The following is a 57,671-nucleotide window of genomic DNA, read 5'->3' on the forward strand; positions in this document are numbered from 1 at the left end:
CACAGCATCACACCCAACGCAAACACCCCTCACCCGACCGAAGCCAGGTCAACATCAGACCCGATGTCCAGAAGATGTAGCGTCGGAGCGTCTCGCCGTCCCGAGGGACAACGTCGCCGCGAACGAGGCGGGATGTACCCCCTCTCCCCGGGGGACGCAACCCCCTTCGTGCAGATTTTTTTCGACCGGACGGTCAGATCAGGAACAAGTCGCTGATTTCTCATGGCGAATTTCTTCCACAACCGGCATTTGGACGGAGCCTGCCATCGTCACCCCCCCGTTCGCCCCAGGTCCCAGAGCTCCGCGAGCCAACTCTGACGCGTCTCGGCGGAGGCCTGCTCGACGCCTCCGAAGAGGCTGTCGCTGATCGGCCCGAGCCCGGACAGGGCAAGGATCTCGCGCTTCAGGCTGCGCAAGCCGTGCGCTCCGAACCACCAGCGATAGGCGAGCACCGGCATTCCCATGGTGATCACGATCCGTACGGACCGCCCCGCGAGGAGCTTCTCGGGCATGCCGGAACCCCGTGTCCGCGCGGCGAAGCCGGGTCGCAGCGTCTGCTCGAGGAAGGCCTTCACGAGGGCGGGCGCCCCACCCATCCACAGCGGAAACAACAGGACGACGTGCTCGGCCCAGCGGATGTCCTCCTGGGCCCGCGCGATGTCGGCGGGCGGCGCCATCGTCTCGAACTCGGCCTTCGAGCGCAGCAGCGGGATATCGGCCGACGCCAGTTCGAGCGTGCGGATCTCGTGCCCGGCCGCCCGTGCACTGGCTTCGTAGGCGCCCGCCATCGCGTGGATCAAGCGACCGCGATCGGGGTCGGGGTGGCCGTCGATGATGAGAATGCGCCGTGCCATGGCCTGCCTTTCTCGCATTCGATCGTGACGATGCTTGAGGAACGCTGCCGTGAGGCAGATCAACGGGATGTCGGAGCCGCTCGCACCTCGGGCGCCTCCGTGTCAGGATGCGCTGCTCCTGCAGAAGCCATCGAGACCCGCATGCCCGAGGCCACGTCCGCCGCCCATCCCGCGTCCCCCCGGCACCGTCCGGTGCGCAAGGGAGACCATGTCTTCCTTGTGGACGGCTCATCCTACATCTTTCGCGCCTACCACGCGCTTCCGCCGCTGACCCGCAAGTCGGACGGGCTCCCGGTGGGCGCGGTCGCCGGCTTCTGCAACATGCTGTGGCGGCTCCTGCGCGACAGCGTTGCCGGCGAGCGGCCCAGCCATCTCGCCGTCGTGTTCGACCACTCCGCCACGACCTTCCGCAACGCCCTCTACGACGGCTACAAGGCGCACCGGCCCGAGCCGCCGGAGGACCTCAGGCCCCAGTTCCGGCTGATCCGCGAGGCGGTTCGGGCCTTCGACCTGCCCTGCGTGGAACAGAAGGGCTATGAGGCCGACGACATCATCGCGACCTACAGCCGGCTCGCCTGCGAGGCCGGAGCGACGACGACCATCGTGGCCTCCGACAAGGACCTGATGCAGCTCGTCGGCAACGGCGTCAGCCTCTACGACTCGATGAAGGAACGGCGCATCGGTCGGGACGAGGTGATCGAGAAGTTCGGCGTGCCGCCGGAGAAGGTCGTCGACGTGCAGGCGCTGATCGGCGACAGCGTCGACAACGTTCCCGGTGTGCCGGGCATCGGCGTGAAGACTGCCGCGCAGCTGATCCTCGAATACGGCGACCTGGAGACGCTGCTGGCGCGTGCCGGCGAGATCAAGCAGCCCAAGCGGCGCGAGACGCTGCTCGCCAACATGGACCAGGCGCGGCTCTCCCGCACGCTGGTCACGCTGGACAGGAACGTCCCGCTGGACGAGCCGATCGATACGATCGGCGTGCACGATCCCGATCCGCGACGGCTCGTCGCCTTCCTCAAGGCCATGGAGTTCAACTCGGTGACGCGGCGCGTGTGCGAGGCGTATGGCCTCGACGCCGCGACGGTCGATCCGGACGCGGCACTGGCCGCGCCCGGTGCCGGCACGGGCTGGGGCGGCGATCCGGCGGCCGCGCCGGTTCACGGCCCGGACATGCGGACGGCCGATCCGGCGCCGGCGCCCACCGGCAGCGTCGCGGCCGCGGCCTCGAACGGCGCCACCGCTTCCGCCACCTCGGCCCGCAACGGCGAGGCGACGCCCGCCCACCTCAGCGGCGCGATGGCCGTCGCCATGCGGGCCATTCCCTTCGACGTCAGCCGGTACGAGGCTGTCCGCAGCGCCGACCGGCTGGCAGCGTGGATCGCCGAGGCGAAGTCCGTGGGCGTCGTCGCCTTCGACACCGAGACGACCTCGCTGGACGCCATGCGCGCCGACCTCGTCGGCTTCTCGCTCGCCACCGCTCCCGGCCGCGCGTGCTACGTGCCGCTGACCCACCGGGGCGAGGGTTCAGGCGACCTCTTCGGCGGCAACGACCTCGTGGAGGGGCAGATCCCGATCCGCGAGGCGCTCGCCATGGTCAAGCCGCTGCTGGAGGACCCCGGCGTCCTGAAGGTGGCGCAGAACCTGAAGTACGACTGGCTCGTCATGCAGCGGCACGGGATCACCGTGGCGCCGGCCGACGACACGATGCTGCTGTCCTACGTGCTCGACGCCGGGCGCAACGGGCACGGCATGGACGAGCTTTCGGAGAACCTCCTGGGGCACAAGCCGATCCAGTTCGGCGAGGTGGCCGGCACGGGCAAGAGCTTCATCGGCTTCGCCCGCGTCTCGATCGAGCGGGCCACGGAGTACGCCGCCGAGGACGCCGACGTGACGCTGCGACTGTGGCACGTGCTCAAGCCGCGGCTCGCCGCGGAAGGCATGACGAGCGCCTACGAGCGCCTGGAACGCCCGCTGGTGCCGGTGCTCGGCCGCATGGAGGAGCGCGGCATCGCCATCGACCGGCAGATCCTTTCACGCCTGTCCGGCGAGTTCGCGCAGGGCATGGCGCGCCTGGAGGCCGAGATCCACGGGCTCGCGGGCGAGCCTTTCAACCTCGGCTCGCCGAAGCAGCTCGGCGACATCCTGTTCGGCAAGATGGGGCTGCCCGGCGCGACGAAGACCGCCACGGGCGCCTGGTCCACCGGCGCCAAGGTGCTCGAGGACCTCGCAGAACAGGGGCACGAGTTGCCCGCCCGCATCCTCGAGTGGCGCCAGCTCTCCAAGCTGAAGTCGACCTACACGGACGCGCTGCCGGGCTACGTGCATCCGCAGACGCACCGCGTGCACACGTGCTTCTCGCTGGCATCGACGACGACGGGCCGCCTTTCGTCCTCCGAGCCGAACCTGCAGAACATCCCGGTGCGGACAGAGGAAGGGCGGCGCATCCGCACCGCCTTCGTCGCGACGCCTGGCCACAAGCTCGTCTCGGCCGACTACTCGCAGATCGAGTTGCGCGTGCTGGCCCACATCGCGGACATCCCCCAGTTGCGGCAGGCCTTCGCCGACGGCATCGACATCCATGCCATGACGGCCTCCGAGATGTTCGGCGTGCCGGTGAAGGGCATGGATCCGCAGGTCCGGCGCCGGGCCAAGGCGATCAACTTCGGCATCATCTACGGCATCTCGGCCTTCGGGCTGGCGAACCAGCTCGGCATCCCGCGCGAGGAGGCCGGGGCCTACATCAAGAAGTACTTCGAGCGTTTTCCCGGCATCCGCGACTACATGGAATCGACCAAGCGTTTCGCCCGGTCCAACGGCTACGTAACGACGATCTTCGGGCGGAGGGCCCATTATCCGCAGATCAACGCCCGCAACCCGTCGGAGCGCGCCTTCATGGAGCGCGCCGCGATCAACGCGCCGATCCAGGGTTCCGCGGCCGACATCATCCGACGGGCCATGGTGCGCATGGAGCCGGCGCTCGCGGCGGCTGGATTGTCGGCACGCATGCTGCTGCAGGTGCACGACGAACTGGTCTTCGAGGTCGCCGAGGACGAGGTGGAGGCGACGCTGCCGGTCGTGCGGTCGGTCATGATCGACGCGCCGCATCCGGCGGTGACGCTCTCCGTGCCTCTCCAGGTCGATGCGAGAGCGGCCCACAACTGGGAGGAGGCGCACTAGCCTTCCTCTCCTCGCGACTGTCGGTCAGACCGGCAGCCGGTAGAACTGGGTCGCGTTGGCGCCGAAGATGGCGATCTTCTCGCCGGCCGAGCAGCTGCCCACGAGCTCCTCGGCCGCATCGACCCACTGCAGGTAGGTTGCGGCGAGCGTGCACACCGGCCAGTCGGACCCGAAGATCAGGCGACCCGCGCCGAACGTGCCGAGCAGGTGGTCGGCATAGGGACGCAGGTCGTCCACCGTCCAGCCCGTCGCCGCTTCCGTCACGAGCCCGGAGAACTTGCACCAGGCCCCCGTGTCGGCGGCGAGCGCGGCCATGTCGGCGGCCCATCCGTCGAAGGCGCGGTTGCGGATGGCCGGCTTCGACGCGTGGTCGATCACCACGCGAAGGTCGGGCCAGCGCGCGAGGAGCCGCCGCAGGTTCGACAGGTGACGGGGATGGGTGAGCGCGTCGAAGGTCAGGTCGAGATCGATCAGGGCACGGAACGCCCACTCGATATCGGGGCGGAGCATCCAGTCCACGTCGGCGATGTCCTGGATCATCGGGCGTACGCCGCGGAACTTCGGGTGGCGTGCGAGGCGCTCGAGGTGGGCCCGGTGCGCCGGATCGGTGAAGTCGACCCAGCCGACGACCGCGCGCACGCTGTCGGTCGCGTCGGCGATGCCGAGCATGTACTCCGTTTCCTCGACCGTCGGCGCGGCCTGCACGAGGACCGTCCCCTGGAAACCCGCCTCCGCCAGCAGAGGCTCCATGTCCGCAGGGCCGAAGGGCCGGTTGAGCACGGAGTCGGGACTCAACCAGAAGTAATCTCCCCGGCCGGGATGCCAGTAATGCTGGTGTGCGTCGATGCGCTCGGTCATCGGATGGGCTCCCCTGCAGGTGGCCGCGTGTCGCCCGCGACCGGCGTCAATCCGGCCGGACGATGCCCTTCTTGAGGATGACGTTGCCGTAAAGCCGGCGCTCGCCGCTGACGACGACGGCGAAGGCGCCGCGGGCCTTCTCGTAGAAGGCGAAACGTTCCAGCGCGGCGAGGTGGAACCGGGGCCCCTCGCGGCGCGCGATGATCTCGCGGAACTCGTCGAAGATCGGCATCTCCGCCGCGGGGTCGCCGACGACCTGCATGCGCCATGCAGCCTCGGGCACGAAGTCGTCGAGCGGGAACACCGAAAGCACGGCGTCGAGGATGCGGGGCGACGGGATTCCGTCGAGGCGGATCACCGGACGACCCGAGGCGGTCGCGGGATAGTTGGCATCGACGATGGCGAGATCGTCGCCATGCCCCATGGCGCGCAGGGTGGAGAGCAGCTCGGGTCCGAGAAGCGGGTCGATCGACTTGAGCATGGGAGCCTCAGGTGGGAACGGGAGCGTCGGCGCGCAGCAGGCCCTCGGTCTTGAGGTCGGCCCACAGCGTGGCGGGAATAACGGCGGCGAGGCCGGCGGCGTTGCGGCGCACCTCTTCCGGACGCTGGCCGCCTGGGATCACGCTGACCACCGCCGGGTGGGCCAGAGGGAAATTGATGGCCGCGTCCGCCAGCGTCACGCCATGGGCCTCGCAGACGCGCTGGATTCGGCCCACGCGCTCGAGGATCGCGGGCGGCGCGGGGTCGTAGTTGTAGAATGCGCCGGGGCGCGGGCCCGTGGCGAGAATGCCGGAGTTGTACGGCCCGCCGAGGGCGATCCCGATGCCGCGCTCGACGCAGAGCGGGAGGAAGCTGTCCAGCGCCTCCTGTTCGAGCAGCGTGTAGCGCCCGGCGAGCAGGAAGAGGTCGAAATCCCCCTGCCGGGCCATGGCCTCGGCGACCTGCCACTCGTTGATGCCGGCGCCAATCGCCTTTACGGCGCCGCTCTCGCGCAGCTTCAGGACGGCCTTGTAGCCCCCCTCCATGAACTCGCGGATGCGCTGGTCCGACGCCGCCTTGGACCCGTGCGTGAAGATGTCGACGTCGTGGCAGTAGAGGATGTCGACGGCATCGACGCCGAGCCGCTCGAAGGACTGCTCCAGGGACCGCATGACGCCGTCGTAGGAGTAGTCGTAGACCTCGCGGCGGCTGGGTACGTCGATGAACTTCGGAGCCGAGCGTTCCGTCGGCGGGCAGGCGGTCAGGTAGCGCCCCACCTTGGTGGACAGCACGAAGGGCGCCTCGCGGTGCTCGCGGAGGAAGCCGTTCAGCCGCGTCTCGGAGAGGCCGAGCCCGTAAAGCGGGGCGGTGTCGAAATAGCGGCACCCCACGTCCCACGCCGCATCGAGCGTGGCGCGGGCCTCGGTCTCGGAGAGCGGCCGATAGAGGTTGCCGAGGGGCGCAGTGCCGAACCCCATGGCGCTAAAGGTGATGTCCGCGCCCGACCGCGAGCGGAAGACCCGCGTCGGCATCGTCTGCTGCACCATGGAGCCTGCTCTCCTCGCCTCCCGGCCGGCAAACCGACGGGGCGGTTCCGGCTCGTTGGCGCGCATGATAGGAAGCAACCGGTCCGGCGGCAAAGCCTGATCGCGGCCTGTGGGAGATGGCGATGGTTTCGAAGCTCGAGCAACTGAAGGCGATGACGGTGGTGGTCGCGGACACCGGTGACATCGACTCGATCCGTTCGTACCAGCCGACGGACTGCACGACGAATCCCACGCTGATCCTCAAGGCGGCCCAGATGCCGGCCTATGCCGCGATCGTCGAGGAAGCGATCGCGTGGGGACGCCGCCAGACCGGCACGAAGGACGCCGTGGCCGAGGCGGTGGCCGACCGGCTGGCCGTCAGCTTCGGTGCCGAACTTGCCGCGCTCGTTCCGGGCCGCGTCTCGACGGAAGTCGACGCGGACCTCTCCTTCGACACCGCCGCCACCGTCGCCAAGGCCCGGCAGGTCATCGCCGCCTACCAGGCACGCGGCATCGGACGCGAGAAGATCCTGATCAAGATCGCCTCCACATGGGAGGGGATCGAGGCCGCACGCGTCCTGCAGGCCGAGGGGATCGACTGCAACCTGACGCTTCTGTTCTCGCTGGTGCAGGCGGCGGCGGCTGCCGAGGCCAAGGCCTTCCTCATTTCGCCGTTCGTGGGCCGCATTCTCGACTGGCACGTGAAGGCAGAGGGCCGCAGCTTCGGTCCGGAGGAGGACCCCGGCGTCCTCTCCGTCCGGCGCATCTACGCCTACTACAAGCGCCACGGCTATCCGACGGTGGTCATGGGGGCATCGTTCCGCTCCGTGGGCGAGATCGAGGCCCTGGCCGGCTGTGACCGCCTGACGATCGCACCCGCCCTTCTCGAAGCGCTGAAGGGTGACGAGGGGCGGCTCGAGCGCCGGCTCGACCCGGCGCGCGATGCCGCCGCCGGTCTCGACAAGGTGGACACGCGGGAGTCGGCCTTCCGGTTCGCTCTCAACGAAGACGCGATGGCGACCGAGAAGCTGGCCGAAGGCATCCGCCTTTTCGCCAAGGACCTCCGTGCCCTGCGGGCGATGGTGACCGAACGGCTCGCTGCCGCGGCCTGAGCCCTCGCTGCGCCGCAAAGCGGCTCAGCGGTTCCCCGTTCCGTCGGACCGCACGCTGGGATCCACCGTCTGGCGGGTGCTCCAGTGCACAGGCCAGGAGCAGCTTGGCACCCGGATCCCGGGCGGTGCGCCTGCAACCGGGGGCTCCGCGATGCAAAGGGTCCCCACCGTGCGGGCGAGCGGCCACGCGGGCTCGCTGGCGATGGCCGGAGCGATCGTCACGGCGGCGACGAGGGCGCTCGACCAGTCACGCAGGCCGGACGCGGTGCGCAGGATGCCCCCGACGCCGGCCATCCGGACGCCGTCGCCCACAGGCTCCGCAGGACGCCGCTGCGCAGTGGCGACCTCGTTGCCTGATCCGGCCGCGGCGGAGGGTCCACCGCCCAGTTGCGGCTGCTCGGGAAGGACGGCGTCAGGCATGCGCACGGGCGCCCGGCTGTCGGGAGCCGGAGCGAGCGTCACCACGGTCGCCGGAACAGCGGGCTCGGGAGCGCCGACGACCATGTCCGGCGTGACCGTCGCGGCAAGGGCCGCAGCCGGAACGAGTGCGGGTCGGGCGGCCGCCCGGGCATCTGCGAACGTCTTCGCCGCGGCCGCAGCGCGCTGGCCCTTGTCCGAGCCGAACGTCCAGTCACCCGCCCCGAGCGTGCGGACGCCGCCGACGCCCGTCCGGGAGGCGTCCACGATCTGGCCCGGCACCATGGAACGGCACTGGCCCGCCGCGCAGACGTCGACGGCACCCTCATGCAGAACGACCGTGGTACCCGTCTCGCCCACGCGAACATCGAAGGTCGTGCCACGAACGGCGATGGTCGCGTGCGGCGTGCGCACCTGGTAATCGTGGCCGCCAGGCCCGGTGCCGGAAATGAAGCGGAAGAACCCTTTCACCGCCTCGACGGTGCGGGGGCCGGTGCCGCCGCGGAACACGAACTCGTCGAGGCGCACCTCGGACTGCGGCCCGATGGACATCAGGGACTTGTCGAGAAACGACAGCACCGCCGAGCTCTCGGCGAAGGTGCGGACGATCTGGTCGCGGTAGACCGAGTCGCCCATGCTGATCGGATAGAGCCGGCCCGCTGCAATGCCGCGCACGTCCCGCTGGATGAACTGGGCGTCGCCGATGACCTGGGCCAGCACGGGCCCCGTCAGGAGGACCGAAACCGCCAGTGCGATGAAGCCGCGGAGAAACACGTCGTCTGTCCAATCAACATAAACAATGCTGATTTTCTACAACTTCTCCTCATTCCCTGCAAGCGGCAATTGTCGTGATTGGAAAGTAACGCTCTGTAATCGTATCCGTTTACGGGAAATTTAGCCTTATGCAACCTTGAGTTGTATCGCTTCGTCCATGCACCTCATCTCGACGGGCCGCCCGGCCCTTGCGACGAGCGCGCAGGATCCCGGCAGGGCCTGCCAGCCCTCCTGGGCGCGGTCGAGCGGTTCCGACACGATCAGGAGGTCCTCGTCACGCTCGCGGTGATAGAGCGTCGCCGGCCGACCGTCGGACGCCCAGCGGAAGGCGAAGACGTCGCATCCGTCAGTGAGCGCCGCCGTGAACCGGAGCGCTTCACGGATGCCGGCCGCCTGCATGAACGTGCAGACCTTGCGCAACGTCCGCGCCATGGCGCCCACAGGGTCCTCGTCGAGCCCGTCTGCGAGCGCCGCGAGGAACAGGGCCTCGCTGTCGGTGGTTCCGACCCGGTGCTGGTAGAGGTCGTCGGGGATGAGGTGCTCGAGCCGGCGGCGGACCTCGGCGTACCCGCCGATCTGGCCGTTGTGCATGAACATCCAGCGCCCGCGCACGAAGGGGTGGCAGTTGACGCGCGAGGTCGCGGTGCCGGTGGCCGCGCGGACATGGGCGAAGAAGAGCCCGGAGGAGACCTGCGCGCAGATGGACCTGAGGTTCTCGTCCGACCAGGCCGGCCGGACCTCGCGGTAGAGGCCCGGTTCCGTCCGGGAGCCGTACCAGCCGACGCCGAAGCCGTCGCCGTTCGTCCCCGTCTTCGTCTCCTCGGCATGAAGGGACTGGTGCACGAGCGAGTGGCAGGGGGCGCAGACGAGCGTCTCGAGAAAGACCGGGCGCCCCCTGTAGGCGAGAAACCGGCACATGGTTCGAACTCTCCAGTCGAAGCGCCGCGTTTAGCCGAAGTCAGCTTGCGCCGCCACGATGAAGGCGGGCTTAACGTCCCTTTCCGGGACCGGCCACATTCGTCAGCCGCTCAGCTACCATTTTCGGGCGACATGAATATATCGGTGACGACGTGCCGCTGTGACATTGGGGGAAGCCCATCTTGACGACTCGCCTCGCCATCTTGGGCCACCTCGCTGCGCCGCTCGTCCTCGCCATCCTCGCCACGCCGGCATCCGCCGCCGAACTCGACGGCCGCACCCTCGGCTACGTCTGGGCCATCCCCTTCATGGGGATTCTCCTGTCGATTGCTCTGGGGCCCCTGCTCTTTCCCAAGCTCTGGCACCACCGCTACGGCACCATTGCCGCCTTCTGGGCGGCGCTTGTCGTGGTTCCCCTGTTGATCGCGCTGGGACCGACGGGGGCGCTGGGGGCGATCCTCCACGCCATCCTGCTGGAGTACGTCCCCTTCATCCTGCTGCTCTTCGCGTTGTTCACGGCGGCGGGCGGCATCGTGGTCGCCGGCAACATCCACGGCACGCCGGCGGCCAACACCGCGCTGCTGGCCGTGGGCACGGGCCTCGCCAGCATCATCGGCACGACGGGCGCGTCGATGATCCTCATCCGCCCGCTCCTGCGCGCCAACGACAACCGGCGGCACAACGTGCATGTCGTCGTGTTCTTCATCTTCCTCGTGTCGAACATCGGCGGCTCGCTGACGCCGCTCGGCGACCCGCCGCTCTTCCTGGGCTTCCTGCGCGGCGTCGACTTCTTCTGGACGACGACGGCGCTGTTCCTGCCGATGCTGCTGGCATCGGTCATCCTGCTCGCCCTGTTCTACGCGCTGGACAGCTTCCTCTACCGCAAGGAGGGCGCCGCGGCGCCGATGCGGGACCCGACCCCCGACAAGCGCATCCGGGTCGTGGGCACCGTCAACTTCCTGCTGATCGGGGTCGTGGTGCTCGCCATCCTGCTCAGCGGCTTCTGGAAGCCGGGCATCGTCTTCACCGTCGTCGGCGTCGAGGTGCCGCTGCAGAACATCGTGCGCGACGTCACGATGGTGCTGGTGGGTCTCGCCTCGCTGGCGCTGAGCAAGGCGGAGCACAGGGAGGCGAACGCCTTCGACTGGGAGCCCATCCGCGAGGTGGCCAAGCTCTTCGCAGCCATCTTCGTCTGCATCATCCCGGTGCTGGCGATGCTGAACGCCGGCGCCGAGGGCCCCTTCAAGGGCCTTGTGGGGCTCGTGACGCGCCCCGACGGCTCGCCGTCGCCGGCCGCCTATTTCTGGCTCACCGGCATCCTGTCGTCGTTCCTCGACAACGCCCCGACCTACCTCGTCTTCTTCGAGCTGGCGGGTGGCGATCCGGCGACGCTCATGGGTCCGATGGCGCCGGTACTGACGGCCATCTCGCTGGGCGCCGTGTTCATGGGCGCCAACACCTACATCGGCAACGCCCCGAACTTCATGGTGTACGCCATCGCCCGTTCCGGGGGCGTTGCGATGCCGAGCTTCTTCGGCTTCATGCTCTGGTCCGGTGCGGTCCTGCTGCCGCTCTTCGCACTGCTGACCTTCGTGTTCCTGCGCTGAGCGGCCTCAGGCCGGCTCGGCGCGGAACCCGGCGGGCAGCAGGGGCACGACCGTCACCTCGGAATGGCGGAACACGCGCTTGCCGATGCGCGTGATCCGGAAGCGTGCGCCGCAGAAGGGATCCGGGCAGGCGACCTCGGCGTCCGTCGTCATCCAGTCGTTGGGGTGCGTCGGCCGCTGCTTGGCCGGCAGCAGCGGCAGCAGCGCGGCGAGCGGATAGATCGGGAAGGTCTGCCCCGGCGGCAGCGAGAGGTTCTCCCCGGAGAGCTCGAAGAAATCCCCCTCCTTGTGGTTGCAGACCATCGGGCGATCTCCCTTCACCACCTCGACGCGCAGGTCGTAGAGCACGAAGGCGTCGTCGGGCTCGGCATCGGCTGCGGACATGGCACTCACCGGAAGAAGACGAAGGTGACGAGGATGAAGGTCGGGATCAGGACGGCGCCCGACCAGACCATGTAGCCGAAGAAGCTCGGCATGCGGACACCGGCGGACCGGGCGATCGCATAGACCATGAAGTTGGGTGCGTTGCCGATGTAGCTGTTGGCGCCCATGAACACCGCGCCGCAGGAGATGGCCGCCAGCGTCAGCGCGCCTTTCGTCATCAGCGTCGCGGCATCGCCGCCCGCCAGTTCGAAGAACACGACGTAGGTCGGGGCGTTGTCGAGGAAGGACGAGAGCGCGCCGGTGAGCCAGAAGTAGGCGACATTGTTGGGCGTGCCGTCGGGGTTCGACACGAGCGCCACGAGCGGTGCGAAGGCGCCGTCCGCTCCCGCGCGCAACATCGCCAGCACGGGCACCATGGCGATGAAGATGCCCGCGAAGAGCTTGGCGACTTCGACGATCGGCCCCCAGGAGAAGCCGTTCGCCTCGCGATAGTCCTTGCGTGTGAGCACCATCGAAGCGACCGCGACGGCCACGAAGATCGCGTCACGCAGGATGTTCTGCCACTCGGCCTCGACCCCCGCCACCCGGAACGCCACGCCCGGCTTCCAGGTCGCGCTCATGAGGATCGCGGCGATGATGACGCCAATCAGCGCCACGTTGACGAGGCCGTGGATCCGGATGCCTTCCACCGTCTCGGGCGTCGGATCGGGCTTGAACGTCTCCCGGCGGTAGAGCCAGCTGTCGACGAAAAAGAACACGGCCAGCACGATGCCGCTGGCGAACAGCGCCTCGCCGAAGAGGTGCGTCGTCGTCCAGAAGAAGTCGACTCCGCGGAGGAAGCCGAGGAAGAGGGGCGGGTCGCCCAGCGGCGTGAGCGAGCCACCGAGGTTCGACACGAGGAAGATGAAGAAGACCACCACGTGCACGTTGCGCTTGCGGTTGTCGTTGGCCCGCAGGATTGGCCGGATCAGGACCATCGAGGCGCCCGTGGTGCCGATCACGCTGGCGAGCGCCGTCCCCGCCGCCAGGAGGCCCGTGTTGACGAGCGGCGTCCCGCGCAGGTTGCCGGAGACGAAGATGCCGCCCGCAGCCGTAAACAACGCCAGCAGCAGCAGGATGAAGGGCACGTATTCGAGGAGGATGGTGTGGGCGACCGCGCTCGCAGTCACGTCGACGCCGCGGAACAGGACCAGCGGCACTGCGACGAGCAGCGCCCAGAGCGCGGCGATCTTGCCCTGGTGATGCTCCCACAGATGCGGGGCGAAGAGCGGGAACAGGGCGATCGACAGCAGGATGCCGAGGAACGGTATCGCCCAGGCGATGCCGAAACTGGCTCCGTTCAAGTCGGCCGCCGACGCCCCGGTCGGGGCCGCCGCCATGACGGCGGCCAGAAACACGGCTGAACGCATGAAGATCCCCCCTTGCCCGGGTCAGACTTAGGGGATGGCCCCGGCCTCGGCAACGCCCGCCTGTGCCTCAGGCTTGCGCTCGGCGCCTCGCGACCCGACACTGGCCGTGATCCTTGGGGGGCCCGGCGGGCCGGGAGGAAACGATGGCGGCTTGGATTCTGCTCGGACTGATCGTCGTGGCCGGCCTCTGGCTGATCGCGACCTACAACGGCCTCGTCGGCTTGCGGCAGCGCGTGAGCCAGGCCTTCGCCGACATCGACGTGCAGCTGAAGCAGCGGCACGACCTCATTCCAAACCTCGTCGAGACCGTGAAGGGCTACGCCACCCACGAGAAGTCGACGCTCGAGGCGGTGATCCAGGCGCGCAATGCGGCCCTGGCGGCGCAGGGCCCCGGAGCCCAGGCGGCCGCGGAGAACCAGCTGACGGGGGCGCTGGGGCGGCTCATCGCGCTTTCCGAGGCCTACCCGGACCTCAAGGCCAACGCCAACTTCCAGCAGTTGCAGGGCGAACTGTCGGACATCGAGAACAAGCTCGCGGCGGCCCGGCGGTTCTTCAACAACGCGGTGAGCGAGTACAACGCGTCGATCCAGGCCTTCCCGGCGGTCTTCTTCGCGAAGAACTTCGGCTTCACGGAGCGCGAGTTCTTCGACGTCGGCACGGACGCGCGGGTTGCCCTCGACAAGCCGCCCAGCGTGAGCTTCTGACCCGCAGGCACGGCGATGCTGCCGGCCTACGGCCTCTACACGCACATCCGCGCCAACCGCGTCCGGTCCGTGCTGCTGCTGGCGGGCCTCTTCGTGCTCGTCTTCCTGCTGACCTACGCCGCCCTCCTGTGGCTGGCAGCGATGGGGAGCGGGCGCGCACCGCTGCAGGCCCTCGCAAACCAGGCGTGGAGCACGTTCGTGCCCGTCACCCCGTGGATCAGCCTGCTGACCGCGGGCTGGGTCTTCACGGCGTGGCACTTCAACCGGGCCATGATCGACGCGGTCAGCGGCTCGCGCGCGGTGACCCGCGCCGAGCAGCCTCGTCTCTACAACAGCCTCGAGAACCTCTGCATCTCGCGTGGCATCCCCATGCCGAAGCTCGAGATCATCGACACGGACGTGCTCAACGCGTTCGCCAGCGGCCTCAACGCTCGCCAGTACACCATCACCGTCACCTCCGGCCTCGTCGCCGCGCTCACCGACGAGGAACTGGAGGCAGTGCTCGCGCACGAACTGACCCACATCCGCAACGAGGACGTGAAGCTGATGGTGATCGCCGGCATCATCGCCGGGGTGATCTCCTTCTTCGGCGAGATGCTGTTCCGGAGCATGACCCGGGTCCGCTGGTCGAGTGGCTCGTCCTCGTCGTCCGAGAGAAAGGGCGGTGCCGGGCTCGCGATCGTCATCGCGGTGGCCCTTATTCTCGTCGCCTGGGTGCTGTCCCTCGTCATCCGGTTCAGCCTGTCCCGGTCCAGGGAATTCCTCGCCGACGCGGGAGCGGTCGAGCTGACCAAGAACCCGGACGCCATGATCAGCGCGCTGATGAAGGTAGCCGGCCGGGGCGAAATCCCCGGCGCGCCCTCCGCGGTGATGGAGATGTGCCTCGACAACCCCCGCTCGGGCTTCGCCGACCTCTTTGCGACGCACCCTCCGATGGAGGAGCGGATCGACGCTCTCGTCCGGCTGGCGGGCGGCCGGCTCCCGGCCGAAATCCCTGATGCACCGCCGCCATTGACCGGCGGTCTCGACCCGCAGCGGCGCGGACCCTGGGGCTGAGAGGCAAGAACCGCCCGTTGTGTGGCAGAGAGCCCACAGTTTTCCCGCGCCGCATGTGGCTAGAGTCGCGGTCGCTGTCATCGACGACGGATGCCCATGGACCGGAGCGTCACCCACACCGCGGATCTGGCGAAGGATGCCGCCGGCCTCCTCAGGCGTTTCGGCTTCGCCGTGCTGGTGATCGTGGTGCCGCTGGCCGCCATGGTTTCGCGGCGCGGGCTCGTGATCCTTCTGCCGATCGGCATGGCCCTGATCGTGGTGGCGACCTTCCTCGAAAGCGACGGTCGTGAACCCCTCGGCACGGTGCGGCGCGCCGCCATCGGCCCGGCCGGAGCCCTGGCTGCGTTCCTCGCCTTCTGGGCCGGCCTGTCGCTGGTGTGGACCCCGTTCCCCGACGAAGCGGCCGAACGCCTGCTCAATCTCGTCGGCGCCGGGCTCCTCGCCTTCGTCGCAGCGGCGGCGCTGCCGCAGCGGATGCGCGTCAGCAATCTCTATCTGATGCCCATCGGCGCCGGGCTCGCGGCCCTCTCCGCCATCTGGCTCGCCTGGCGGCTCGGCCGCGGGCTCGAATGGCTCGACCGGTCGATCCTCGATCGTGGACTGCTCCTGCTCGTGCTCGTGACACCGGCCGCCGTCAGCTGGCTCGCCTCGAAGGACCGCTTCATCTCGTGCTTCCTGCTGGTGGCCGCGGTCACGGCTGCGCTGATCATGGGCGAGGCGTGGCCCGCGCTCGTCGCACTCGCGGTCGGGGCGGTGATCTTCGGCATCGCGACGGTCGACACGGCCATCGGGCGCTGGACCTGCATGGTCCTCATCCCGGGCCTCGTCGTGGCGGCCCCGGCGATGCCCTTCCTCCTGCGCCCGCTGTCGAAGCTCGTGTTCGGGGCGACCCATCCCCGCGTCGAGATGGTGCGGACGTGGGGTCGGATCGTCTACGACGACCCCGCGCGCCTCTTCACCGGGCACGGGCTCGACACGGCCCTTCGGGCCAAGCTCGCCGGCCTCGTCCCGCAGGGTGCCCCGACGGGCCTTCTCTTCGAGGTATGGTTCGAGCTCGGGTTCCTCGGCGCCGTCGCGCTCGCCCTGCTTCTGGCGCGCACGATCGACAGCGCCTCGCGCCTGCAGGGGGGCGCCGCCGCCGGGGCGCTGATGACGCTCAGCGTCGCCTTCGTGCTTGCGGTCGCCGGGCAAGGCGCCGCGCAGGCGTGGTGGCTCTTCGGCCTCTCGCTCGCGGCGCTGACGGCGGTGGCCGTGGACCGCGGGCAGTACCGGACGACCCGTCCCCGCACGACGGCCCGGCCCTGATCCGGCCTCAGCCGGCCGACCGGGCCCCGGCGCTCTCCCGCGCAACGGCATGGCAGGCCACGCCGTCGATCGTGGGCGGCGCCTCGCGACGGCACAGGTCGAACGCGAGCCCGCAGCGGGGGTGGAAGGTGCAGCCCGAGGGCGGCGAGATCGGGTTCGGGATCTCGCCCTGGACCGGCGTGCGCGGCCGGCCGCTCATCGCGAGGTCCGGCACTGCATCGAGCAACATCCGCGTGTAGGGATGGCGCGGAGCAGCGAAGAGCTGCCGGGCGGGCGCCACCTCGACGAGGCGGCCGAGATACATCACGCCGATCGTCGTCGCCATGTGACGCACCACGGCGAGGTTGTGGCTGATGAAGAGGTAGGTCAGCCCGAGGCGGTCCTGCAGGTCGCGCATCAGGTTGAGGATCTGCGCCTGCACCGACACGTCGAGCGCCGACGTGGGCTCGTCGCAGACGATGAAGTCGGACTCGGCCGCCAGCGCGCGGGCGATGGCGATGCGCTGGCGCTGGCCGCCCGAGAACTCGTGGGGAAACTTGCTCGCGTCGGCCGGATCGAGACCGACGAGCCGCAGGAGCTCGGCGACGCGGTCCGTCACGTCCCGCCGGTTCTCGGCGATCCCGAAGGCGCGGATCGGCTCGCCGATGATGTCCCCGACCCGCCAGCGGGGATCCAGGCTGGCGAACGGATCCTGGAAGATCATCTGGATGCGCCGGCGCAGGCGGCGGCGTTCGGCCTCGTGCCCCGCTCCGGTCATCGGCACGCCGGCGATGCGCACCTCGCCGCCCGTGGGCGGCAGCAGGCCCACGACCATCCGCGCCACGGTGGACTTGCCCGAGCCCGACTCGCCCACCAGAGCGAAGGTCTCGCCCTTGCGGATGGAGAAGCTGACCCCATCGACGGCCTTCAGCAACTGCCGGCCCTCGCGGGCCATGACCCGCTCGAGCCAGGGCTTCGACACGTCGAACGTGCGGCGCAGGCCGGACACCTGGACGAGCGGGTGGTCGGTCATGGGGCCGCTCCGTGGCCGCTTGCAACCGGTTGCATCACGTCCCCGTCATAGAGGTGGCAGGCCACCGCGTGCTCCCCGACGCGGCTCGGCTCGGGCCGGTCGACGTGGCAGCGCGCAAAGGCACGGGCGCACCGCGGCCGGAAGGCGCAGCCCTTCGGGATCGCGGCGAGGCGGGGCATCGAGCCCGGGATCTGGACGAGCCGGTCGGCCTCGCCTTCGAGCGTCGGGATCGAGCCCATCAGGCCCTTGGCGTAGGGGTGCAGGGGATCCTTGACCACCGCCCGCACGGGGCCGATCTCGGCGACGCGGCCCGCATACATCACCGCCACGCGGTCTGCGGTTTCTGCGATCACGCCCATGTCGTGCGTAATCAGCATCACGGCGGTGCCGCGTTCCGTACACAGGCGGCGCAGCAGGGTGATGATCTGCGCCTGCACGGAGACGTCGAGGGCCGTCGTGGGCTCGTCGGCGATCACGAGGTCCGGCTCGGCGCACAGCGCGAGGGCGAGCACGACGCGCTGGCGCATGCCGCCGGAGAACTCGTGCGGATAGCCGTCGATCCGCCGTTCCGCCGCCGGGATGCCGACCTCCTTGAGGAGGTCGACCGCGCGCCGGCGGGCCTCCGCGGCAGACACGTCGAGATGGGCGAGGATCGTCTCGACGATCTGGTCCCCGACCCGGTAGAGCGGGTTGAGGCTCGTCAGCGGGTCCTGGAAGACCATGCCGATGCGCCGTCCGCGGATCTCGCGCATCGCCTCAGCCGGCAAGCCGTTGATGCGCTGGCCGTTGAGAAGGATCTCGCCGCCGCTGATCCGGCCGGGTGGATCGATCAGCCCGATCACGGCGGAGCCGGTCAGGGACTTGCCCGCGCCCGACTCGCCGACCACGCCGAGCACCTCGCCGCGCGCGATGTCGAACGACACGCCGTCCAGCGCCTTGAGCACGCCCCGGCGCGTCGCGAACTCGACCTTGAGGTCGCGGATGGAGAGGACCGGGGCGCTCATCGCAGCTTCGGGTTGAGGGCGTCGCGGAGCCAGTCGCCGACGAGGTTCACGGCCAGCACGAAGGCGGCGAGCGTGATCCCCGGGAAGGCGACGATCCACCACTCGCCCGAGAAGAGGAAGTCGTTGCCGATGCGGATGAGCGTGCCGAGAGAGGGCTGCGTCGGCGGCAGTCCCACGCCGAGGAAGGACAGGGTGGCCTCGGTGATGACCGCGAGCGCGATGTTGATGGTGAGGATGACGAGCACCGGCCCGATGACGTTGGGCAGCACGTGCCGCGCCAGGATCAGCGGCGTCGGGATGCCGATGAGGCGTGCAGCCTGCACGTAGTCCTTGTTCTTCTCCACCATCGTCGAGCCGCGGATGGTGCGGGCGTACTGCACCCAGAACGACAACCCGATCGCCATGATCAGCACGAGGAAGGCCGTCTCCTCGCGCTGCCCCTTGCCGACGACGCCGTGCACGACCCCGTCGAGGAGAAGCGCGATCAGGATGGAGGGGAACGTCAGCTGCACGTCGGCGAGGCGCATGACGAAGGCGTCGAACCGACCGCCCAGCCAACCGGCCATGAGGCCGAGCGTGATGCCGATGATGGCCGCGATGGCAACCCCCGCGAGCCCGATGACCAGCGACACCCGCATGCCGTAGAGGATGGCCGAGAACAGGTCGCGGCCCTGGTTGTCGGTGCCGAGCAGGAACTTCGGGTCCCCGCCCTCCACCCAGCGCGGCGGCATGAGCGAATCGAGGATGTCGACGTTGGCGGGGTCGAACGGGTTGCTCGGCGCGATCAGCGGCGCCAGCGCGGCCCCGCCGATGAGCGCGAGCGATACGATGGCCGAGACGATCGTCACCTTCGACGCGAGGAAGCTCGCGAGGATGTCGCTGTCGCGCCAGCGCGGGCGCGTGCCCGCCGCCGTTCCGCCCGTGGTTTCTGCCGCCTGGGTCATGCCTGCCTCACGCCGGCCGCAGCGTCGACCGCAGCCGCGGATCGACCACGGCATAGAGCAGGTCGACGATCATGTTGATGGTCACGAACATGAACGCGATGAGCATCAGGTACGCCGCCATGATCGGGATGTCGACGTTCTGCACGGCGCCAAGGAACAGCACGCCCATGCCCGGCCACTGGAAGACGTACTCCGTGATGAGCGCGAAGGCGATGATCGAGCCGAGTTGCAGGCCGGTGATCGTGATGACGGGCACGAGCGTGTTCTTCAGCGCGTGGCCGAAGTGGATCGAGCGCGTGCGCAGGCCGCGGGCGCGGGCGAAGCGGATGTAGTCCGTGCGCAGCACCTCGAGCATCTCGGCCCGGACGAGGCGCATGATCAGCGTCATCTGGAACAGGCCGAGCGTGACGGCAGGCAGGATCAGCGCCTTGAGGCCCGACAGGGTGAGCAGCCCGGTGGACCAGAAGCCGAACTGGACGACGTCGCCCCGCCCGAAGGAGGGCAGCCAGCCGAGTTGAACGGAGAACACGTAGCGCAGCAGGATCGCGATCAGGAACGTCGGCAGGGATACGCCGACGAGCGAAATGGTCATGAAGAACGACGCCATGACCGAGTTGCGGCGAAGGGCCGTGTAGACGCCCATGGGGATGCCGACGAGGAGCGCGAGGAGCGCCGCGGCGAAGGCGAGCTCCAGCGTCGCCGGCATGCGCTCGCCGATGAGCGAGGCGACCGGCTGGCGGAACTGGTAGGAGATGCCGAAGTCGAGCCGCGCGGCGCGCTTCATGTAGTTGAAGAACTGCACCGGGACGGGGTCGTCGAGCCCCATGTCACGGCGAATCTGCTCGCGCTGCTCCCGCGGCGTGTCGAGCGACACAACCTGGTTCACCGGATCGCCGACGAAACGGAACATGGAGAACGCGATCAGCCCGACCGTGATCATGACCACGACGGATTGCAGGAGGCGTCTCAGGATGAAGGCGATCATCGAAGGGGGCCGCACGTATCGCCGGTGACGTGTCCCCGGCAGGGAAAGGCCCGGTGCGGTTGCACCGGGCCCTTCATCGCATCATGGCGGGCTGCGCGCGGCAGCCTCACTCCTTCGTCGCCCAGTAGAAGAGGAACTGGTTGTCCGCGCGCTGGACGACCTTGACCTTCTTCGACACGCCCCAGGACAGGGCCTGCTGGTGGAGCGGGATGTAGCCGACGTCCTTGTTCTGCGCGATGTCGTAGGCTTGGTAGATCAGGTCGTCGCGCTTCTTGGGGTCGTTCTCCATGAGAACCTGGTCGGCCAGCTTGTCCACCTCGGGGTTGCAGTAGCCGCCGAGGTTCGACTCGCCGCGGCCCTTCCCCTCGTCGGTCCGGCAGCCGTACATGTTCTGCAGGATGTTCCAGCTGTCGAACGAGCCGGGCGTCCAGCCGAGCAGGTAGAACGAGGTGTCGAACTTCGGCGCCAGCACCTTGGCGAAATACTGTGCCTTGGGCTGGGCGTTGAGGTTCACCTTGATTCCGGCGCGGGCGAGCATGCCGACCACCGCCTGGCAGATCGCCTCGTCGGCGACGTAGCGGTCGTTCGGGCAGTCCATGCCGACCTCGAAACCGTTCGGGTAGCCGGCCTCGGCGAGCAGCTTCTTCGCCGCGTCGACGTCATACGGGAACCGCTTGAACTCGCCCGAGCGCGAATAGAGCAGCGGGGAGATCATCAGAGCCGACGGCGTCGCCATGCCGCGCATCACGCGGTCGCGGATCGCGTTGATGTCGATGGCCTGGTAGAAGGCCTGCCGGACCTTCGGATCCTTGAAGGGGTTCTTGCCCTTCACGTTGGAGTACTTCAGCTCCGCGTTGCGCTGGTCCATCCCGAGGAAGATCGTGCGCAGCTCGGGCCCGGTCATGACCATGGCGTTCGGGCTCGCGTTCACGCGGGCCACGTCCTGCACCGGCACCGGCTCCATCCAGTCGATCTCGCCCGACAGCAGCGCCGCGACGCGCGTGGCGTCCGAGGCGATCGGGGTGAAGATCACTTCCGTCAGGTTGTGCTCAGGCTTGCCCCACCAACCTGCGTTGGGCTTCCAGACGGTCTTCACGCCCGGCTGGTGGCTCTCGAGCTTGAAGGGGCCCGTGCCGTTGGAGTTCAGGGCGGCATAGCCGGGCGTGGTGGCGCTCGGCGGCGTGGGCGCCACGGCGTTGTTCGCCTCGGCCCACTTCTTGGACATGATGTACCACGTATCCCACTCGTAGTGCAGGATCGGGTTCGGCGACGACAGGATGACGTCGACCGTGTGGTCGTCGACCTTGACGAACTTCGCATCGCTCGGAATGCGCGTCGTCATGTTTGAGCCGGTGGCCCGCACGCGGTCGGCCGAGAACACGACGTCGTCGGCGGTGAAGTCCTCGCCGTTCTGGAACTTCACGCCCTTGCGCAGGAAGAAGCGCCAGCGCGTCGGCTCCACGATCTCCCAGCGTTCGGCGAGGCCGGGGATGATCTCGAGCTTGGGACCGCGCTTCGTCAGGCCCTCGTACACCGCGCCGTGCATGGCGAGCGTGAACGTCTCGTTCAGCGTGTACGGGTCCAGCGACTTGTAGTCACCCTGGAACGCGAATCGGAACGTCTTGGCGCTCGCCGGCACCGCGAGCAGTGCCACGGCCGCCGCGACGGCCAGGACCGTCTTCCTGATCATCATCGTCACTTCCCCTCCGACCTGCGGGTCTCGGATTTCGGCACAGCCAAAACACCCGGTCCCGGCGTTGATTTTCGACGCATTTTCAGCGTTCGACCTTACGAAAGTCTAGACACGCCGGCTGTCGCCGGTCCAGCGGGATTTGCCGCAGCGTGAATGAAGTTCAAGCGGCGAGCTCGCGAACGAGCCGGTCCATGAACCGTTCGCCGGCGACGAGCTGTTCGATCTCGATGAACTCGTCGGCCTGGTGGGCCTGTGCGATGTCCCCGGGGCCGCACACGATCGACGACCATCCGGCCCCCTGGAAGATCCCGGCCTCCGTGCCGTAGGACACGACCATGGCCCCGTTGTCGCCCGTCAGCCGGCGCACCAGGGCTTCCGCCGCGCCGTCCGGCTCGGGCAGGAGTCCGCGGACCGCCGCCCGGTGCACGATCTCGACGCCGGTCTCGGGCGCGATGGCCTGCATCCGCGGCTCGATCGTCTCGCGGACGAAGGCCTCGAATCGCCGCCGGTAGTCCCATGGGTCCTCGGTGGGGATGGCTCGGACCTCGGTGACGAAGCGGCACTCCGCGGACACGATGTTCGTGGCGGTGCCGCCCTGGATCATGCCGCAGTGGAGCGTGGTATAGGGAGGCTCGAAGCCATTCGCGGGATCCGCCGCCGCGCGATTCGCCGCCATGGCGTCGTCGAGCCATGTCACGAGGCGTGCCGCGGTCATGACCGCGCTGACGCCGAGGTCGATCCGGCTCGAGTGGACGGTATGCCCGCGCACGACGGTGAACCAAGAGACCGAGCCCTTGTGGCCGGTCACGGCCTTCATCCCGGAGGGCTCTCCCACGATCACGGCGGAAGGGGTCGGAATGGCCTGCTTCATCTCCTCCACCATGGGCGGGGCGCCCTGGCAGCCCACCTCCTCGTCGTACGAGAGAGCGAGATGCACCGGGCGCTTGAGCCCGGCCTTCAGCATCACGGGCACCGCCGCGAGCATCAGCGCGTCGAAGCCCTTCATGTCGCAGGTCCCGCGGCCGTAGAGCCGCCCGTCCCGCTCGGTCAGCGTGAAGGGGTCGCTCGACCACGCCTGGCCCTCGACCGGAACGACGTCGGTGTGGCCGGAGAGGACGACGCCGCCCTCGACCATCGGCCCGACGGTGGCGAAGAGGTTGGCCTTGCGGCCATCCGGGCTCGGCACCAACCGACTCTCGACGCCGTGCGAGGCGAGGTAGTCCCGGATGAAGGCGACGCAGTCGAGGTTCGATTCGCTCGACACGGTGGGAAACGCCACGAGCCTCGCCAGAAGCTCCCTCGTGGTCCAGGACATCGACAACTCCGATCATGCAACGACCGCCGCGAGGAGGGCGTCGTCTAGCGCCACAGTTGATGGCCCGCCGTTGATTGACAATCCCCTCACGCACGGCGGAGATGTGCGGCATTCCGCCGTTTCGGCTCCGCGTCAAGGCCATTCCCACATGTTCGACGTCACCGGCTCCCAGATCGAGGCCACCCTCCCGCGCATCCGCAGCCATGTCCGCCGCACGCCCGCGTGGCTGAGCCCGGCCCTGTCGGAACGCTTCGGCCGCCGCGTGCACGTGAAGCTCGAGTGCCTGCAGGTCGGCGGCTCGTTCAAGGCCCGGGGCGTTGCAGCCAAGCTGCTGTCGATGTCCGAGCAGGAGCGGAGGAACGGCGTCGTCGCCGTGTCGGGCGGGAACCACGCCATCGCAGTGGCGCGCGGCGCGGCGGCCTTCGGCGTCGACGCCCTGATCATGATGCCGCGGGTGACACCCGCCTTCAACGTCGACGAGACGCGCCGGCACGGAGCCACGGTCGAGCTGGCGGACAGCGCCGCCGAAGCCTTCGCGAAGGCCGAGGCCCTCGCCGGCGCCGGGCGGACGAACCTCCACGCCTATGACGACCCGGTCATCATCGCCGGCAACGGCACGGTCGGGCTCGAGTTCGTCGAGGACGTTCCGGCGCTGTCCCACGTCTTCGTGTCGATCGGCGGCGGCGGGTTCTCGACAGGGGTCGCGGCGGCGATCCGCGACCGCAACCCTTCCGCACGGGTAATCGGCGTTGAGACCGAAGGCGCCGAGACGATGACGCAGGCGCTGGCCGCCGGCCAGCCGGTGACGATCAAGCCCACCTCCATTGCCCGCACGCTCGGCGCGCCCTTCGTGACGCAGAGGACGCTGGAGGGCGCCCGCCAGCACCTCGACAGGGTGATGGTGGTCACGGATCGCGAGGCGGTGGCTGACCTCGTCTGGCTCCTGCAGACGGAGAAGGTGCTCTGCGAACCCGCCGCCAGCTGCACCGTCTCTGCCCTGGCCCGCCACGTCGACCAGCTGCCGGCCGACGCCGAGGTCGGCGTCATCCTGTGCGGCTCCAACATCGCGCTCGCCGACCTCGAGGCCCTTCGGACATCGTTCGGCCTCTGAGCCGCGTTGACCGACCGGTCCGGTTCCGGTTTGCTCCCCGGCGGCGCCCTCGCGGGCGTCCGTTTCAGACCCAGAGGTACCCCAATGCCCGTCATCAACAGCATCGCCGCCTTCGCCGATGAGGTCGCGGCCTGGCGACGCGATTTCCACCTGCATCCCGAGCTCGACTACGACGTGCACCGCACGGCGGGGATCGTCGCGGAGAAACTGCGGGCTTTCGGGTGCGACGAGGTTGTGACGGGCATCGGGCGCACCGGCGTCGTCGGCGTGATCAAGGGCCGGCTTCCCGGCGACAAGGTGATCGGCCTGCGCGCGGACATGGACGCCCTGCCGATCGAGGAGGCGAGCGGCAAGCAGTGGAGCTCCACGGTGCCCGGCAAGATGCACGCCTGCGGCCACGACGGGCACACGGCCATGCTGCTGGGCGCGGCGCGCTACCTCGCCGAAACGCGCAACTTCGCCGGCACGGCGGTCGTCATCTTCCAGCCGGCCGAGGAGGGCGGCGGCGGCGGCAAGGCGATGGTCGAGGACGGCATGATGGACCGCTTCGGCGTGCAGGAGGTCTACGGCATGCACAACATGCCGGGCCTTCCCGTCGGCCACTTCGCCACCCGCCCCGGCCCGTTGCTGGCCGCTGCGGACCGCTTCAGCATCGTGATCGAGGGGCGCGGCGGCCATGCGGCCCATCCGCACCACTCCATCGACACGGTGGTTGTCGGCAGCCAGATCGTGCAGGCGCTGCAGACGATCGTGGCCCGCAATGTCGACCCGCTCGATTCGGCGGTCGTCTCGACGACGTATTTCCGCGCCGGCGATGCCTTCAACGTGCTGCCGCAGACGGCCGAACTGCGCGGCACGGTGCGCACCTTCCGGCCGGAGGTGCAGGACCAGATCGAGAAGCGCATGCAGGAGATCGTGACCGGCGTCGCGGCCCTGCACGGCGCCACGGCGACGCTCGAGTACGTCCGCGGCTATCCGCCGACCTGCAACCACGACGCGCAGACGTCGTTCGCCGCCTCCATCGCCGCGTCCGTCTCCGGGGCCGAGGCCGTGAACACCGACGTGAAGCCGGTGATGGGCGCCGAGGACTTCTCGTTCATGCTCGAGGCGCGGCCCGGCGCGTTCGTGTTCATCGGCAACGGGGCGACGGCCAACCTGCACCACCCGGCCTACGACTTCGACGACTCCGTCATCCCCGTCGGCGTCAGCTACTGGGCGAAGCTCGTCGAGACGGCCATGCCGGCGGCCTGAACGCCTGAAGCGGAAACGCCCGGCCTCGCGGCCGGGCGTCCCGATCGAAACGGGCCGATCCGGCGATGACGATCAGTCGACGTTCTTGCCGGCCATCTTCCGGCCGGTGAGGCGGACCACGGAACCGCCCTTGGCCTCGGCCGGCGCGCGCCGGGCATCCGACTCGCAGTTGGCGATGAAGTCGGCGATGCGCGGGGCGATCTCGGCGCGGAACCGCGAGCCGTTGAAGACGCCGTAGTGGCCGACCTTCGGCTGCAACCAATGGGCGCGGCGGCTGTCCGGGATGTTCGGACACAGCGCATGGGCGGCCTCGGTCTGGCCGACGCCGGAGATGTCGTCCTTCTCGCCCTCGACGGTCATGAGGCCGCAGCGGCGGATGGCGGAGAGATCGACCTTGCGGTCGCGGTGCATCATCTCGCCCTTCGGCAACTGGTGCTTGACGAACACCGTGTCGACCGTCTGCAGGTAGAACTCGGCCGTCAGGTCCATGACGGCGAGATACTCGTCGTAAAAGTCGCGGTGCTTTTCGGCCGAATCGCCGTCCCCCTCGACGAGGTGCTTGAACATCTCGCCGTGCGCCTCGAGGTGGCGGTCGATGTTCATGGCCATGAAGCCCGCGAGCTGCAGGAAGCCGGGATAGACGTCGCGCAGGAAGCCGGGGTTGGGCAGCGGCACCTTGACGATGCAGTGGCGGCGGAACCAGTCGATGCCGCGCTTCTCGGCGAGAAGGTTCACCTGCGTCGGGCTCCGGCGGGTGTCGATCGGGCCGCCCATCAGCGTCATCGAGCGCGGGGTGCGCGGATCGTCCTCATCTTCCATGCGGGCGATGGCCGCGATGACGGGCACCGACGGCTGGCACACGGCCATGACGTGCACGTCCGGGCCGAGCAGGCGCAGCATGGCGATGACGTAGTCGATGTAGTCGTCGAGGTCGAAGCCACCCTGGCTCACCGGCACGAGGCGGGCGTCCACCCAGTCGGTGATGAACACCTCGTGGGTCGGCAGGAAGGCCTCGACCGTGCCGCGCAGCAGCGTGGCGTAGTGGCCGGACATCGGCGCGACGATCAGCAGCTTCGGCTGGCGCGTGCGCATCTCGCCGAGCGCCCGGTCGAAATGGATGAGCTTGCAGAAGGGGCGTTCCCACACGACGCGCTCGATCACGTCGACGCGCTCGCCGTCGACGAGCGTCGTCGGGAGGTCGAAGGCCGGCTTGCCGTAGCGGCGCGTGGCGCGCTCGAAGAGCTCGCAGCCCGCCGTCACCGAGCGGGCGAAGGACGTCGTCGAGATCGGGTTCAGCGGATTGGCGTAGAAGACCCGCGTGGAGTCGGCGAACGCCCGCGCCGGCGCCAGCAGCGCGTGGGCGGCCTCGTACCACATGTAGTAGGGCAACTGCATCGACTTTACTCCCAACCTCGGCGGGTGCCGCCGAAGCGACAGGAGCCGGAGCTTAACGTCTCGCCCCCTTCATACAATTCGCCGAAGGTGAAAGAAGCCCCACCAAAGGCGCTCATGTTGCAATGAGGTGACGAACAAGCCGGTTCCTGGCCCAGACTGCGCCCGAAACGTAAACGGCTCATTCACCCTGCTGGAGGAGCGAGCCTTTCCGGCGGGCGTCCTGCACGAGCCACAGGAAGCAGGCGACGGCCGCCACGAGCAGGACGGCGTTGATGGCGAAGGCCTGGACCATCAGGTCGAGGCGCAGGGTCCGCTCGATGAGGAGCGCCCGCAGGCCCTCGAATACGTAGGTGGGTGGAAGGCACCATGCAAGGACCTGCATCCATCCCGGCAGCACCGTGACCGGATAGTAGACGCAGCCGAGCGGCAGCATCAGGAACATCACGGTCCAGGCCAGCCCCTCGGCACCCATGCCGTTGCGCAGGACGATGCCGGATACGACGATCCCGACGGCCCAGCCCGTCAGGACGAGGTTGACGAAGAACGCTGCGAGCCCGAGGCCGAGCGCGTAGACGTTGAAGCCGAAGAAGGCCATCGCCAGCACCGTGACCGGCCCCAGCCCGATGACGAGGCGCACGAGGCTCATCACCACGAGCGCCAGCAGGAACTCGATGGGCCGCAACGGGCTCATGAGCAGGTTGCCCATGTTGCGGGACCACATCTCCTCCAGGAACGACATGGAGAAGCCGAGTTGGCTGCGGAACAGCACGTCCCACAGAATCATCGCCCCGATGAAGGCGCCGGCGCCGAACACCATCGGGTTGGCGCTCTGACCGACATAGACCTGCAGGAAGCCCCAGGTGACCATCTGCACGGTCGGCCAGTAGACGAGTTCCAGCAGCCGCGGCCAGGACGAGCGCAGCAGGTACATGTAGCGGGTGACGAGGGCGTAGACCCGCATCGCCGAGAACGACCGCGCGGGCGGCGGCTGCACGGACACGCTCACGACGCCTCCCGCGCATGGACGCCGCGGTTGCGGGCGACGTCGAGGAAGACATCCTCGAGCGTCTCGCGGCCGTAGCGCGCGAGCAGTTCCGCCGGAACGCCCGCGTCGGCGATGCGGCCGGCCTTCATGATGATGACGTGGTCGCAGAGGCGCTCGACCTCGGCCATGTTGTGCGAGGCGAGCAGGATCGCGGCGTTGCGCTCGCGCCGGTACTGCTCGAGGTGGGAACGCACCCAGTCCGCGGTGTCGGGATCGAGCGAGGCCGTGGGCTCGTCGAGGAGCAGCAACTCCGGGTCGTTGACCAGCGACTTTGCCAGCGCGACGCGCGTCTTCTGCCCGGCGGAGAGCTGGCCGGACGGGCGGTCGAGGATGGCTGAGAGGTCGAGGTCGTCCGCCAGCTGCGCGATCTTCTCCTTCAGCCGGGGCACGCCGTAGAGGCGTCCGAACACCGTGAGGTTCTGGCGCACCGTCAACCGGTGCGGCATGTCGACATAGGGGCTCTCGAAGTTCATCCGGTGCAGAACGGCCTGCCGGTCGCTCGCCATGTCGTGACCGAAGACGCGGGCCGAGCCGGAGGTTGGCAGCACCAGCCCCATGATCATCGCGATGGTCGTCGTCTTGCCGGCGCCGTTGCCGCCGAGCAGGCCGACGACGCCCCCGCGCGGCACGGTGAAGGACACGTCGTCCACGGCGACGGCCTTGCTGTACGCCTTGCGCAGGTGCTCGACGGCGATGGCGGGTGAATCGATCATGGCTGGACCGGAGCGCTCGGCCGGTGCACGAAGAATGGGGGCGGGAGGCGCGGCACGGCGTCGCCGTCCTCGCAGGAACCTCGTGCCGCCCTAGTTAGCGGACCATGCCGGATACGGGAAGCATCGGACTGAGCGAGAACGACAGCTATCTGCGCCTCGGGACGCTCGTGCGCCTGCGCTGGATGGCCATCGGGGGACAGACGCTCGCGGTGCTCGCGGTCCATTTCGGCCTGGGCTTCCCCGTTCCCCTCGTCGCATGCCTCGCGGTCATCCTGCTCGCAGCGGTGGTGAACGCCGGGCTGACGCTGTGGTTTCCCGTGGGCCTGCGGCTCCGGGACACGGCGGCCACCGGCCTCCTCGCCTTCGACATCCTGCAGCTCACGGCGCTGCTCGGGCTGACGGGGGGCCTCGCCAATCCGTTCTCGATGATGTTCCTGGCGCCGGTGATGATCTCGGCGGCGGCCCTGCCCCCGTGGCGGACGGTCGCGCTGGGCGTGCTGGCGGTCGCGGGTGCCACCGTTCTCGCGCTCTGGTCGCTGCCGCTGCCGTGGTCGGCGGCCGAGCCGATCGACCTTCCGGCCACCTACCGGTTCGGGGTCTGGCTCGCCATCCTGCTCGGCGTCGCCTTCCTCGGCGTCTATGCCTGGCGCGTCACGGAAGAGGCCCGGGAGCTGGCGCAGGCGCTCACTGCCACGGAGTTCGTGCTGGCGCGCGAGCAGCACCTGTCGCAGCTCGACGGGCTCGCCGCCGCCGCCGCGCACGAGCTCGGCACGCCGCTCGCCACCATCGCGCTCGTCGCCAAGGAACTGGCGCGCAACGGCCCCAAGGAGGGGCCTATGGCCGAGGACATTGCCCTCCTGCGCCAGCAGGTGGAGCGCTGCCGCGGGATCCTCGGCAAGCTCACCTCGCTGGGCAACGAAGCCGCCGGGCCGCTGGAGACGATGACGATCAGCCACCTGCTCGAGGAGGTGGCCGGGCCACATCGGCCCTTCGACGTCGATATCGCTGTCAGCGTGTCGGGCACGGACCCCGAGCCTGCCTGCCGCCGCAACCCGGGGGTGATCTACGGGCTCGGCAACCTCATCGAGAACGCCGTCGACTTCGCCCTCAACGGCGTCACCATCACCGCCCACTGCGACAAGGCGCAGGTGCGCGTCGAGATCGTCGACGACGGGCCAGGCTTCTCCTCGGAGGTGCTGGCGCGCATCGGCGAGCCCTACCTGACGGGCCGCGGGCGCCGGCGGGCCAAGAGCTCCGCCGGGGACGGCATGGGGCTGGGGCTTTTCATTGCCAAGTCCCTGCTGGAGCGCTCGGGCGCCACGCTGGTCTTCGGCAACGCGCCCTCCGGCGGGGCGCGCGTCGAGGTGTCCTGGCCGCGCGGCACCTTCGAGCGCGGCGTTCTGCCACAGGGTAATCGCGCAGCCATGGCAGAGCTCTAGATAAGGATCCAGCAGGTGAACCGGCGTCTCGGTCGCTGCGTATGACGTCCGGAGGACATCAGATGCTCGACACCGTATCCCCCGATACGAGAGCCGCTGCCGAAGCTGCCATGGACCGCTCCCTGCTGATCGTCGACGACGACAAGCCTTTCCTGACGCGGCTCGCTCGCGCCATGGAGGCGCGCGGCTACACGGTCGTGACGGCCGAATCGGTCGACGACGGCCTCGCCTGCATCGCGCGCGCCGCGCCGGCCTTCGCCGTGATCGACATGCGCCTCGGCGACGGCAACGGCCTCGACCTGCTGACCCGGCTGAACGAGGTGCGGCCCGAAGCGCGCGGAATCATCCTGACCGGCTATGGCAACATCGCGACCGCGGTCACGGCCGTGAAGCTCGGCGCATACGACTACCTCGCCAAGCCTGCCGACGCGGACGAGATCGACTCCGCCCTGCAGGCCACGGCCGAGAAACGGCCGATGCCGCCGGAAAACCCGATGTCGGCGGACCGGGTACGGTGGGAGCACATCCAGCGCGTCTACGAACTGTGCGGCCGCAACGTCTCCGAGACGGCGCGCCGGCTCGCCATGCACCGGCGCACCCTGCAGCGCATCCTCGCCAAGCGGGCTCCGCGCTGAGCGTCTCGCTCAGCCGAGGACCGGCAGCCGCCCCGCAGGCTTGAGCGGGAGCGGCAGCCCGGCGGCGAGGAAGACCGCGGCGTCGCAGATTCCGGCCATCGCCTGGTTCAGCCGCCCCTGGCGGTCGCGGAAGTCGCGGCCGAGGGGCGTCTCGGGCACGAGCCCCAGCCCCACCTCGTTCGACACCAGCACGACCGGTCCGGCGGCGCCGACCACCGCCTGAGCGAGCGCGTGCTCCGCGCCGATCGGAGGGCTTTCGTCCAGCATGAGGTTCGCAAGCCAGAGGGTCAGGCAGTCGACGAGCACAACGGCGTCGGGTGCCGCGTGGGCACAGATGGCGTCCGCGAGCCGGAGCGGCTCCTCGACGACGCTCCACCCCCTCCCCTCCCGGTCCGACCGGTGACGCGCAATGCGCGCCGCCATCTCGTCGTCGCCGGCGGTCGCAGTGGCGACGATGACGCGTCGGCGGCCCGAACCTTCGGCGAGTTCCTGCGCGAAGCGGGATTTCCCCGAGCGGGCGCCGCCGAGGACGAGCACGGTGCGGCAGGAGACGGAAGCGTGGGCCGGGTCCATTGAACCGGCATCGCACGAAGGCGATGCCGGTTCAACGGAGCCCGTCACTCCGCCGCGAGGAGCGGCGGGGCGGGCCGGGCGAGGGACAGGGGAGGGTCCTCGCCCGCAGGGGCCTCGGGCTGCGGCCCTGCCGCGGCGGGGGCGCGGTCCAGCGACTTGCGGAACCAGAGCGCGTAGAGGCCGGGCAGGAAGAGCAGCGTCAGGAAGGTGGCCACGAACAGGCCGCCCATGATGGTGGTCGCCATCGGGCCCCAGAAGGCCGACGTCGACAGCGGCACCATGGCCAGGATGGCCGCGAGCGCCGTGAGCACGACCGGCCGCGCACGCCGCACCGTCGCCTCGATGATCGCCTCGCGTCGCGACAGACCGCCGGCGACGTCGGCCTCGATCTGGTCGACGAGGATGACCGTGTTGCGCATGATCATCCCCGCGAGCGCGATGAGGCCGAGCAATGCCACGAAGCCGAAGGGCTTGTTGGCGAGGTTCAGGCCGAGCGAGGCGCCGACGATCCCCAGCGGCGCCGTGAGGATGACGAGCACCAGCCGCGAGAAGCTCTGCAGCTGCACCATGAGGATGGTCAGCATGACGATGAGCATCAGCGGGAAGAGCTTGAAGATCGACGCGTTGGCCTTGACCGACTCCTCGATGGCGCCGCCGATCTCCATGCGGTAGCCGGCCGGCAGGGCCTCGCGGATCGACGCGAGCTTCGGCCACAGGGCGTTCGTCACGTCCGGCGGCTGCACGCCGTCGACGACGTCGCCGCGGATGGTGATCGACATGTCGCGGCTGCGCCGCCACAGGATCGGCTCCTCGTGCTCGAAGCGCACCTTGGCAACCTGCCCGAGCGGGACGGGGACGCCGTTGCGGGACAGGACCGTGAGGTCCTCGATACGGCCGAGGTCCAGCCGCTCCTCCTTGCGGGCCCGGGCGATGACCTCGACCTTCTCGGTGCCGTCGCGGACCGTTGTCACGGGCACGCCCGAGATCAGCGTCTGCAGCGTCTGCGCCACGTCCTGCGGCGTGAGGCCGAGCGCGCGGATGCGGTCCTGGTCGAGCTCGAGCCGCACGGAGGGCGTGAGTTCGTTCCAGTCGAGGTGCGGGTCGATGACCTTCGGATCGGCGCGCATGACATCGCGCACCTTGTAGGCTTCGGCCCGGACGACGGCGGGATCGGGTCCGACGATGCGGAACTGCACCGGGAAGCCGACGGGCGGGCCGAAGTTGAAGCGGTCGACGCGGACGCGGGCCTCGGCGAGGGCACCGTCCGAGACGGCCTTCTCGATCCGCGCCTTCAGCCGCTCGCGCGCCTCGACGTCCTTCGCCACGATGACGATCTCGGCGAAGGCCTCGTTCGGCAGCTGCGGGTTGAGGCCGAGCCAGAAGCGCGGCGAGCCCTGGCCGATGTAGGTCGTCCACGTGGCCGCGTCGGCATCGCCGGCGAGCAGGGCCTCGGCCTTCTTCGCCGTCGCCGTCGTGGCGGTAATGGAGGACCCCTCCGGCAGCCGCATCTGGAAGAACAGTTCCGGACGCTCGGAGAGCGGGAAGAACTGCTGCTGCACCCGGCCAAAGGCCCCGATCGCGCCGGCCGTGATGGCGATCGTGGTCAGCACCACGACGACGCGGTGGCGCACGCACCAGGTGATGACGTGGCGCAGCCCGCGGTAGAGCCGCGTGTCGTAGACGGCGTGCGGGTCCACATGGCCGGCGCCGGCCTTGCGGAAGTCCGGCAGCAGCTTCACGCCGATGAACGGGGTGAAGACGACCGCGACGATCCACGAGGCGATCAGCGCGAGGGACACCACCCAGAAGATGCCGTTGGTGTATTCGCCGACGGAGGAAGCGGCGAAGCCGACGGGCAGGAACCCGGCAGCCGTCACCAGCGTGCCGGTGAGCATGGGGAAGGCCGTGTGGTCCCAGGCGAAGGACGCGGCGCGGACGCGGTCGTAGCCCTGCTCCATCTTCACCACCATCATCTCGACCGCGATGATGGCGTCGTCGACGAGCAGGCCGAGCGCGATGATGAGGGCGCCGAGCGTGATGCGGTGCAGGTCGAGGCCCATGGCGTTCATGACGATGAACACCATCGCCAGCACCAGCGGCACCGACAGCGCCACGACGATGCCCGTGCGCCAGCCGAGCGACAGGAAGCTGACGAACAGCACGATCGCCAGCGCCTCGACGAAGGACTTCACGAACTCCGAGATCGCCTTCTCGACCACCAGCGGCTGGTCGGCCACCTGGGTGATGTCGACGCCGGCCGGCAGCTTGGCCTTGATGGCGGCGAGGCGGGCGTCGAGATCGGCGCCGAGCTGCGTGAGGTTGCCGCCGCGCGCCATGACGATGCCGACGGCGATGGCCGGCTTGCCCTCCTGGCGGACGAGGAACTCCGGCGGGTCCTTGAACCCGCGCGAGACGGTGGCGACGTCGCCCAGCCGAAACACGCGCCCGCCGGCCTCGACCGGCGTCTCGGCCACCGCGCGGACGCCGTCGAGCGCGCCCGAGACCCGCAGCGCGATGCGCTGGGCGTCGGTCTCCACCACGCCGGCGGCCGTGACGGCGTTCTGGCGGGCGAGGCTGTCGAACAGCTGCTGGGGGTTGATGCCGAGCGTCGCAAGCTTGGCGTGGCTGAACTCGACGAAGATCTTCTCGTCCTGCGCGCCGTAGAGGTTGACCTTGATGACGTCGGGGACCTTGAGCAGGTCCTGCCGCATCGCCTCGGCCACGCTCTTCAGCTGGGCGTAGTCGGCCCCGTCGGCGGTGACCATGTAGAGTACGCTGTCGACGTCGCCGTACTCGTCGTTGACGTTCGGACCGATCAGGCCCGACGGCAGCTGCGGGCGGATGTCGGTCAGCTTCTTGCGCAGCACGTAGAAGAGGTATGGCACCTGCCCGGCTGGCGTGTTGTCGCGGAAGACGACCTGCATCGCCGTGAAGGAGGGCTTGGTGTAGGTCTGCACGCGTTCGAAATAGGGCAGCTCCTGCAGCTTCTTCTCGATCGTATCCGCGACCTGCTCCTGCATCTCCCGCGCGGTGGCGCCCGGCCACACCGCCGTGACGATGGCCACCTTGATGGTGAAGGACGGGTCCTCCGCACGGCCGAGGCCGCGGTAGGAGACGATGCCGCCCACCGCGATGGCGAGCATCATGAAGACGACGAGCGCGGGGTGGGCGACGGCCCACGCGGACAGGTTGAAGCGGCGCATGGCGCGTCTCCTCACAGGCCGATGGCGGAGACGACGCGCACGCGGGCGCCGGGGTCGATCTTGTGGACGCCGAGCGCGACCACCAGCTCGCCCTCCTTCACCCCGGACGCAACGAGGACGTCGCGGCCATCCTGGCCGGCGACCTCGACCGGCCGCAGCACGACGGCACCGGTCGCCTTGTCCACGACCCAGAGCGAGGGGCCCTGTCCCTGGTTGTAGAGGGCCGAGAGCGGCAGGCGGGCCACCTTGGCCTTGCCTGGCTCGGACAGCGTCACGGTGGCCGTCATGCCGAGCTTCAGGGCCGGGCCGGCGTCGCGGACCGTGAAGCGTGCCGCGTAGGTGCGCGTGGCCGGGTCGGCGACGGGAGAGAGCTCGCGCAGGGCGGCCGGATAGGACCGCCCCTCGTCCGACCACAGCGTGACGCGAGCCTGCGCGCCGGCGACCCTCTCGACGTAGGCCTCCGGGACGGCGACGAGCGCCTCGCGCTCGCCATCGTGGGCGACCCGGATCGCCGCCTGGCCGGCGGCGACAACCTGCCCCGGCTCGATCGACGCGGCGGTGACGACGCCGTCCGCGTCGGCGCGGAGCGTGGCGTAGGACAGCGCGTTCTCGGCGAGCGCGAGCGCCCGGTGGGCGCGGTCGCGGCGGCCGATCGCCTCGTCGAGCGCCGCCTTCTGCCGGTCGTAGTTGGAATCGGGCGCCCAGCCGCGGGTGCGCAGGTCGGCGAGGCGCTTCTCCTCGGCCGTCGCCTGGACCACCGACCCGGTTGCGGCGCGCAACTCGGCCTCGGCCTGCTCGCGCTGGATGGCGAGGTCGGCCGTGTCGAGCTCGGCGAGCGCGTCGCCCTGGCGGACGGGCTGGCCGACCTCGACGAGACGCCGGGACACCTTGCCGGCAACGCGGAACCCGAGGTCGGTCTCGACGCGGGGGCGGATGACGCCCACCAGCGTGCGTTCGGAGAGGCGCCCCTCGAACGTCACCGGCGCGACGAGCACCGGCCGCTCTTTCGCCTCCGTGGCGGACGGGGCGGTCCTTGCCTCGTTGCAGGCCGAGAGCGCGAGCGGGAGGAGGAGGACGCCGAGGAGGCCGAGGGAGGCGCGGGGGAAACGGGAGGTCATGGGACGGTCTCGGGATGAGGCTGAAGGTACCGAATACCCGATTGTGATGAATGTCAACATTCGTCAGCGAACAATTATCCGGCAATTGTCATCAGGGTATTCAGCGCGGCTTCCGGCGTCGGCTCTGTCCGGCCCTCCCGGTCGAGCCTCTTGGGAGCCGGGCCGGGCTCGTGCTAGGAGCGCGACCACACCGGAGGAGCCCGATGAACCCGATCTTCGCCGACCTGCCGACGACCGTGTTCGAGGTCATGTCGCGCCTCGCCCGTGAGACCGGGGCGATCAACCTCGGCCAGGGCTTCCCCGACGATCCGGGCCCCGAGGATGTCCGGCGCAAGGCGGCAGAGGCCGTCATGGACGGCTGGAACCAGTACCCGCCGATGATGGGCCTGCCCGAGCTGCGGCAGGCGGTCGCCGCTCACTACGACCGCCACCAGGGCGTGCCGCTCGACTGGGAGAGCGAGGTGATGGTCACCTCCGGCGCCACCGAGGCCCTCGCCGGCGCACTGATGGCTCTGATCCGCCCCGGCGACGAGGTGGTGCTGTTCCAGCCGATGTACGACGCCTACCTGCCGCTCGTGCTGCGGGCCGGCGGCGTGCCCCGCCTCGTCCGGTTGCAGCCGCCGTCGTGGCGCTTCACCGAGGACATGCTGGCTGAGGCGTTCTCCGACCGCACGCGGGTGGTGCTGCTCAACAATCCCCTGAACCCGGCCGGCAGCGTCGCGCCGACCGAGGACCTCGCTTTGCTGGCCCGCTTCTGTGAGCGCCACGACGCCGTCGCGCTGTGCGACGAGGTGTGGGAGCACGTCGTGTTCGACGGGCGCCGGCACGTCTCCATGCTCGCCGTCCCCGGGATGCGCGAGCGCTGCGTGAAGGTGGGCTCGGCGGGCAAGATCTTTTCGCTCACCGGCTGGAAGGTGGGCTTCGTCTGCGCCGCGCCGCAGCTGATGCGGGTGCTCGCGAAGGCGCACCAGTTCATCACCTTCACGACGCCGCCCAACCTGCAGGCGGCCGTCGCCTACGGCCTTGGCAAGGACGACGCCTACTTCTCCGGCATGCGGCAGGCGCTGGAGCGCAGCCGCGACCGCTTCACGGCGGGCCTCGTGGAGCGCGGGTTCAGCGTGCTGCCGAGCGCCGGCACCTACTTCCTCAACGTCGACCTCGCGCCCCTCGGCGAGACCGACGACGTGGCCTTCTGCGAGCGGCTCGTGCGCGAGCACGGCGTGGCTGCAATCCCGGTCTCGGCGTTCTACGCGCAGGACGCCGTTCGCAGCGTCGTGCGCTTCTGCTTCGCCAAGCGCGACGAGGTACTGGACGGGGCCCTCGCCCGGCTGGAGAGCGCCGCTCGAAAAGCGGCTTGACGCCCCCCGGGCAGGCCTTAGCGTGCCGGTTTCGTTCCGCCCCGCGAATCCTGACCGGAGACCATGATGAAGCATACCGCCGTACTGGCGCTCACGATGGCGCTGGCCTTGGGCGCGACCGCCCACGCGCAGGAGAAGGTCGTCAACGTCTACAACTGGACGGACTATGTCGACCCCACGGTGCTGGAGGACTTCACCAAGGAGACGGGCATCAAGGTCGTCTACGACACCTACGACAACAACGAGATCGTCGAGACGAAGATGATGGCCGGCAAGTCCGGCTACGACGTGGTGGTGCCGTCCGGCCCGTTCCTGCAGCGCATGGTGGCTGCGGGGGTGTTCCAGAAGCTCGACCGTGCCAAGCTGCCGAACCTGAAGAACCAGTGGCCGGAGATCGCCGAGCGGCTGAAGGTGTTCGACCCCGGCAACGCCCACGCCGTCAACTACATGTGGGGAACGACCGGCATCGGCTACAACGTCGCCAAGGCCAAGGAGCGGCTCGGTGACCGCGCGATCGACAGCTGGGAGGTGATCCTCAAGCCGGAGATCATCAGCAAGTTCAAGGACTGCGGCGTGATGATGCTGGATTCGCCGGAGGACCTGTTCCCCGGCATCCTGCGGGCGCTGAACCTGAACCCGGACAGCAAGACGCCGGCCGACTACCAGAAGGCCGCGGACGCGCTGATGAAGATCCGCGGCTCTGTGCGCAAGTTCCACTCCTCCGAGTACATCAATGCGCTGGCCAACGGGGACGCGTGCCTCGTGATCGGCTACTCGGGCGACGTGCTGCAGGCGAAAAAGCGCGCCGACGAGGCGAAGAACGGCGTCGAGGTGGCCTACGCCATCCCGAAGGAGGGCGCGCTGATGTGGTTCGACTCGATGGTGATCCCGTCGGACGCGCCCAACAAGGACAACGCCTACGCCTTCATCGACTTCATGATGCGGCCCGACATCGCGGCGCGGAACACGAATTTCGTGAACTACGCCAACGGCAACGCCGCGTCGCGGGCCAACGTCAAGCCGGAGATCCTCAACAACCCCGGCATCTACCCCAACGACGCCGTGCTGAAGCGGCTCTTCACCAACACGTCGCCGGACGACAAGCTGCAGAAGCAGATCACCCGGCTCTGGACGCGGGTGAAGACGGGCAAGTGACCCCTGCCGGCTCCGGCCCCGGAATGCAGAAAGGGCGGCCTCGCGGCCGCCCTTTCCTTTTGTTCCGTGGATAGGACCCGGCTCAGTAGCGGTAGTGGTCCGGCTTGTAAGGACCCTGCTCGGGGAGGCCGAGGTAGGTCGCCTGCTTGTCGCTGAGCTTGGTGAGCTTCACGCCGATCTTGGCGAGGTGCAGCGCCGCGACCTTCTCGTCGAGGTGCTTGGGCAGCGTGTAGACCTTGCGGTCGTACTGGCCCTGCTTGGTCCACAGCTCGATCTGCGCCAGCGTCTGGTTGGTGAACGACGCCGACATCACGAAGGACGGGTGGCCGGTCGCGTTGCCGAGGTTCACGAGGCGGCCCTCGGAGAGCACGATGATCCGCTTGCCGTCGGGGAACTCGACCTCGTCGACCTGCGGCTTCACGTTGTGCCACTTGAAGTTCTTCAGCGACGAGATCTGGATCTCGCTGTCGAAGTGGCCGATGTTGCAGACGATCGCCCGGTCCTTCATTTCGCGCATGTGGTCGACGGTGATGACGTCGACGTTGCCCGTGGCGGTCACGAAGATGTCGGCGCGCGGAGCGGCGTCCTCCATCGTCGTCACCTCGTAGCCCTCCATGGCGGCCTGCAGGGCGCAGATCGGGTCGATCTCCGACACCATCACGCGGCAGCCGGCGTTGCGCAGCGAGGCGGCCGAGCCCTTGCCGACGTCGCCGAAGCCCGCGACCATGGCGACCTTGCCGGCCATCATGACGTCCGTGCCGCGGCGGATGCCGTCCACGAGCGACTCGCGGCAGCCGTAGAGGTTGTCAAACTTCGACTTGGTGACGCTGTCGTTGACGTTGATCGCCGGGAAGAGGAGCTTGCCCTCCTTTTCCATGACGTAGAGGCGATGCACGCCCGTCGTCGTCTCCTCGGTCACGCCCTTAATGGCCGTGCCGTTGCGCGTGTACCAGCCCGGGTTGCTCTTCAGGCGCTTCTTGATCGCGGCGAAGAGGATCTCCTCCTCCTCGTTGGTGGCGCCGTCGAGGAACGCGGTGTCGCCGTTCTCGGCGCGGATGCCCAGGTGGATGAGGAGCGTGGCGTCGCCGCCGTCGTCGAGGATCATGTTCGGCGTGCCGCCGTCACCCCACTCGAAGATGCGGTGGGTGTAGTCCCAGTAGTCCTCGAGGCTCTCGCCCTTGATGGCGAAGACGGGCGTGCCGGCGGCCGCGATCGCGGCGGCGGCGTGGTCCTGCGTGGAATAGATGTTGCACGATGCCCAGCGGACGTCGGCGCCGAGCGCCTTCAGCGTCTCGATGAGCACGGCCGTCTGGATGGTCATGTGCAGCGAGCCGGCGATGCGGGCGCCCTTGAGAGGCTGGGCAGGCCCGTACTCGGCGCGCGTCGCCATGAGGCCCGGCATCTCGGTCTCGGCGATGGCGATCTCCTTGCGGCCCCACTCGGCGAGGCCGATATCGGCGACGCGGTAGTCGTTGAAATGCTGGGTCATGGGCTCGAGCCTTCCTTGCTCCGTGGTCGGCGCGGTCTATAGCAGGCCGCCGGGCGAGGAGCAATAAAGACATAAAGAACTCTTTATGTCCCGTTACGACGCCCGCCTAAACGAAGGCCGACCCGGTCAGCAGCGCGGCGAAGCCCGCGAGGGCCACGGCGCCCGTCCGCTCGACGGGCCTGGCGTCCAGCGGGTCGCGGGCGCATGTCGCAGCACTGCGCCCAAGGCCTCCACAGGCCCGGCGGCTCCGATCGCCAGAGCCGCTGTCACGACGGCAGTCGCGCCCCCCCGGCCGCAACCGCCACTTTCGGGGCGAACGGCCCCGCGGCGACGATGAAGCCCTTCGGTTTGGCGAGCACGGCCCGGAACACCCGCGCCGGCTGCGGCTCGGACGGGGATCACCGCAGCCTTGCTGAAGGCCGGACCGCGCGGCCATCCGGCCTATTACGCATCACGCCAGCGTGCGCGGACGTGCAACCGCCGTGCGATTGCGGCGCGTGCCAAGCTCGGATAGGAGGGTGCGTCCATTTCGCCCCTGATCGCGGCCCACCTTGCGACACGACCCCTTCGAGCAACACCCGGCCGGTGCCCCGGCAGCCTACGCCCCCCAGGAGTGGGACGGGCGCGGGACGTTGCTGGTCGAGGGGCTCGCCAAGAGCTATCGCGGCCGGGCCGTCGTGCAGGACGCCGGGCTGATGGTGCGCAACGGCGAGGCAGTCGGCCTCCTCGGCCCCAACGGCGCGGGCAAGACCACCATCTTCTACATGATCACCGGGCTCGTCGCCGCCGACCGGGGCCGGATCCACCTCGACGGGAACGACATCACGGCCCTGCCGATGTACCGCCGCGCGCGGCTCGGGATCGGCTACCTGCCGCAGGAGGCCTCGATCTTCCGCGGCCTCAACGTCGAGGACAACATCCGCGCCGTCCTCGAGGTGGTGGAGCCGGACAAGGCCCGGCGCGAGTCGGAACTCGACGCGCTGCTCGAGGAGTTCGACATCAAGCGGCTGCGCAAGTCGCCGTCCATCGCGCTGTCGGGCGGCGAGCGGCGGCGCTGCGAGATCGCCCGGGCGCTGGCGGGGCGTCCGTCCTTCATGCTGCTCGACGAGCCGTTCGCCGGCATCGACCCGATCGCGGTGGGCGACATCCAGGCTCTGGTGCGCCACCTCACCGGCCGCGGCATCGGCGTGCTGATCACCGACCACAATGTCCGCGAGACGCTCGGCCTCATCGATCGGGCCTACATCATCCACTCGGGACGCGTGCTGATGGAAGGCACGCCCGACGAGATCATCGCCAGCCCCGACGTGCGCCGCCTGTATCTGGGCGAGGACTTCCGCCTCTGACCCGCGGCCTGCCGGCTTTGACCCGCCGGCGCATCCGGGCTATGACTTCACCGCAGGCAATTTTCATGCCGGACCGCGTCCGTCCGGCGGCGGGGCGTGAGGCGTATGAGATTTTCGCAGCGGCTGGAGCTTCGGCAGGGGCAATCCCTGGTGATGACGCCGCAGCTGCTGCAGGCCATCAAGCTGCTGCAGTTCTCCAGCCTCGAGCTCATGAACTACGTCGAGGCCGAGCTCGAGCGCAATCCGCTGCTGGAACGCGCCGACGATCCGGGTGGCGAGGCGGGCGGCGAGCCGCGCGAGGACACGGGACGGGAGAGCGCCGACGAACCCGTGCGCTCGGGGGACTGGCTTCAACAGGACATGGCGCCCGACCGGGGGACCATCGAGGGGCGGCTCGACACCGACCTCGGCAACGTCTTCCCCGATGACAGGGCGCCGACACCCGCCGAGGCGAAGCCCGCGGCGGAGGGACTCGGCCTGTCGTCCGGCAGCTGGTCCGGTGTCGGTGGCGCGCCGCGCGACGGGGACGAGGACGTCAGCCTCGAGGCCTACGTCGCGGCGCAGCTGTCGATGCAGGACATGCTCGCCGAGCAGCTCGCGGTGGCGACCACGGACCCCGCCGAGCGGCTGATCGGCCAGACGCTGATCGACCTGATCGACGAAGCCGGCTACCTCACGGAGCCACTGCAACCGGTTGCAGAGCGCCTCGGCGTGCCGCTGGAGCGGGTCGAGCGCGTGCTCGGTATCATCCATACCTTCGAACCGAGCGGCATCGGCGCCCGGAACCTGAAGGAGTGCCTCGCAATCCAGTTGCGGGAGGCGGACCGGTTCGACCCCGCCATGGCCCAGCTCGTCGCGCATCTCGACCTTCTGGCCCGGCGTGACTTCACCGGCCTGAAGCGCGTCTGCGGCGTCGACGACGAGGACCTCGCCGACATGGTGGCGGAGATCCGCCGCCTGGACCCCAAGCCCGGCCTCCGCTTCGGGGGGACGCCGATCCAGCCGGTGGTGCCGGATGTCTATGTCCGCGCCGGCAGCGACGGCGGGTGGGTCGTCGAACTCAACTCCGACGTGCTGCCGCGTGTGCTGATCAACCAGACTTATCTCGCCACGGTGTCGAAGGCGGCGCGCAACGAGCCGGAAAAGACCTACATCACGGACTGCCTGCAGACGGCCAACTGGCTCACGCGCAGCCTGGAGCAGCGGGCAAAGACCATCCTCAAGGTGGCGACGGAGATCGTCCGGCAGCAGGACGGTTTTCTCACGCTCGGCGTGGAACACCTGCGGCCGCTGAACCTGCGGACGGTCGCGGATGCCATCGGCATGCACGAATCGACCGTGTCGCGCGTCACCTCGAACAAGTACGTAGCGACGCCGCGTGGCGTGTTCGAGATGAAGTACTTCTTCACCGCCGCCATCGCCGGCACGCGGGGCGGCGACGCGCATTCGGCGGAGTCCGTGCGCCACCGGATCAAGCAGATGATCGACGCCGAGAGCGCCGAGGACGTGCTTTCGGACGATGCCATCGTGCAGAAGCTGCGCGACGCCGGCATCGACATCGCCCGACGCACGGTCGCCAAGTACCGGGAAGGGTTAAGAATTCCTTCGTCCGTCGAGCGCCGGCGGGAGAAAACCGCCCTTGCGGCGGCGCGCGGCTGACCCCTCGGACGAGCCCGCATTGACTTCCCCGTGAGCCGTCCTTAGGTCTTTCCGACAGGGGGGCGAGGACGGGGTGTCGTCGGGAGACGACGAACGCGACCGAACTCCCGCCGGTCCCGGAGCTGACCATGCCTTTGCGAGTCTCGGGAAAGAACCTCGACATCGGGGAAGCCCTGCGCGCGCAGGTCGTTGCCCGCGTGTCCGGGGCGGTCCAGAAGTACTTCGACGGCGGCTTCAGCGGCCACGTGATCGTGGAGCGCGAGGGCACCGGGTTTCGGACGGACTGCACGCTTCACCTCTCGTCGGGCGTGACGCTGCAGGCCGACGCCTCGTCGCACGATGCCTACCAGAGCTCGGACAGGGCCGCGGAGCGGCTGGAGAAGCGGCTGCGCCGCTACAAGCGCCGCCTGAAGGACCACGCATCGGGCACCAACGGCGCGGGCACGGCGATGGAGGTCCCCTCCTACGTCATCCAGGCGCCGGACCATGAGGTCGAGGAGCCCGAGGGTGAATTCCATCCGATCGTCATCGCCGAGACCAAGAAGAGCATGAAGACGCTCTCGGTCAGCGAGGCGGTCCAGGATCTCGACCTCACCGGGGCTCCGCTCCTGATGTTCCGCCACGCCGGCTCAGGGCGCATGAACATCGTCTACCGCCGAAGCGACGGAAACATCGGCTGGATCGACCCGCCGGCGCTCGCCGGTGACACCCTTTAGCCCATGCGACGCCCCGGACTCTGGCCCGCTTCATGCAGGGCCGACGACGCCCGCGAGCAAGATGTGACCTGACCATGCCCCTTTCCGATTTCCTGACCCAGGACGCGGTCGTCGCCGGCCTGAAGGTCAACTCGAAGAAGCAGGCGCTGCAGGAACTCGCCGAAAGGGCTGCGGCCGTCTCGGGCCTGCCCGAGCGGGAGATCTTCGATACGCTGCTGCAGCGCGAGCGCCTGGGTTCGACCGGCATCGGGCACGGCATCGCCATCCCGCACGGCAAGCTTGCACGGGTGCCCAAGCTCTTCGGGGTGTTCGCGAAGCTCGACAAGGCGATCGACTTCGAGGCGCTCGACGGCGAGCCCGTCGACCTCGTCTTCGTGCTGATCGCGCCCGAATCGGCAGGCGCCGACCACCTCAAGGCCCTCGCCCGCGTGGCAAGGGTCCTGCGCGACACGTCCATCACGCAGAAGCTGCGCGCCGCCGAGACCGCGGACGCGCTCTACGCCGTGCTGATGGAAACGCCGTCCACCTCCCACGCCGCCTGAGGCCCCGGGTCGGTCAGGCCTTCCAGCCGCGACTGGCGTAGTCGATGGCGTAGCGCCCCGGGGCGGCGGCAATGGCCGCCATCCCGTGCAGGACCGCGTCCGGGGACACGATCAGCCGCGTGGCGATCGACTCCGGCAGCCAGCGAACCGGTTCCTTGGCCTCGAACGTGGCCCGGAACGCCGCGTGGTCGAGCAGGGGCACGAGGCGGGGCACGATCCCGCCGGCGATGAAGACCCCTCCCGTGGCGCAGAAGGCGATGGCCATGTCGCCGGCAAACCGCGCCAGCAACGTCAGGAACATGCGGACCGTATCGGCCTCCGCCGAGCGCGGATCGGCCAGGGCGGCGTTGACAACGGCAGCGCCGTCGGTGGCCCCGTTCGGCACGCCCGCGACACGGCAGCGCGCCGCGTGAAGCCGCGCGAGGCCCGGCCCCGAGAGGACGACCTCGCCGGCGAGCCGGCCGCCGACCCGTTCGACCGCCGCGAACACGGCCTGCTCCTCCGCCGTGAAGGGAGCGAGATCGACATGGCCGCCCTCGCTCGCCAGCGGAATGAAGCGTCCATCCACCTCGAGCAGGGCGCCGACGCCCAGCCCGGTCCCCGGTCCGAGCACGAGCCGCGGGCCAGGGCCGGCGCGGCGCTCGGTACCGATGGTGAGGAGGCTGTCGGCCGGCAGGGCCGGCAGGGCCAGCGCCTGGGCCTCGAAGTCGTTGAGAAGCAGGCCGCCCGACAATCCGAGTTCCGCGGCGAGGGCGGCGCCGTCGATGAGCCAGCCGGCGTTGGTGAGCTGGCAGCGGCGGCCGTCGACCGGACCGGCACCACACAAAACGACCGACCGCGGCGTTGCCCCCACCGATCCCGCGACGTGCCGGATGGCTTCGGCAGGGCCGGCATAGTCGGACGTCCGCAGGCGCGCGACGATCCGGACGGGATCACCCGGTGCGTCGGCCCACGCGAAACGGGCGTTCGTGCCGCCGATATCGCCGACGACCAGGGGATGGGGAAGCGTGTGCGTCTCGGCCAACGGCGGTAATCCTCGTTCGCGCCTATCTCCGCACGGTGGAGGCGGGTGTCAACTCGCCGGCCATGGCACCCGCAGATCTCTCCCGCGGTCCCGGGGCGCCCGAAACGAGACAAGAGTCGCATGCCATTCGGAGAAAAGCCGCTTTTCACCGTTTCGCGGCATGCTCTAGAAGCAGGACCGAGCCGAACCCGAGCCGAGGTGCCCCATGGCCGCCGCCGCGATCAATGCCCTGTTCCCCCTCGCCGAGGACCCCACGCCCTATCGCAAGCTGGACGTGACGGGCGTCGGGCTGGACACGTTCCGCGGCAAGCAGGTCGTCATGGTCGAGCCGGAGGCCCTGCGCGCGCTCTCCAGGCAGGCCTTCATCGACATCAACCACCTCCTGCGCCCCGGGCACCTGCAGCAGCTGGCCTCGATCCTGATGGACCCGGAGGCCACCTCGAACGATCGCTTCGTCGCCTACGACCTGCTGAAGAACGCCAACATCGCCGCCGGCGGCGTCCTGCCCATGTGCCAGGACACCGGCACGGCCATCGTCATGGGCAAGAAGGGCCGCATGGTGTGGACCGACGGCACCGACGAGGACGCGATCGCCGACGGCGTCCGCGACGCCTACTTCGAGCGCAACCTGCGCTACTCGCAGCTCGCGCCGCTGTCGATGTTCGAGGAGACGAACACCCGCAACAATCTACCGGCGCAGATCGAGCTCTACGCCGAGGGCGAGGACGCCTACAAGTTCCTCTTCGTCGCCAAGGGCGGCGGCTCGGCCAACAAGACGTTCCTCTACCAGGCGACGCCGTCCCTGCTGACGCGCGACCGCATGCTGGCCTTCCTGAAGGAGAAGATCCTCACCCTCGGCACGGCCGCCTGCCCGCCCTACCACCTCGCCATCGTCATCGGCGGGACCTCGGCCGAGCAGACGCTGAAGACGGTCAAGCTCGCCTCGACCCGCTACCTCGACGGACTGCCCACGCAGGGTTCGCCGGCCGGGCACGCCTTCCGTGACCTCGAGATGGAGGCGGAGGTGCACCGCATGACGCAGGCGCTCGGCGTCGGCGCCCAGTTCGGCGGGAAGTACTTCTGCCACGACGTCAGGGTGATCCGCCTTCCCCGCCATGGCGCCTCGCTGCCGATCGGGCTCGGCGTGTCGTGCTCCGCGGACCGGCAGGCGCTCGGCAAGATCACGGCCGACGGCGTCTTCCTGGAGCAGCTGGAGACCAACCCGGCGCGGTTCATGCCGGAGGTCGACGAGGCGGCGCTGGGCGGCGACGTCGTGCGCATCGACCTGACCCGGCCGATGCCGGAGATCCTGCGCACGCTCTCGGCCTACCCGATCCGGACCCGGCTCTCGCTCAGCGGGCCGATGATCGTGGCGCGCGACCTCGCCCACGCGAAGATCCGCGAGCGGCTCGATCGCGGCGAGCCGATGCCCGACTACTTCCGCAACCACCCCGTCTACTACGCAGGACCCGCCAAGACGCCGACGGGCTACGCGTCGGGCTCGTTCGGGCCGACGACGGCGGGCCGCATGGACAGCTACGTCGACCAGTTCCAGGCTGCCGGCGGCTCGATGGTGATGCTGGCGAAGGGCAACCGGTCGAAGGAGGTGCGGGACGCCTGCGCGAAGCACGGCGGCTTCTACCTGGGCTCGATCGGCGGCCCGGCGGCGCGCCTCGCGCAGGATTGCATCCGCAAGGTCGAGGTGCTGGAGTACCCTGAGCTCGGCATGGAGGCGATCTGGCGGATCGAGGTCGAGGACTTCCCCGCCTTCATCGTCGTCGACGACAAGGGCAACGACTTCTTCAAGGAACTCAACCTCGGCTGAGCCGTCGCCGGGGCACTGGGGGCGGCCGATGGCAGGACTGCGCATTCTCCTTCTTTCGGCCGGCCTCGCCGGCGTCATCGCCCCGTTCCCGGGCGCGTTTCCCGCCGCGGCGGGCACCGTGCCAACGCCCGAGTGCCAGCGCGACCTGATCGTCACGCAATCGGACCTGCGGCAGGCGGAACAGGCGCTGTCCGGCGCAGCCAACGCGCCAAAGGACCAGCTTTGCAAGGTCTGGCGCGACCAGATCGCGGTGTTCAAGAAGTCCGCCGCGACGTATCGCCGCTGCAAGACGGACACCGAGCGGCGGGTCCTCTCGGCCCAGATGGACAGCCAGGCGCTCGACTTCCAGAGCGCCGTCGACCAGCTCTGCAAGGGTCGCTGACCCCTCTCCGTCACCCGCCGATATGGCAGCGGGGCAACACTCCGGGCTTTTCGAGTCCCGGGGCAACCGGTGGCATTTTCAACCCGCCGTTAACCACTTCCGGGCGGAGTCTGGGCGAGTCTAGAGTGCAGGTGATTCGGCCATGGCCGGCCTCTGCCGTCCCTCGCGACGGGCCGGTTGCGCGCGAGCAGGGAGACCGCACAGGATGGCCGTCGGAGCCGGGGATGAGGAACGGGACCGTGGGGTGCGTCCCTGCGGAAGCGCCGCCTCCGGCCGCCCGCGCCTTGCCCGTCTTCTCGCAGCATCCACCGCATTGGCGGGGGGAACGCTGGTCGCCTCCGCAGCCGGAGCGGCGTCCTTCCTCGACGTCCTGACCCAGCTGCCGGCCCGCGTCGATCCCCACGGGGCCGTCGGGCTCGCCGTCTTCATGGGCCTCGTCATCTTCTCCACCACCACGGCCCTGATCCACATCAGCCAGAGGCGCCGCTGGTCGGAGCGTGACGCGCGGCTGACAGCCGAGAATGCCGACCTCAGGGCCCGCAACGACCGCGCCGACGTGCTGCTCGCCGCCGAGCCGCAGGTGATCGTGGCATGGGGCGGCCGCAGCGGAGAGCCGGAGATCGAGGGCGACCTCTCCATCGTGGCCGAGGGCCTCACCCCCCGCCGGGTCCTGGGCTTCGGCAGCTGGCTTCCCGCCGCGGAGGCGCAGGCGCTTGAAGCCGCCGTGGAGCGGCTCAAGCAGCGCGGCGAAGCCTTCCGCATGACGCTGAAGAGCGTCGGCGGGCGCATCCTCGAGACAGAAGGCCGCCCGGTCGTCGGACGGGCCGTGCTGCGCATCCGGGAAGTGTCGGGCGACCGCCTCGAACTGCTTCACGCGCGGGAGCAGCTCGCCGCGGCGACGGGCCGGCTCCAGTCGCTCACGACGATGCTCGACTCGATCAGCCAGCCGGTCTGGCTGCGCGACGCGGAAGGGCGTCTCACCTGGGTGAACGGTGCCTATGCGCGCGCCGTGGAGGCCCACGGCGGAAGCGACGTGGTGGCGAGGGGCACGGAGCTCCTCGACAGGGCCGTGCGGGACGAGGCGCAGCGCCAACGCACGCGTGTCGGCGCCTACAAGGGGCGCGTCGCGGCGGTCGTCGCCGGCGAACGCCGCATGCTCGACGTCTACGAGTCGAATGCCGAGACGGGCTCCGTCGGCATCGGCTTCGACGTGTCGGAGGTGGAAGCCGTCCGCACCGAGATCAAGCGCCTGCGCGACAGCCACGCCGTGACGCTGGACCAGCTGCCGACCGCCGTCGCCATCTTCGACGCCAACAAGCGGCTGAAGTTCAGCAATGCAGCCTATCGGGAGTTGTGGCAGCTCGACGCCGCCTTCCTCGAGTCCGGCCCGGTGGACGGCGAAATCCTCGACCGCCTGCGCAACGAGCGGAAGCTGCCCGAGCAGGCCGACTACAAGGCGTGGAAGAAAGGCGTGCTGGAGGCCTACCAGTCGTTCGAGCCGATCACGACCCCGTGGTACCTCCCCGGCGGCCGCACCCTGCGCGTCGTCACCAACCCGAACCCGGATGGGGGGCTGACCTACCTCTTCGACGACGTCACCGAACGCTTCCACCTCGAGACGCGCTTCAATGCCGTTCTGCGCGTGCAGGGCGAGACGCTCGCGGCGCTGAAGGAAGGTGTCGCAGTGTTCGGCTCGGACGGCCGCCTGACCCTGTTCAACCCCGCCTTCGCGCAGATGTGGTCGCTGTCCGACGCCCTGCTGAAGGACCGGCCGCACATCGAGACCGTCCTGACCGCCGCCGCCCGCCTGCACGACGACCCCGCGGCGTGGTCGGTCGTGCGCGGTGCCGTCACGGGCCTCGACTACGCCCGCAAGAGCCTGGCGCTGCGCATGGAGCGCCGCGACGGCTCGGTGCTCGACTGCGCGGGCGCGCCGCTGCCGGACGGCGCCACGCTGCTCACCTTCTCCGACAGCACCGCGACGGTGAACGTCGAGCGGGCGCTCACCGAGCGCAACGACGCCCTGCTGAAGGCCGGCGAGCTGCGCGAGAGCTTCGTCCACCACGTGTCCTACGAGCTTCGCTCGCCGCTGACCAACGTGATCGGCTTCACGCAGCTCCTTGCCGACGGCACGGTCGGCCCGCTGAACGAGCGGCAGAAGGAGTATGCCGGCCACATCATGCGCTCGTCGGCGGCGCTGATGGCCATCATCGACGACATCCTCGACCTCGCCACCATCGACACCGGCGAAATCGAGCTGGCGCTGGGCCCGGTCGACATCCGCGAGACGATCCGCGCGGCGGTGGAAGGCGTGCAGGACCGCATCGCCGAGGCGGAACTCACCCTCGTCATCGACGTGCCGGCATCCATCGGCACCATGACCGCCGACGCCAAGCGCCTGCGGCAGGTGCTGTTCAACCTGCTGTCGAACGCCGTCGGGTTCTCGCGCAAGGGTCAGACCGTGACCGTGAACGCCGAGCGGCGCGAGGGCGAGGTCGTGTTCCGGGTGAGCGACCAGGGCCGGGGCATCCCCGCCGACCTGATCGACCGCGTCTTCGACCGGTTCGAGAGCCACACCAAGGGCACGAGCCACCGTGGTGTCGGGCTGGGGCTCAGCATCGTCCGGTCGTTCGTGGAGCTTCATGGCGGCCGGGTGGCGATCGACTCCTCGCCCGGCCGCGGGACCGTCGTCACCTGCATCTTCCCTGCGGACGGTGCAACCGAGCGAGTGGCCGCCGAATGAACGGATCGACCGCCATGGCCGAATCCTCCCTCGGAGCGGGACCCGTACCGGGGCGCCTGCCCTCCGCCCAGTGGCTCGTCGCGCTGCCGGACGAGGCCGCGACGACCCGCCTTGCCCGCCGCATCGCCCCCGCCCTCGCCGCGGGCGACCTCGTGACGCTGTCCGGCGACCTCGGCTCGGGAAAGACCGCGTTCGCGCGCGCCCTCGTGCGCCTGCTTTCGGACGACCCGACGCTGGAGGTGCCGAGCCCGACCTTCACGCTCGTCCAGACCTACGACACCGCGCGTTTCCCGGTCGTCCACGCCGACCTCTACCGCATCTCCAGCGTCGACGACCTCGCGGAACTGGGCTGGGAGGAGGCCGCCGAGGGGTCCCTCGTGCTCGTCGAGTGGCCGGAGAAGGCGGGCTTCCTAGTCGAGGCGGAGCGGCTCGACGTCAGCCTCCGCATCGGGCCCGGCGGCGGCACCTCGCGCATCGCGGTTCTGACCGGATACGGCGCGTGGGCGACGCGGCTGGAGCGGGCGCGCGCCATCGACGCGCTGCTGGAGGGCGCCGGCTGGGGCGAGGCCAGGCGCCAGTTCCTGCTCGGCGACGCCTCGACGCGGGCCTACGAGCGCCTCACCCTCGGGGACCGCTCGGCGATCCTCATGATCATGCCGCGCCGGCCCGACGGACCGCCGGTGCGCATGGGCAAGCCCTATAGCGCCATCGCGCGGCTGGCGGAGAGCGTCCACGCCTTCGTCGCCCTCGACAACGGCCTGCGCGCGGAGGGCCTGAGTGCGCCCGAGATCTACGCGATGGATCTCGAGACGGGCCTGCTCCTGACCGAGGATCTGGGCGACGAGCCGGCTGTCGGCCCGGACGGCCCCATCCCCGAGCGCTATGCCGAGGCGGCTTCGGTGCTCGCCGACCTGCACGGCAAGACGCTGCCGACCGTGCTCCCCGTGGCGGCGGGGCAGGAGCACACGATCCCGCCCTACGACCTCGATGCCATGACCATCGAGGTCGAGCTCCTGCTCGACTGGTACATGCCGCACATCGTGGGGCACTCGCCGTCCGGCTCGTCACGGGCGACCTTCGTCAGCCTCTGGAAGGCGGCGCTGGAGCCGGTGATCGCGTCGCCGGCGACCTGGGTGCTGCGCGACTACCATTCCCCCAACCTGATCTGGCTCCCGGAGCGCGAGGGCTTCCACCGCGTCGGCCTGATCGACTTCCAGGACGCGGTGCTCGGCCACCCCGCCTACGACCTCGTGTCCCTGCTGCAGGACGCGCGCATCGACGTGCCGGAGGACCTGGAGCTCAAGCTGCTCGGGCACTACGCGCGGCAGCGCAAGGCGGCCGATCCCGCCTTCGACATGGGCGGCTTCGCCAAGGCCTATGCCATCCTCGGTGCGCAGCGGGCGACGAAGATTCTCGGCATCTTCGCGCGGCTGGACCGCCGCGACGGCAAGCCCCAGTACCTGCGCCACCTGCCGCGTATCCAACGCTATCTCGCGCGCGACCTGGCCCATCCCGTTCTGTCGGACCTGAAGGTCTGGTATGAGACGGTGACGCCGTCGCTGTTCGCCACGGCCTGATCCGACCCGGTCGAGCCGAACCCGTTGCCGCGCATGCCTGCGAGCCCCGTCTCCAACACCGCCATGGTCCTCGCCGCAGGACTGGGCATGCGCATGCGCCCGCTGACGCTGACGACGCCCAAGCCGCTGATCCCCGTCGCCGGGCAGCCCCTCATCGATCACATCCTCGATCCGCTGGCCGAGGCCGGGATCGAGACCGTGGTGGTGAACGTCCACTACCTGGCAGACCAGGTCGAGACGCACATGGCGGCGCGTGCCAGGCCGAAGGTGCTGATCTCGGACGAGCGGGACCGCCTGCTGGACAACGGCGGCGGCGTGAAGAAGGCGCTGCCGCTGCTCGGGACCAAGCCGTTCTTCGTGCTCAACTCCGACAGCTTCTGGATCGACGGTCCGAGGCCGAACCTGGTGCGCATGCGGGAGGCGTTCGACCCCGAGCGCATGGACCTGCTGATGCTGGTGGCGGCCGCATCGACGGCCAGCGGCTACGAGGGCATCGGCGACTACCTGATGGACCCGGCCGGCCGGCTGACACGGCGCGCGGAGCGTCAGGTGGTGCCCTTCGTCTATGCCGGCGTCATCATCATCAAGCCGGAACTCTTCGCCGACACGCCGGACGTGTTCTCTCTGAACCTCCTGTTCGACCGCGCGCAGGCGGCCGGCCGGCTTTACGGACTGCGCCTCGACGGCCAGTGGCTGCACGTGGGGACGCCCGACGCCATCGCATTGGCCGAAGCGAAGATCGTCCAGAGTGTCCGCTGACCGCCCGCGCGTCCTGACGATCCCCCCGGGGGCCCCCTTCCTCGCCACGCTGGCTGACGCCCTTCTCTCCGGCCGCCTCGTCCCCGGCTGGCCGGACGCCACCGATCCGCTCTCGCTGTCCTCGGGCACCGTGCTGCTGCCGAACCGTCGCAGTGCGCGGGCCTTCGCCGCCGTGCTGGCCGAGCGCGCGGGTGGCGACGCGCTGCTGCTGCCCCGGATCCTGCCGCTGGGCGACGTCGACGAGGCAGAGGACGCACAACTGCTTGACGCGGGTGGCCTCGCCGTCGGCGAGGAGGGGGGCGCGGGCCCCGCGCTGCCGCCCGAGGCGAGCCCAACGGCGCGCAGGCTGGCGCTGGCGCAACTCGTGCTGGCATGGGCGCGCAGCGTGGACAGGGCCCTGCTGCGCCTCGACGCGGAGGAGCAGTTGCTGGTGTCCGCCACCCCGGCGGATGCCGTGGCGCTGGCGGGCGAGTTGGGCGCGCTGATCGATACACTGGCCATCCACGGCAAGACCGTCGACGACATCGGCGCGCTCGTCCCCGGCGACTACAGCCGCTACTGGGACATCTCCCGCAGCTTCCTCGAGATCGCGGCGCGTCAGTGGCCGGACATGTGCGCCGAGGCCGGCGTGATGGACGCTGCCCTGCGCCGGCACCGGTTGCTGGCGGAGGAGGCGGCGCGCCTCGCCCGCAGCCGGCCCGAAGGTCCGATCATCGCGGCCGGATCGACGGGATCGATGCCGGCGACGGCAGCCCTGCTGGCCGCCATTGCGCGCCTGCCGCGCGGGGCCGTGGTGTTGCCGGGGCTCGACCTGCATCTCGATGACGCCAGCTTCACCGCCATCCTGCCCGGCGACGGGGAATCGGCGCCAGGGCATCCGGGACACCCGCAGGCGATGCTGGCCCGCCTGCTCGGGACGATAGGGATCGAGCGGACCGACGTCGAACCGCTCGGCGCGCCACCGGCCTCTCTCCGGGCTCGCGATCTTTTCCTGTCCGAGGCCCTGCGGCCGGCGGAAACGACCCATCTATGGCAGACACGGGGCGAACGTCTCACCGGCGATGACGTGGAAGCCGGGCTCGCGGGAGTGTCCGTGGTCGAGGCCGCCGACGACCGCGAGGAGGCCCTGGCCATCGCCGTCGCCATGCGCGAGGCGCTCGAGACGCCAGACAGGACGGCGGCGCTCGTCACGCCGGACCGGTCGCTCGCGGAGAGAGTGTCCGCCGAGTTGCAGCGCTGGGGCCTGGCCGTGGAGGACTCCGCCGGGCAGGCGCTCGACCGGTCGACCGCGGGCGCGCTCGCACGGCTGGTGGCGGAGGCTGCGGCCTCGGACTTCGAGGCCGGGCCGCTGCTTGCGCTGCTCGCCCATCCCGGCTGCCGCCTCGGCCTGCCGACTGCCACCCTGCGCCGCGGCAGGATCGCCGTCGAGATCGGGGTCCTGCGCGGCACCGCGCTGCCGTCCGGGCTCACGGCCCTGCAGCAGGCCCTTCGGGGAGCCCGGACCGCAGCGGGACACCGCCGGGTGGCGCGGCCGGTGCGACGGCTCGGCCCGTGGGACTGGGACGCTGCCGCGAGCCTGATCGATGCGCTGGGCGCGGCCTTCGCCGGCTTCCGGCACGAGGACCACCGCGGAGCCTGCGACCTGCTCCGGCTCGCCGCCGCGCATGAGCAGGCGCTGGCCGCTGTCGCCGCACCTGCGCCAGGAGAGCAGGGCGGCGCCTTCGACGGACCCGCGGGCGAAGCGCTCGCGGCCCTCTTCGACTCCGCGCGGGATCAGCCGGGCGCGTCCCTGACGGGCGCCTTTGCGGACTATCCGGCCTTCTTCCACCGGCTCATGGCCGGACATCAGGTGAAGGCTGCGGGGCAAGGCCATCCGCGGCTTCGCATCCTCGGCCTGCTCGAGGCGCGCCTCCTGCCGACGGACCTGGTGGTCCTCGGCGGCCTCGACGAGAAGACATGGCCGCCGGAGGCGCGGGGGGACGCCTTCCTCAACCGGCCGATGCGGTATCGGCTCGGCCTTCCGTCGCCCGAGCGGCGGATCGGCCAGACCGCACACGATCTCGTCCAGGCGCTCGGTGCTCCCGAATCCGTCATCACGCGGGCGGCCAAGCGCGGCGGCGACCCGACTGTTCCGTCGCGATTCCTGCAGCGCATGCAGGCGGTCGCGGGCGAGGCCGTCTGGTCGGGGGTGCTGACGCGGGGCCGGCGGCTGCTCGACCTCGCGCGCCTTCTCGATGCCGCAGGACCGCCGCGGTCCGCCCGGCGCCCGGCGCCGAAGCCCCCGCGGGACGCCATCCCTCGGCGGCTCAGCGTCACCGAGATCGAGACGCTGGTGCGCGATCCCTATGCGATCTACGCGCGGCACGTGCTGTCTCTCGACCCGCTCGACCCCATCGGCCAGCCGCCCGACGCCGCCGTCCGCGGTACCCTCATCCACGACATCCTGGGCACCTTCGCCAAGGAAGCGAAGACGGGGATGCCGGCCGACCCGCTCGCGCGGCTCACCGAGATCGGGCACGCGGCCTTCGCGGCTGCGCCCGAGCTTGCCGGCCGCCCCGACGTGGCCGCCTTCTGGTGGCCTCGCTTCCTTCGCATCGCGGAGGCCGTCGCTGGCTGGGAGCTGCGGCGGCGCGCCGACGGCCGGACCGTCGAGCCCGAGATTTCCGGCCGCATGGACATCCCCATCGACGGCGACGAGGCGGGCTTCACGCTGACGGGCCGCGCGGACCGGATCGAGGTCATCGAGAACCGCTACGCCATCGTCGACTTCAAGACCGGACGGCCGCCCTCGGCGAAGGAGGTGAAGGTCGGGTTCGCGCCACAGCTGACGCTGGAGGCCGCGATGGCCAGGGCAGGGGCCTTCCCGGGCATCCCTCCCGGCGGCAGCGTCGCCGAACTGCTCTACGTCCGCCTCGGCGCCACGGGCGAGCCGCTGGAGGAGCGCCCCGTCAAGGACAGGGAGGGCCTCGACCCGGACGCGCTCGCCGCAGAGCACCTGGAGGAACTCGCCGGGATGTTGCGCGCGTTCATCGCCGGCGAGCGCGCGTTCCTGTCGCGGCCGCACGTGAAGTTCATGAAGCAGCCCGGAGCCTACGACCACCTCGCCCGCGTGCGGGAATGGTCGCTTGCCGGGCTGGAGGACGACGACGCGGGGGGCGAGGCATGAGCACCGGTCGACTCTTCGTGCCCCCGGAGACGCGCGACCGGCAGCGGCGCGCCTCCGACCCGCGGACGTCAGCATGGGTCTCGGCCAACGCCGGCTCCGGCAAGACCTTCGTGCTCTCGCGCCGGGTCGTGCGGCTGCTCCTCGACGGCGTCGATCCCTCGACCATCCTCTCGCTGACCTTCACCAAGGCCGCGGCCGCCAACATGGCGAACCGGGTCTTCGAGATCCTGGGCGGCTGGGTGACGATGACCGACGCCGGGCTCTCGCAGGCCCTGCTGGAACTCGACGGCCAGGCGCCCTCGCCCGCGCGTCTCGCCATGGCGCGGCGGCTCTTCGCCCGGGCCGTCGAAACCCCGGGCGGACTGAAGATCCAGACCATCCACGCGTTCTGCGAACGGCTGCTGCATCTCTTCCCGTTCGAGGCGAACGTCTCGGCCGCGTTCGAGGTGCTCGATGATGCCGCGGCGGCCGAGATGCTGGCGGAGGCGCGGCACGCGCTGCTGGACCGCGCGGCATCCCATCCGGACGGCCCGGAGGCGCAGGCCGTCTCGCGGGTCGAGAAGATCGCCGGCCAGAGCGGCTTCGAGACACTGATGAGCCAGGCGCTCGGCCTCCGCAGCTGGTTGCGGGAGCATGCGCGGGGTGACGACGGGATCGCTGCCTACCACGCCAGTCTTGCCGGGGCGCTGGGCATCGGGCCCGACGAGACACCCGAGGACATCGAGCGGGCCATCACCGAGGACGGCATCCCGCCGTCGGAGTGGGAGGCCGTGGCCGCCAGCCTGGACGCATTCTCGGCGGCCAACGAGGCGAAGCAGGCCGAACGGCTTCGTGCCGCCGTCGCCAACAACGGGAGCGATCGGGCCGAGGCCTATCTCTCGGTGTTCCTCACCGCCGAGGAGCAGGCGCGCAAGTCGATCGTCGGCAAGCCGGTCCAGACGAAGCTGCCCGACCTCGCGGCACGGCTCGCAGCGGAGCAGCAGCGCGTGCTTGCCCTCGTCGACCGCCGCCGGGCAGCGGCGACGCTCGCCGGCAGCGTCGCGCTGGCCCGCCTCGCGGAGGCGGTCGCGCGCCGCTACGAGCAGGCCAAGAGCGCACGCGGCGTCCTCGACTTCGACGACCTCGTATCGCGGACGCTGGCGCTGCTTGCCCGCTCCGACGCGGCGTGGGTGCTCTACAAGCTCGACCAGGGCATCGAGCACATCCTTGTCGACGAGGCGCAGGACACCAGCCACGCGCAATGGGAGATCCTGACGCGGATCGCGGAGGAGTTCGTCTCGGGCGATGGCCGCAACCCACGTTTGCGGACCGTCTTCGCCGTGGGCGACGCCAAGCAGTCGATCTTCTCCTTCCAGGGGGCCGACCCGCGCGTCTTCGAGGCGAAGAAGGTGCATTTCGAGCGGCGGTTCCGCGCACTGCGCGAGAATGCGGCCGATCCGGCGCGCTGGGGCTTCGATCCGATCAGCCTCAACCTCTCCTTCCGGTCGGCGCCGGAGATCCTGAACGCCGTCGACGCGGTCTTCGCCGAGGAGCGTCATTTCCGCGGGCTGTCCTCCGACCCCGGCGAACGAGGCACGTCGCACCAGAGCGCCCGCCCCGATGCCGTGGGCCGGGTCGACCTGTGGCCCACCGTGACGCCGACTCCGGCGGAAGAGCGGGGCGCATGGGACGAGCCGCTGGACACGCCGGCAGAGGCGGCCCCGCCGGTGCAGCTCGCCGAGCGGATCGCCGCGCTCATCGACCACTGGCGCCAGCACGGCGACGACGAAGGGCGCCGCATCCGCCCCGGCGACGTGCTGATCCTCGTGCGCCGTCGGGGACCCTTCTTCGAGGCGGTGATCCGCGCCCTGAAGAGCCGTGGCGTGCCGGTGGCGGGTGCCGACCGGCTGGCGCTGACGGAGCACATCGCGGTCCTCGACCTGATCGCGCTGGGGCGGTCGTCGCTCCTGCCGCAGGATGACCTCACGCTGGCCACGGTGCTCAAGTCGCCGCTGTTCGGGGTTGACGAGGAAACCCTGTTCTCCGTCGCCCACGGACGCGAGGGCAGCCTCGCCCGGGCCATCGCCACCCGCGCGGAGGCGGGGGAGCAGCCGTGGGCGACCATCCAGGCGGACCTGCAGCGCTTTCGGACGCTCGCCCGCGAGGCGGGTCCGTTCCAGTTCTATGCCCGCGTGCTCGGCCCCGGTCGCGGCCGCCTCGGCATGCTGTCACGGCTGGGCTCGGAGGCGGGCGACGCGGTCGACGAGTTCCTGCGGCTGGCGCTCGACCACGAGCAGCGCAGGACACCGTCGCTGCCACTCTTCCTCGACGCCGTCGACGGCGCCGACATCACCATTCGCCGCGACATGGAGGACGGCCGCGACGAGGTGCGCGTGATGACGGTACACGGCGCCAAGGGGCTCGAGGCCCCC

45 protein-coding genes (1 of these 45 running past the window's edge) are annotated in these 57,671 nt (G+C 69.8%); 23 read left to right on the forward strand and 22 right to left on the reverse strand.

Going from position 1 to position 57,671, the window contains the following annotated elements; all coding sequences use genetic code 11:
• Positions 1-269: 269 nt before the first annotated feature.
• A complete protein-coding gene (locus tag ACX9GQ_RS09655; RefSeq protein WP_459629320.1) occupies positions 270-854 on the reverse strand; it encodes an NAD(P)H-dependent oxidoreductase in 585 nt (194 codons plus the stop codon).
• A 141-nt stretch (positions 855-995) separates the two neighbouring features.
• On the opposite strand from ACX9GQ_RS09655, the gene polA reads away from it, so the two are divergent.
• Positions 996-4,034 carry a DNA polymerase I gene (gene polA / locus ACX9GQ_RS09660; RefSeq protein ID WP_459629321.1) on the forward strand — a complete coding sequence of 1,013 codons (3,039 nt, stop codon included), beginning with the start codon at positions 996-998 and terminating at the stop codon, positions 4,032-4,034.
• Positions 4,035-4,058: 24 nt separating this feature from the next.
• On the opposite strand, the gene ACX9GQ_RS09665 is transcribed toward polA, so the two are convergent.
• The 3 genes from ACX9GQ_RS09665 to ACX9GQ_RS09675 are packed head-to-tail and all read right to left on the reverse strand — an operon-like array spanning position 4,059 to position 6,403.
• The gene (locus ACX9GQ_RS09665; RefSeq protein ID WP_459629322.1) at positions 4,059-4,892 is read right to left on the reverse strand and encodes an amidohydrolase family protein; all 834 of its coding nucleotides are present in this window, start codon (positions 4,890-4,892) and stop codon (positions 4,059-4,061) included.
• A 46-nt stretch (positions 4,893-4,938) separates the two neighbouring features.
• Complete coding sequence (locus tag ACX9GQ_RS09670; protein ID WP_459629323.1) at positions 4,939-5,373, reverse strand: RbsD/FucU family protein; 435 nt, start codon at positions 5,371-5,373, stop codon at positions 4,939-4,941.
• Between the two features lie 7 nt (positions 5,374-5,380).
• On the reverse strand, positions 5,381-6,403 hold the full coding sequence (locus ACX9GQ_RS09675) for an aldo/keto reductase (protein ID WP_459629586.1): 1,023 nt from the start codon (positions 6,401-6,403) through the stop codon (positions 5,381-5,383).
• A 137-nt stretch (positions 6,404-6,540) separates the two neighbouring features.
• On the opposite strand from ACX9GQ_RS09675, the gene tal reads away from it, so the two are divergent.
• Positions 6,541-7,509, forward strand: a complete 969-nt coding sequence (gene tal / locus ACX9GQ_RS09680) for a transaldolase (RefSeq protein ID WP_459629324.1) — start codon at positions 6,541-6,543, stop codon at positions 7,507-7,509.
• A 24-nt stretch (positions 7,510-7,533) separates the two neighbouring features.
• Here the strand turns inward: tal and ACX9GQ_RS09685 are convergent, their stop codons facing one another.
• Complete coding sequence (locus tag ACX9GQ_RS09685; RefSeq protein ID WP_459629325.1) at positions 7,534-8,700, reverse strand: FecR family protein; 1,167 nt, start codon at positions 8,698-8,700, stop codon at positions 7,534-7,536.
• 126 nt (positions 8,701-8,826) lie between these two features.
• Positions 8,827-9,618 (reverse strand): class II glutamine amidotransferase, encoded by a 792-nt coding sequence (locus ACX9GQ_RS09690; RefSeq protein WP_459629326.1) that lies wholly within the window; start codon positions 9,616-9,618, stop codon positions 8,827-8,829.
• A gap of 182 nt (positions 9,619-9,800) precedes the next feature.
• On the opposite strand from ACX9GQ_RS09690, the gene ACX9GQ_RS09695 reads away from it, so the two are divergent.
• The gene (locus ACX9GQ_RS09695; protein WP_459629327.1) at positions 9,801-11,225 is read left to right on the forward strand and encodes a sodium:proton antiporter; all 1,425 of its coding nucleotides are present in this window, start codon (positions 9,801-9,803) and stop codon (positions 11,223-11,225) included.
• A 6-nt stretch (positions 11,226-11,231) separates the two neighbouring features.
• Here the strand turns inward: ACX9GQ_RS09695 and ACX9GQ_RS09700 are convergent, their stop codons facing one another.
• Positions 11,232-11,609 (reverse strand): TIGR04076 family protein, encoded by a 378-nt coding sequence (locus ACX9GQ_RS09700; RefSeq protein ID WP_459629328.1) that lies wholly within the window; start codon positions 11,607-11,609, stop codon positions 11,232-11,234.
• A gap of 5 nt (positions 11,610-11,614) precedes the next feature.
• Entirely contained in the window at positions 11,615-13,018 is a 1,404-nt protein-coding gene (locus tag ACX9GQ_RS09705; RefSeq protein WP_459629329.1) for a sodium:proton antiporter, read from the reverse strand.
• Between the two features lie 143 nt (positions 13,019-13,161).
• On the opposite strand from ACX9GQ_RS09705, the gene ACX9GQ_RS09710 reads away from it, so the two are divergent.
• The 3 genes from ACX9GQ_RS09710 to ACX9GQ_RS09720 all read left to right on the forward strand — a co-directional run bounded on the left by ACX9GQ_RS09710 (position 13,162) and on the right by ACX9GQ_RS09720 (position 16,083).
• Positions 13,162-13,722, forward strand: a complete 561-nt coding sequence (locus ACX9GQ_RS09710) for a LemA family protein (protein ID WP_459629330.1) — start codon at positions 13,162-13,164, stop codon at positions 13,720-13,722.
• Between the two features lie 18 nt (positions 13,723-13,740).
• Complete coding sequence (locus tag ACX9GQ_RS09715; RefSeq protein WP_459629587.1) at positions 13,741-14,778, forward strand: M48 family metallopeptidase; 1,038 nt, start codon at positions 13,741-13,743, stop codon at positions 14,776-14,778.
• Between the two features lie 96 nt (positions 14,779-14,874).
• Positions 14,875-16,083, forward strand: coding sequence for a peptide ABC transporter permease (locus ACX9GQ_RS09720; protein ID WP_459629331.1), 1,209 nt, complete (start codon positions 14,875-14,877; stop codon positions 16,081-16,083).
• Positions 16,084-16,090: 7 nt separating this feature from the next.
• Here the strand turns inward: ACX9GQ_RS09720 and ACX9GQ_RS09725 are convergent, their stop codons facing one another.
• The 6 genes from ACX9GQ_RS09725 to argE all read right to left on the reverse strand — a co-directional run bounded on the left by ACX9GQ_RS09725 (position 16,091) and on the right by argE (position 23,036).
• Entirely contained in the window at positions 16,091-17,095 is a 1,005-nt protein-coding gene (locus ACX9GQ_RS09725) for an ABC transporter ATP-binding protein (protein ID WP_459629332.1), read from the reverse strand.
• Positions 17,092-18,099, reverse strand: a complete 1,008-nt coding sequence (locus ACX9GQ_RS09730) for an ABC transporter ATP-binding protein (RefSeq protein WP_459629333.1) — start codon at positions 18,097-18,099, stop codon at positions 17,092-17,094. The genes ACX9GQ_RS09725 and ACX9GQ_RS09730 overlap by 4 nt, the downstream gene beginning before the upstream one ends.
• Positions 18,096-19,043: an ABC transporter permease gene (locus ACX9GQ_RS09735; protein WP_459629334.1), complete on the reverse strand. Its 948-nt coding sequence runs from the start codon at positions 19,041-19,043 to the stop codon at positions 18,096-18,098. Before ACX9GQ_RS09735 ends, ACX9GQ_RS09730 begins: the two co-directional genes overlap by 4 nt.
• 7 nt (positions 19,044-19,050) lie before the next feature.
• Positions 19,051-20,028 (reverse strand): ABC transporter permease, encoded by a 978-nt coding sequence (locus tag ACX9GQ_RS09740; RefSeq protein ID WP_459629335.1) that lies wholly within the window; start codon positions 20,026-20,028, stop codon positions 19,051-19,053.
• Between the two features lie 106 nt (positions 20,029-20,134).
• Positions 20,135-21,718: an ABC transporter substrate-binding protein gene (locus tag ACX9GQ_RS09745; protein WP_459629588.1), complete on the reverse strand. Its 1,584-nt coding sequence runs from the start codon at positions 21,716-21,718 to the stop codon at positions 20,135-20,137.
• 163 nt (positions 21,719-21,881) lie between these two features.
• Positions 21,882-23,036, reverse strand: coding sequence for an acetylornithine deacetylase (argE, locus tag ACX9GQ_RS09750; RefSeq protein ID WP_459629336.1), 1,155 nt, complete (start codon positions 23,034-23,036; stop codon positions 21,882-21,884).
• 148 nt (positions 23,037-23,184) lie between these two features.
• Between argE and ACX9GQ_RS09755 the strand changes: the two genes are divergently transcribed.
• Both ACX9GQ_RS09755 and ACX9GQ_RS09760 read left to right on the forward strand, forming a co-directional pair.
• Positions 23,185-24,147 (forward strand): threonine ammonia-lyase, encoded by a 963-nt coding sequence (locus tag ACX9GQ_RS09755; protein ID WP_459629337.1) that lies wholly within the window; start codon positions 23,185-23,187, stop codon positions 24,145-24,147.
• Between the two features lie 84 nt (positions 24,148-24,231).
• Positions 24,232-25,398, forward strand: a complete 1,167-nt coding sequence (locus ACX9GQ_RS09760; RefSeq protein ID WP_459629338.1) for a M20 aminoacylase family protein — start codon at positions 24,232-24,234, stop codon at positions 25,396-25,398.
• 72 nt (positions 25,399-25,470) lie between these two features.
• Here ACX9GQ_RS09760 and ACX9GQ_RS09765 read toward each other — a convergent pair whose 3' ends face one another.
• From ACX9GQ_RS09765 to ACX9GQ_RS09775, 3 genes are all read right to left on the reverse strand, one after another.
• Complete coding sequence (locus ACX9GQ_RS09765) at positions 25,471-26,793, reverse strand: polyhydroxyalkanoate depolymerase (protein WP_459629339.1); 1,323 nt, start codon at positions 26,791-26,793, stop codon at positions 25,471-25,473.
• Between the two features lie 178 nt (positions 26,794-26,971).
• A complete protein-coding gene (locus ACX9GQ_RS09770; protein WP_459629589.1) occupies positions 26,972-27,754 on the reverse strand; it encodes an ABC transporter permease in 783 nt (260 codons plus the stop codon).
• A gap of 41 nt (positions 27,755-27,795) precedes the next feature.
• Positions 27,796-28,551: an ABC transporter ATP-binding protein gene (locus ACX9GQ_RS09775; protein ID WP_459629340.1), complete on the reverse strand. Its 756-nt coding sequence runs from the start codon at positions 28,549-28,551 to the stop codon at positions 27,796-27,798.
• Between the two features lie 104 nt (positions 28,552-28,655).
• On the opposite strand from ACX9GQ_RS09775, the gene ACX9GQ_RS09780 reads away from it, so the two are divergent.
• Positions 28,656-29,990 carry an ActS/PrrB/RegB family redox-sensitive histidine kinase gene (locus tag ACX9GQ_RS09780; RefSeq protein WP_459629341.1) on the forward strand — a complete coding sequence of 445 codons (1,335 nt, stop codon included), beginning with the start codon at positions 28,656-28,658 and terminating at the stop codon, positions 29,988-29,990.
• Between the two features lie 62 nt (positions 29,991-30,052).
• Complete coding sequence (locus ACX9GQ_RS09785) at positions 30,053-30,625, forward strand: ActR/PrrA/RegA family redox response regulator transcription factor (protein WP_459629342.1); 573 nt, start codon at positions 30,053-30,055, stop codon at positions 30,623-30,625.
• A gap of 9 nt (positions 30,626-30,634) precedes the next feature.
• On the opposite strand, the gene cobU is transcribed toward ACX9GQ_RS09785, so the two are convergent.
• The 3 genes from cobU to ACX9GQ_RS09800 are packed head-to-tail and all read right to left on the reverse strand — an operon-like array spanning position 30,635 to position 35,519.
• Entirely contained in the window at positions 30,635-31,198 is a 564-nt protein-coding gene (gene cobU, locus ACX9GQ_RS09790; protein ID WP_459629343.1) for a bifunctional adenosylcobinamide kinase/adenosylcobinamide-phosphate guanylyltransferase, read from the reverse strand.
• A gap of 44 nt (positions 31,199-31,242) precedes the next feature.
• Positions 31,243-34,401 (reverse strand): efflux RND transporter permease subunit, encoded by a 3,159-nt coding sequence (locus ACX9GQ_RS09795; RefSeq protein ID WP_459629344.1) that lies wholly within the window; start codon positions 34,399-34,401, stop codon positions 31,243-31,245.
• Between the two features lie 11 nt (positions 34,402-34,412).
• Complete coding sequence (locus ACX9GQ_RS09800) at positions 34,413-35,519, reverse strand: efflux RND transporter periplasmic adaptor subunit (protein WP_459629345.1); 1,107 nt, start codon at positions 35,517-35,519, stop codon at positions 34,413-34,415.
• A 203-nt stretch (positions 35,520-35,722) separates the two neighbouring features.
• Between ACX9GQ_RS09800 and ACX9GQ_RS09805 the strand changes: the two genes are divergently transcribed.
• Complete coding sequence (locus tag ACX9GQ_RS09805) at positions 35,723-36,877, forward strand: aminotransferase (protein ID WP_459629346.1); 1,155 nt, start codon at positions 35,723-35,725, stop codon at positions 36,875-36,877.
• 66 nt (positions 36,878-36,943) lie between these two features.
• Positions 36,944-38,032 carry a polyamine ABC transporter substrate-binding protein gene (locus tag ACX9GQ_RS09810; RefSeq protein WP_459629347.1) on the forward strand — a complete coding sequence of 363 codons (1,089 nt, stop codon included), beginning with the start codon at positions 36,944-36,946 and terminating at the stop codon, positions 38,030-38,032.
• Between the two features lie 82 nt (positions 38,033-38,114).
• Here the strand turns inward: ACX9GQ_RS09810 and ahcY are convergent, their stop codons facing one another.
• Entirely contained in the window at positions 38,115-39,521 is a 1,407-nt protein-coding gene (gene ahcY / locus ACX9GQ_RS09815) for an adenosylhomocysteinase (RefSeq protein WP_459629348.1), read from the reverse strand.
• A 551-nt stretch (positions 39,522-40,072) separates the two neighbouring features.
• Between ahcY and lptB the strand changes: the two genes are divergently transcribed.
• The 4 genes from lptB to ptsN all read left to right on the forward strand — a co-directional run bounded on the left by lptB (position 40,073) and on the right by ptsN (position 43,784).
• Positions 40,073-40,867, forward strand: coding sequence for an LPS export ABC transporter ATP-binding protein (lptB, locus tag ACX9GQ_RS09820; protein WP_459629349.1), 795 nt, complete (start codon positions 40,073-40,075; stop codon positions 40,865-40,867).
• A gap of 105 nt (positions 40,868-40,972) precedes the next feature.
• The gene (gene rpoN / locus ACX9GQ_RS09825) at positions 40,973-42,526 is read left to right on the forward strand and encodes an RNA polymerase factor sigma-54 (protein ID WP_459629350.1); all 1,554 of its coding nucleotides are present in this window, start codon (positions 40,973-40,975) and stop codon (positions 42,524-42,526) included.
• Positions 42,527-42,654: 128 nt separating this feature from the next.
• Positions 42,655-43,242: a ribosome hibernation-promoting factor, HPF/YfiA family gene (gene hpf, locus ACX9GQ_RS09830; RefSeq protein ID WP_459629351.1), complete on the forward strand. Its 588-nt coding sequence runs from the start codon at positions 42,655-42,657 to the stop codon at positions 43,240-43,242.
• Positions 43,243-43,316: 74 nt separating this feature from the next.
• Positions 43,317-43,784 (forward strand): PTS IIA-like nitrogen regulatory protein PtsN, encoded by a 468-nt coding sequence (gene ptsN, locus ACX9GQ_RS09835; RefSeq protein WP_459629352.1) that lies wholly within the window; start codon positions 43,317-43,319, stop codon positions 43,782-43,784.
• Positions 43,785-43,797: 13 nt separating this feature from the next.
• On the opposite strand, the gene ACX9GQ_RS09840 is transcribed toward ptsN, so the two are convergent.
• Complete coding sequence (locus ACX9GQ_RS09840) at positions 43,798-44,808, reverse strand: glucokinase (RefSeq protein WP_459629353.1); 1,011 nt, start codon at positions 44,806-44,808, stop codon at positions 43,798-43,800.
• A 205-nt stretch (positions 44,809-45,013) separates the two neighbouring features.
• On the opposite strand from ACX9GQ_RS09840, the gene ACX9GQ_RS09845 reads away from it, so the two are divergent.
• From ACX9GQ_RS09845 to addA, 7 genes are all read left to right on the forward strand, one after another.
• On the forward strand, positions 45,014-46,633 hold the full coding sequence (locus ACX9GQ_RS09845; RefSeq protein WP_459629354.1) for a fumarate hydratase: 1,620 nt from the start codon (positions 45,014-45,016) through the stop codon (positions 46,631-46,633).
• A gap of 28 nt (positions 46,634-46,661) precedes the next feature.
• Positions 46,662-47,015 carry a hypothetical protein gene (locus tag ACX9GQ_RS09850; protein WP_459629355.1) on the forward strand — a complete coding sequence of 118 codons (354 nt, stop codon included), beginning with the start codon at positions 46,662-46,664 and terminating at the stop codon, positions 47,013-47,015.
• A 205-nt stretch (positions 47,016-47,220) separates the two neighbouring features.
• A complete protein-coding gene (locus ACX9GQ_RS09855) occupies positions 47,221-49,758 on the forward strand; it encodes a sensor histidine kinase (protein WP_459629356.1) in 2,538 nt (845 codons plus the stop codon).
• A gap of 14 nt (positions 49,759-49,772) precedes the next feature.
• Positions 49,773-51,335, forward strand: a complete 1,563-nt coding sequence (gene tsaE / locus ACX9GQ_RS09860) for a tRNA (adenosine(37)-N6)-threonylcarbamoyltransferase complex ATPase subunit type 1 TsaE (protein ID WP_459629357.1) — start codon at positions 49,773-49,775, stop codon at positions 51,333-51,335.
• A 33-nt stretch (positions 51,336-51,368) separates the two neighbouring features.
• Entirely contained in the window at positions 51,369-52,094 is a 726-nt protein-coding gene (locus tag ACX9GQ_RS09865) for a nucleotidyltransferase family protein (RefSeq protein ID WP_459629358.1), read from the forward strand.
• Positions 52,084-55,260: a double-strand break repair protein AddB gene (gene addB / locus ACX9GQ_RS09870; protein WP_459629359.1), complete on the forward strand. Its 3,177-nt coding sequence runs from the start codon at positions 52,084-52,086 to the stop codon at positions 55,258-55,260. Before ACX9GQ_RS09865 ends, addB begins: the two co-directional genes overlap by 11 nt.
• On the forward strand, positions 55,257-57,671 hold the 5' portion of the coding sequence (addA, locus tag ACX9GQ_RS09875; RefSeq protein ID WP_459629360.1) for a double-strand break repair helicase AddA. Its footprint extends 1,050 nt past the window's final position; 2,415 of the gene's 3,465 nt are visible here — the first part of the coding sequence; the start codon lies at positions 55,257-55,259; its stop codon lies beyond the right edge, outside the window. The genes addB and addA overlap by 4 nt, the downstream gene beginning before the upstream one ends.

It is taken from the genome of Alsobacter sp. R-9, from assembly GCF_054612375.1.

Coding starts and splice junctions, on each gene's coding strand:
- ACX9GQ_RS09655 (WP_459629320.1), bottom strand. CDS start 854: ATGGCACGGCGCATTCTCATCATCGACGGCCACCCCGACCCCGATCGC.
- polA (WP_459629321.1), top strand. CDS start 996: ATGCCCGAGGCCACGTCCGCCGCCCATCCCGCGTCCCCCCGGCACCGT.
- ACX9GQ_RS09665 (WP_459629322.1), bottom strand. CDS start 4,892: ATGACCGAGCGCATCGACGCACACCAGCATTACTGGCATCCCGGCCGG.
- ACX9GQ_RS09670 (WP_459629323.1), bottom strand. CDS start 5,373: ATGCTCAAGTCGATCGACCCGCTTCTCGGACCCGAGCTGCTCTCCACC.
- ACX9GQ_RS09675 (WP_459629586.1), bottom strand. CDS start 6,403: ATGCCGACGCGGGTCTTCCGCTCGCGGTCGGGCGCGGACATCACCTTT.
- tal (WP_459629324.1), top strand. CDS start 6,541: ATGGTTTCGAAGCTCGAGCAACTGAAGGCGATGACGGTGGTGGTCGCG.
- ACX9GQ_RS09690 (WP_459629326.1), bottom strand. CDS start 9,618: ATGTGCCGGTTTCTCGCCTACAGGGGGCGCCCGGTCTTTCTCGAGACG.
- ACX9GQ_RS09700 (WP_459629328.1), bottom strand. CDS start 11,609: ATGTCCGCAGCCGATGCCGAGCCCGACGACGCCTTCGTGCTCTACGAC.
- ACX9GQ_RS09705 (WP_459629329.1), bottom strand. CDS start 13,018: ATGCGTTCAGCCGTGTTTCTGGCCGCCGTCATGGCGGCGGCCCCGACC.
- ACX9GQ_RS09710 (WP_459629330.1), top strand. CDS start 13,162: ATGGCGGCTTGGATTCTGCTCGGACTGATCGTCGTGGCCGGCCTCTGG.
- ACX9GQ_RS09720 (WP_459629331.1), top strand. CDS start 14,875: ATGGACCGGAGCGTCACCCACACCGCGGATCTGGCGAAGGATGCCGCC.
- ACX9GQ_RS09725 (WP_459629332.1), bottom strand. CDS start 17,095: ATGACCGACCACCCGCTCGTCCAGGTGTCCGGCCTGCGCCGCACGTTC.
- ACX9GQ_RS09730 (WP_459629333.1), bottom strand. CDS start 18,099: ATGAGCGCCCCGGTCCTCTCCATCCGCGACCTCAAGGTCGAGTTCGCG.
- ACX9GQ_RS09735 (WP_459629334.1), bottom strand. CDS start 19,043: ATGACCCAGGCGGCAGAAACCACGGGCGGAACGGCGGCGGGCACGCGC.
- ACX9GQ_RS09740 (WP_459629335.1), bottom strand. CDS start 20,028: ATGATCGCCTTCATCCTGAGACGCCTCCTGCAATCCGTCGTGGTCATG.
- ACX9GQ_RS09745 (WP_459629588.1), bottom strand. CDS start 21,718: ATGATCAGGAAGACGGTCCTGGCCGTCGCGGCGGCCGTGGCACTGCTC.
- argE (WP_459629336.1), bottom strand. CDS start 23,036: ATGTCCTGGACCACGAGGGAGCTTCTGGCGAGGCTCGTGGCGTTTCCC.
- ACX9GQ_RS09755 (WP_459629337.1), top strand. CDS start 23,185: ATGTTCGACGTCACCGGCTCCCAGATCGAGGCCACCCTCCCGCGCATC.
- ACX9GQ_RS09760 (WP_459629338.1), top strand. CDS start 24,232: ATGCCCGTCATCAACAGCATCGCCGCCTTCGCCGATGAGGTCGCGGCC.
- ACX9GQ_RS09765 (WP_459629339.1), bottom strand. CDS start 26,793: ATGCAGTTGCCCTACTACATGTGGTACGAGGCCGCCCACGCGCTGCTG.
- ACX9GQ_RS09770 (WP_459629589.1), bottom strand. CDS start 27,754: ATGCGGGTCTACGCCCTCGTCACCCGCTACATGTACCTGCTGCGCTCG.
- ACX9GQ_RS09775 (WP_459629340.1), bottom strand. CDS start 28,551: ATGATCGATTCACCCGCCATCGCCGTCGAGCACCTGCGCAAGGCGTAC.
- ACX9GQ_RS09780 (WP_459629341.1), top strand. CDS start 28,656: ATGCCGGATACGGGAAGCATCGGACTGAGCGAGAACGACAGCTATCTG.
- ACX9GQ_RS09785 (WP_459629342.1), top strand. CDS start 30,053: ATGCTCGACACCGTATCCCCCGATACGAGAGCCGCTGCCGAAGCTGCC.
- cobU (WP_459629343.1), bottom strand. CDS start 31,198: ATGGACCCGGCCCACGCTTCCGTCTCCTGCCGCACCGTGCTCGTCCTC.
- ACX9GQ_RS09795 (WP_459629344.1), bottom strand. CDS start 34,401: ATGCGCCGCTTCAACCTGTCCGCGTGGGCCGTCGCCCACCCCGCGCTC.
- ACX9GQ_RS09800 (WP_459629345.1), bottom strand. CDS start 35,519: ATGACCTCCCGTTTCCCCCGCGCCTCCCTCGGCCTCCTCGGCGTCCTC.
- ACX9GQ_RS09805 (WP_459629346.1), top strand. CDS start 35,723: ATGAACCCGATCTTCGCCGACCTGCCGACGACCGTGTTCGAGGTCATG.
- ACX9GQ_RS09810 (WP_459629347.1), top strand. CDS start 36,944: ATGAAGCATACCGCCGTACTGGCGCTCACGATGGCGCTGGCCTTGGGC.
- ahcY (WP_459629348.1), bottom strand. CDS start 39,521: ATGACCCAGCATTTCAACGACTACCGCGTCGCCGATATCGGCCTCGCC.
- rpoN (WP_459629350.1), top strand. CDS start 40,973: ATGAGATTTTCGCAGCGGCTGGAGCTTCGGCAGGGGCAATCCCTGGTG.
- hpf (WP_459629351.1), top strand. CDS start 42,655: ATGCCTTTGCGAGTCTCGGGAAAGAACCTCGACATCGGGGAAGCCCTG.
- ptsN (WP_459629352.1), top strand. CDS start 43,317: ATGCCCCTTTCCGATTTCCTGACCCAGGACGCGGTCGTCGCCGGCCTG.
- ACX9GQ_RS09845 (WP_459629354.1), top strand. CDS start 45,014: ATGGCCGCCGCCGCGATCAATGCCCTGTTCCCCCTCGCCGAGGACCCC.
- ACX9GQ_RS09850 (WP_459629355.1), top strand. CDS start 46,662: ATGGCAGGACTGCGCATTCTCCTTCTTTCGGCCGGCCTCGCCGGCGTC.
- ACX9GQ_RS09855 (WP_459629356.1), top strand. CDS start 47,221: ATGGCCGTCGGAGCCGGGGATGAGGAACGGGACCGTGGGGTGCGTCCC.
- tsaE (WP_459629357.1), top strand. CDS start 49,773: ATGGCCGAATCCTCCCTCGGAGCGGGACCCGTACCGGGGCGCCTGCCC.
- ACX9GQ_RS09865 (WP_459629358.1), top strand. CDS start 51,369: ATGCCTGCGAGCCCCGTCTCCAACACCGCCATGGTCCTCGCCGCAGGA.